Raw genomic sequence first — 57,313 nt, 5'->3', positions numbered from 1 at the left:
AGTCCGGGGCGGCCACCAACCGCAACGGCGCCTGGGCGGTGGCCAACGCCAACCTCACCCCGTACGCCGGTCAGTCGGTGCGGATCCTCGTCGAGGCGGCGGACGCCTCGGGCGCGAGCCTGGTCGAGGCGGCTGTGGACAACGTCACCATCACCAGTTCCTGACCCGGTGGGGCCCCGTCCCGCCCCCGGCGGGGCCCCACCACCCCTCTCCGCGGACGTCGATCCAGGGCGTGTCACCGCTCGTTGGTGATCAACGAGCGCCGATGCGCCCTGGATCGTCGAGGCACGTCCGGGGCGTGCGCTACCGTTCTACCGACCACGCGCAGCGAAGCCGGTGCGAAACCGGCGCTGTCCCGCAACTGTGATGTCCCGCCACCGCCGCACTCCGGCGTGGCGGGGACGAGCCAGGTCGCCTGCGTCCGTGGTCGCGACACGCGCTCTCGAGGAAGGGCGCCTCGCGGACGGGCGCCACCGCTCCCTGTCGGCGAAGCACCACGCTCCTCGACCGACAGGAGGACCCGTGCTCAGACGTACCCCCCGGCTCTTCGCCGCGACCCTCGCGGTGGCCGCGCTCGCCCTCGGCGCCTGCGCCGAGAAGAGCTCCGACGACACCCCCGCCGCCGGCGCCAGCTCGGCCGGCGCCGCCTTCCCCGTGACCGTGGGCACGGTGACGCTGGAGAAGCGGCCCGAGAAGATCGTCTCGCTCAGTCCGACGGCCACCGAGATGCTCTTCGCCATCGGCGCCGGCAAGCAGGTCACCGCCGTCGACGACCAGTCGAACTTCCCGGCCGACGCGCCGAAGAGCGACCTCTCGGGCTTCACCCCGAACGCCGAGGCGATCGCCGGCAAGAGCCCCGACCTGGTGGTCCTCTCCGACGACCGCAACAAGATCGTCGATCAGCTCACCGCGCTGAAGATCCCGGTCTACCAGACCCCGGCCGCGACCACGCTCGACGACAGCTACCGGCAGATCACCGAGCTGGGCGCCCTCACCGGCCACGCGGACGAGGCCGCCGACGTGACGAAGCGCATGAAGGACGACATCACCAAGCTGGTCGCCGACCTGCCGAAGCGCGCCGAGAAGCTCACCTACTACCACGAGCTGGGCCCGGAGCTCTACACCGCCACCAGCAAGACCTTCATCGGCTCGCTCTACACCATGGTGGGCCTGGAGAACATCGCCGACGCGTCCGACGCCGACGGCAAGAGCGGCGGCTACCCGCAGCTCTCCCAGGAGGTCATCGTCAAGGCCGACCCGGACTTCGTCTTCCTCGCCGACACCAGGTGCTGCAAGCAGAGCGCGGAGACGGTCAAGGCGCGCGCCGGCTGGGCGGGCGTCACGGCCGTCAAGAACAACCAGATCGTCGCCCTCGACGACGACGTCGCCTCCCGCTGGGGACCCCGCGTGGTGGACCTGCTCCGCGTGATCGTCGACGCCACCGCCAAGGTCCCCGCGTGACCCGCACCCGTCCATGAGCCGTCCGCTCGTGCAGGCGCCGCCCGCCCGGCGGGCCGGGACGCTCCCCGCGTCCCGGCCCGCCGGGCTGCGGCCCCGCTGGCTCGCCGCCGGGGTCGCCGCGGTGCTCGTCGCCCTGGTCGCCGGGGTGTCCCTCGGCCCGGTCAGCCTGCCGCCGGGCAGCGTCGCGGCCGAGCTGCTGAACCTCATCCCAGGCGTACGGCTCGACAGCGGGCTCTCCGAGCGCGAGATCGCCATCGTCACCGAACTGCGGCTGCCCCGGGTGGTGCTCGGGCTGCTGGTCGGCGGGCTGCTGGCCCTGGCCGGCGGCTGCTACCAGGGCGTGTTCCGCAACCCGCTGGCCGACCCGTACCTGCTCGGGGTGGCGGCCGGGGCCGGGCTCGCGGTCACGGCGGTCATCACCCTCGGCGCCGGGGCGGGCGGCGCGCTGACCGGGCTGCCGCTCACCATCCCGCTGGCCGCGTTCGTCGGTTCGATCGGCGCGGTGGCGATGACCTACCTGCTGGGCGTCTCCGGCGGGCGCGGCCGCTCCACCGCCACGCTGATCCTCGCCGGCGTGGCCGTCTCCGCGTTCCTCTCGGCCGGGCAGACCTACCTGCTGCAACGCAACTCCGACAGCATCCAGCAGGTCTACTCCTGGCTGCTCGGGCGGCTCGCCACCGCCGGCTGGCACGACGTGCGGCTGGTGCTGCCGTACTTCCTGATCACCGCGTTCGTGGTGCTGCTGCACCGGCGGGAACTCGACGTGCTCTCCGTCGGCGACGACGAGGCCACGAGCCTCGGGCTGCACCCGCAGCGGTCCCGCTACCTGCTCATCGCCGCCGCCTCGCTCGGCACCGCCGCCGCCGTCTCCGCGTCCGGCCTGATCGGCTTCGTCGGGATCATCGTGCCGCACACCGTCCGGCTGCTCGCCGGGTCGAGCTACCGGGTGATCCTGCCGCTCTCGCTGCTCTTCGGCGGGGCCTTCCTGGCCCTGACCGACGTGGTGGCCCGTACCGCCGCCGCCCCGTCGGAGATCCCGATCGGCGTGGTCACCGCACTGCTCGGCGGCCCGTTCTTCGTGCTGGTGCTGCGTACCTCCCGCCGGATGCTCGGGTGAACGCGCGGCGCGTGCCGGCCGCGCGGCCGGCGGACGGTGGGGCCGTGCGCGCCCCCGACGTGGCCGCCGTCCCCGCCGTCGAGGTGCGCGACCTGCACGTGCGCCTGGACGGCACGCCGATCCTGGCCGGCGTCGACCTGAGCGTCGCCGCCGGCGAGTGGGTCACCGTGATCGGCCCGAACGGCGCCGGGAAGTCGACCCTGCTGCGCGCCGTCGGCGGCCTGCTGCCCGCGCCGGGCGCCGTCTCCCTCTTCGGTACGCCCAGCGAGGCGCTGCGCCGCCGCGACCGCGCCCGGGTGGTCGCCACGGTCGCCCAGTCCCCGGTCGTGCCGGCCGGTATGACGGTCTTCGACTACGTGCTGCTGGGCCGCACCCCCTACATCCCGACGCTGGGTCGGGAGTCCGCCGCCGACCTGGCCGCCGCCCACGAGGTGCTCGACGGGCTGGACCTGACCGGGTTCCACGACCGGGAGTTGGCCACCCTCTCCGGCGGCGAGCGACAGCGGGTCTTCCTGGCCCGCGCGCTGGCCCAGGGCGCGACCCTGCTGCTGCTGGACGAGCCGACCAGCGCCCTGGACATCGGCCACCAGCAGGAGGTGCTGGAGTTGGTCGACCGGCTGCGCCGCGAGCACGGCCTGACGGTGCTCGCCACCATGCACGACCTCTCCATCGCCGGCGAGTACGCCGACCGCATGGTGCTGCTGGCCGACGGCCGGGTGGTCGCCGCCGGCACCCCCCGCGAGGTGCTCACCGAGCAACTCCTGGCCACCTGGTACCGCGCCACGGTCCGCGTCATCGAGGGCGACCACGGCCCCCTGGTCGTCCCCACCCGCCCCCGCCCCCACCCCTGACCCCCGCCGCCCTGACCCCCGGGCCCGCCGCCCTGACGCGTGGATCATGCAGTTGTGGCGCCCCGCAAAAGGGGCGCATCGGCGTGTTCCGCCCACCAGAACTGCATGATCGCCGGGGCGGGGCGGGGGGCTCAGGGGCGGGTGAGGATGTTGAAGAGGGCGCCGTGGGGGTCGCGGAGGGCGGCGTAGCGGCCCGCCGGGGCGGTCTGGGGCGGGACGAGGATGGTGCCGCCGAGTTCGGCGGCGCGGGCGGCGACCGCGTCGGCGTCGGCGACGGCGAAGTACACCGACCAGTACGCGGGCGTGTCCGTGGGGAACCCGTCGCCGAGCGGTGGCACCATGCCGGCCACGATCCGGGTGCCGAGCCGCCAGCCGGTGTACGTGACCGGGCCCGCCTGCTGATCGTCCGGTTGCCAGCCGAAGACCAGCTCGTAGAAGATCTTCGCGCCCTCCGGATCGGGGGTGACCAGTTCGGTCCAGGTCAGCGCCCCCGGGACGTCGAAGACCTCGGCCCCGGGCATCGACATCGGCTGCCAGACACTGAACGCCGCCCCGGCGGGGTCGGCGAAGACCGCCATCCGTCCCTGGTCGAAGACCTCGAACGGGGGCACCACGACCTGCCCACCGGCCCGCTCGACCCGGCCGGCCACCAGGTCCGCGTCGTCGGTCGCCAGGTACGTCGACCAGATCGGCACCTGGTCGGGGATGGCCGGCGGGCCTGCGCCCGCCACCGCCCGCCCGCCGAGCAGGAAGACCGTGTAGCCGCCCGCCTCGGGCTCCGGGTCGATCCGGCCGGTCCAACCGAACAGTTCGGGGTAGAACCGCCGCGCCTCGGCGAGGCCCGGGGTGGCGAGGTCGACCCAGCAGGGTGTGCCCGGCGGGACGATGTTCACGTCGACCCCCCTCTCGGCGGGGGACGGCCACGCCGGCACGCCCCTGCCGGAATCGTGGCACCGACCCGCCGCGCCACGTGGCGGATCGGCCGAAACGTCAGCTGAACCGTCGACCCTCGTCGCGCCGGTACGCCCACCCGGCCAGCAGCGCCAGCAGCACCACCCAGACCCCGAGCATGACCATCGACAGCGGGTTGACCGGGTAGTCGCCGACCGCCGCCCACATCAGCTCCACGGCGCCCCGGGTCGGTAGGAACGGCGCGACGGCCTCGACGAAGCCGGGCGCCTGGTCCGGTGCGGAGAGCAGCCCGCCCCCGAAGGCGAGCGGGAAGAAGACGACCTGCGCCACCACGATCGCGGCCTTGCTGGGCATCGAGTAGCCGATGGCGAGACCCAACAGCGTGAACGGCACCGAGATCACCGTGACGATCGCCAGGGCCAGCAGGAACGCCGGTGCGCTGACCCGCGCCTCGGTGAGCGCCGCCCCGATCGCCACCACCGGCACCAGGGAGAGGTAGGTGAGTGCCAGCCCGGCCAGCACCCGCCCGGCGAAGCGTGGTGCCGGCCCGGCCGGCAGGGTCCGGGTGTACGGGTTCCAGGGCTGGTCGCGGTCCTCGGCGACCCCGACGCCGTACTGGAAGATGTTCGCGCTCATCACCGAGAAGGTGACCATGGCGGCGGTGGCGTAGGTGGCGCCGACCGGGTCCTTCCCGGCGAACGGCACCACGAAGAAGAGCATCGCGACGGCCGGGAAGAAGGCGCTGCCGACGACGGCGACCGGGATGCGGACCGTCTCCAGGAGCTGGTAGCGGGCGTGGACCAGGGCGAGGCGCATGGGAGATCCGTCCCCTCAGGCGGTGGCCGGCGGGCCGGCCACGGCGGTCGTCGGACGGTCGGCTCCGGAGCCGGGCGCGGTGATGGCGAGGAACGCCTCCTCCAGCGAGGTGGGGCGGACCTCCAGGTCGGCGAACGCCACCCCGGCGGTGACCAGGGCCCGCACCAGCTCGTCGGCGTCGGTGGTGAGCAGGTGCGTGCGGCCGTCGACCCGCTCGGTGCGCACGACGCCGGGCAGCGCGGGCAGCGCGTCGGCGACGAGGCTGACCCGGCGTACGCCGACGATGCCCCGGATCGCGTCGACCGTGTCGTCGGCCAGGACCCGGCCCTGCCCGATGACCACCACCCGCCGGGCCAGCGCCTCGACCTCCTCCAGGTAGTGGCTGCTCAGCAGCACGGTGCCGCCGTCGTCGTGGAACGCCCGGATCGCCTCCCACAGGGTGTGCCGCGCCGCGACGTCCAGGCCGGTGGTCGGCTCGTCGAGCAGCACCAGCCGGGGCCGGCCGACGAAGGCGAGCGCCACCGCGAGCCGGCGGCGCTGCCCGCCGGAGAGGCCCCCGGTCTGCCGCCGGGCTAGCTCGCCCAGGCCGAAGCGGTCGAGCAGCTCGCCCCGGGGGACCGGGTCGGGGTGGTGGGCGGCGACGAAGTCCACCACCTCGCCGACCCGCAGCGTGCCAGGCAGGCCCGTCTCCTGCGGGGTGACCCCGATCCGCCGCCGGCTCGCCGGGTCGCGAGGGTCGCCGCCGAACAGCTCGACCCGGCCGGCGGTGGGCCGGCGCAGCCCGACGAGCAGGTTCAGCAGGGTGCTCTTGCCGGCCCCGTTCGGGCCGAGCAGGCCGACCAGCTCGCCGGCGGAGACCTCCAGGTCGACCCGGTCGAGGGCAAGCACGTCGCCGTAGCGGCGGCTGACCGCCTCGGCGCGGGCGAGGATCACGGGAGACTCGTCGAGGGCGTCACGGACACCTGTCTACCGCCCCGGCGCAAGTGGCCGGTCAGCCCAGCGGGGCGGGCAGCGGCCGGGCGTGCAGCACGGCGAGTCGGGACACCGCCCGGGTGAGCACCACGTAGAGCCGGTGCAGGCCACGCGGTTCGGCGGCCACGATCGCCGCCGGCTCGACGACGATGACGTGGTCGTACTCCAGGCCCTTGACCAGGGACGCGGGCACCACCGTGACGCGCGCCGCGGCGGCCGGCTCGTCGACGGTCGCGGTGTCGACGCCGGCGGCCTCCAGCGCCGCCCGCAGCCCGCCGACCGCGTCGTCGGCGGCGATCACCGCCACCGAGCCGTCGAACGCCAGCGCCGCGCGCACCTCGGCCACCGTCGCGCCGGCCAGGTCGTCGACGGTACGCACGTCGAGCGCGCCGTCGCGGCGCAGCGACTCGGCCGGGGGCACGTCGACGGCGAGCGCCGGCAGCAGCCGGTTGGCGAACGCCACCACGGCGGCGGGCACCCGGAACCCGACCGTCAGCGGCACCACGACGGCGTCCGGCTTGCCGAGGTGACGCAGGGACTCCCGCCAGTCGGCCGCGGCCCACGGGGCGGTGCCCTGGGCCAGGTCACCGAGGAGGGTGATCGATCCGTGCTCGCTGCGCCGGGCGATCACCCGGCACTGCATCGGGGAGAGGTCCTGGGCCTCGTCGACGACGACGTGCCCGAAGCCGCCCGGCCGCTCGATCAGCCCGGCCGCCTCGTCGATCAGCACGGCGTCGGCCGCCGTCCACTTCGTGGCCTTCGGCGTACGCCCGAGCTTCGTGCCGGCCGGGGCGGGACGCCGCGCCGGAGCCCGCGTGATACCGGCCGTCGGAGCCGGGGCCACGACCGCCGCCGTCGGGTCGGCCGCCGTCGTCGGGGCGGCGAGCCCGCACAGCCGGGCCTGCTCCTCGGCGTCGAGCAGCCCGTCCGCCGCCGCGGCGAGCCGCTGCGGGTCGCCGAGCAGGGCGTGCACCAGCCCTTCCGGGGTGAGCGCCGGCCAGACCGCGTCGAGGAAGGCGGTGACCGGCGTGGCCTTGCCCATCCGGCGCAGCCAGGCGTCGCTCGGCGACTCGGCGCGCCGCGCCTCGGCCTGCCGTTGCAGCAGCGCCACCACCCGGGCCCGGACGCGCTCGCGGCCCGTGGCGTACGGCAGCCGCTCCCGGCGGGTCTCCTGGACCACCCGGTGCAGCGGGTCCAGCCCGATCCGCCAGCGGAACGAGCCGTCCGAAACCATGATCGGCTCGGTCGGCTCGCCGATGTGCGCGTCGACGGCCCGGCGCAGCACCTCGGCCATCCGGGCGTCGTGCTTGATCGTCGCCACGGCCGGGTCCTCGACGGCCCGCACCGGCACCCGGCCGACCAGGTCCTCCACGGTGGCCTGCTCGACCTCGACCTCGCCGAGCGCCGGCAGCACCGCCGCGATGTACGACAGGAAGGCCCGGTTCGGCCCCACGATCAGCACGCCGGAGCGGCGCAGGCGCTCCCGGTGCAGGTAGAGCAGGTACGCGGCCCGGTGCAGGCCGACGGCCGTCTTGCCGGTGCCCGGGGCGCCCTGCACGCAGATCGAGTCGGCGAGGTCGGCCCGGACCAGCTCGTCCTGCTCAGGCTGGATGGTGGCGACGATGTCGCGCATCGGCCCGACGCGCGGCCGTTCGATCTCGGCGGTCAGGATCCGGCTGGTCGTGCCCAGTTCCTCGCCCCGGTCGAGGCGCTCGTCCTCGAAGCTGGTCAGCGCCCCGCTGCTGAAGCCGAAGCGGCGTCGTACCGTCACGCCCTGCGGGTCGCGCGCGCTCGCCCGGTAGAACGACCGGGAGACCGGGGCCCGCCAGTCCAGCACCAGCGGCTCGCCCCGGTCGTCGGTGACGTGCCGCCGGCCGACGTGGTAGCGCCGCCCGGCGTGGTCCGCGTGCCACCCGTCCGGCCCGTCGCCGGGATCGCCGGGCGGGTCGTCGGCGGGCGGGGCCCCGGTCGCCGGGCCGAAGTCGAGGCGCCCGAAGAAGAGCGGCGTGGTGGGGTCGTCGGCGAGTTCGGCGACCCGGCGGGCCAGGGTGCGCCCGAGGGTCTCGGCCGCGTACGCGTCGCCGGCCACCTGGTCGCCGGTCGAGAAGAGGGCCTGGGCGCGTTCCCGCATCTGGGCCAGGGCGGCCCGGGAGGTGGCGAGGTGCTCGCGTTCGGCGGCGAGGTCGGCGTCGAGGTCGAGATCGAGGTCGGTCACGCTGAATCCCGTCGGGGTCATCTGCCGGTCGCTCGCGTGTCCGGCGGGCGGATGGGCCGGCCCCCGGCGCGGGACGTCCGATGCGGTGGTCACCTCACCCTGGCCGTCAAGCGACCTGACAGCCTACGCGCCGGGCGCGTGACGCTCCACCGGATTTCGAACCGTGGCGCCGCCGGGCCACCCCGGTGGGACCCACGCCGCGTTCGCCCGCCGGCGGGCCTCCGGTTGCCGGTCGACCGGCGACCCGCGGCGGGCGGGCGACCAGGAATCATGGACACATGACCGAGGCGCGTCCCGAACAGCGCCGGATCACGATCAGCGACCCGCAGGTGATGCGGGCGCTGGCCCATCCGGCCCGAATCGCGATCATGGAACACCTGGGCGTGGTGGAGGGCGGCGCGACCGCCACCGAGTGTGCGGAGGTGGCCGGGCTGTCGCCGAGCGCCACCAGCTACCACCTCCGGGCGCTGGCGAAGTCGGGCCTGGTGGAGCAGGCGCCGAGCCGGGGGGACGCGCGCGAGCGGCTGTGGCGCACGGTCGGCCGGACCCTGCTGGTCGACGCGGGACAGTCCGCCGGGCCGGAGGCGCGCGCGGCCGAGCAGGCGCTGGTGGAGGCGCACGCGGCCCGGGACATGGAGCGGACCCGGGACTGGCTGCGCCGCGCCGGGGACGAGCCCGCCGAGTGGTACGACGTCGCGCTGTTCAGCGACACGCTGCTGCTGCTCACCGCCGACGAGCTGGCCGGGCTGAACGAGGCGGTGAGCGCGTTGTTCGAGCCGTACCGGCAGCGGAACCGCCAGGCGGATCCGCCGGCCGGGGCGCGCACGGTGGCGGTGCGGTACCGGGCGGTGCCGCTGGCGTAGGGGGTTGCTCCGACCAGTTGTGAAGGATTATTTTCGAAGCATGTCCTTCACAACTGACGGGTCGCGCTGGTCGGACGTCTGGCTCGCCGCCACCGCGCGTGGCACCTCGATGTGCGGTGACTTCCTCGCCGCCACCGCCCTGGCGCTCGCCCTCCAGTCCGCCGGCGCCAGCGGCATCGCCGTGTCCGGACTGCTGTTGGCAGCGACCCTGCCGCTGGTGGTGCTCGCCCCGCTCACCGGGCGCCTCGTCGACCGGGTGGACAGCCGGAAGCTGCTGGTCACCGCCGGCCTGGGGCAGGCCGCCGTCTGCGCGCTGCTCGCCTTCGCCACCCACCCGGCCCTGATCATCGGGCTCGTCGCGCTGCTCGCCTGCGGGCTGGCCGTGACCCACCCCTGCCTGGCGGCGCTGCTGCCGGCGATGGTGCGCCCCGCCGACCTGCCCCGGGCGAGCGCGATCAGCCAGACGGCCAGCAGCCTGGGCGCGCTCGGTGGCCCGGTGCTCGCCGGGCTGCTGGTCGGGCAGTTCGGCGCGCGTGTACCCCTGCTCATCGACGCCGGGAGCTACCTCGCCCTGGTGGCCGCGGGCCTGCTGCTGCGTACCCGCAGGGGCGGCCGGCGGGCCACGGCCGCACCCGCGTCCGGGACGGAACGGGCCCCGGCGTGGCGGCTGCGCGGCGACCCGCTGCTGCTGGCCGTCGTCGTCAGCACGGCCGCGGTCATCACCGCCGTCGGCGGCATCAACGTGGTCGAGGTCTTCTTCATCCGCGAGACCCTCGACGGCTCGCCCACGGTGTACGGGCTGGTCGGCGCCGCCTGGATGGCGGGAATGCTGCCCGGCAGCTGGCTCTGCGCCCGGCTGGCCCACCGGCTCACCGACGACGGCGCCCTGGTGTACGGGGTGCTGGCGACGCTCGGTGGCATCTGCCTCATGGTGCTGGTCGCCGCCGCCGTGCCCACGGCCGCGCTGCTGGTGCCGCTCTGGCTGGTCGCGGGCGCGGCGAACGGCGGGGAGAACGTCTTCGCCAACCTGCTCACCGCCCGGCGGGTGCCGGAGGCGTCGCGCGGCCGGGCGTACGCCCTCTACGGCGCGGCCGTGCAGGGCGGCTCGATGGGGGGCTACCTGATCGGGGGCGCCCTGCTGGCGCTGCTGTCGCCGCGACCCCTGATCGCGGCGGCCGGCGCGGTCGGACTACTGGTCGTGGTGGCGTTCGTGCCGGCCGTCGCCCGGTCCGTCCGACGGGTCCGGGCGGCCGGCGCCGGGGCGACGGCGGCGGCCCGGGCGGGCGGCGCGGACGGCGCCCCGGGGGAGGCGGGGGACGGCGACCACCCGGCGGATGCGGGGTTGGCCACTCCCACCCCGGCCCACTGAGCCACGCGACGGTGGCGGGGATACGGTCGGGGCATGGCTGAGCACGTCGCACGCCCCCGGGTCGGGCACATCCAGTTCCTGAACTGCCTGCCGATCTACTGGGGGCTGATGCGCTCCGGCGCCCTGATCGACGTCGACCTGCACAAGGACTCCCCGGACCGGCTCAGCGCCGCCCTGGTCGCCGGTGACCTGGACATCGGCCCGATCTCCCAGGTGGAGTACCTGCGGCACGCCGACGAGCTGCTGCTCCTGCCCGACCTCGCGGTCGGCAGCGACGGCCCGGTGCTGTCCGTCAACGTCGTCTCCACGCGCCCGCTGGCCGAGCTCGGCCACGGCAAGGTGGCGCTGGGCTCGACCTCGCGGACCGGGGTGCTGCTGGCCCAGTTGCTGCTCGGCGAGCGGTACGGGGTGAACCCCGAGTACTTCCGCTGCCCGCCCGACCTGACGCAGATGCTGCTGGAGGCCGACGCCGGGGTGCTGATCGGCGACGTGGCGCTGCGCGCCCTCTACGAGGCGCCGAAGCGTGGGCTGGAGGTCACCGACCTCGGGCAGGCGTGGCGGGAATGGACGGGCCTGCCGATGGTCTTCGCCGTCTGGGCGGTACGCCGCGACTTCGCCGCCGCCCACCCCGGCCTGGTCAAGGAGGTGCACGAGGCGTTCCTACGCTCCCGGGACCTCTGCCTGGCCGAGCTGGACCAGGTGGCCGAGGCGGCCGCGCGCTGGGAGCCGTTCGACGCGGCGACCCTGGCGACGTACTTCCGGGCGCTGGACTTCTCCCTCGGCGAGCGCCAGGTGGCCGGCCTGCGCGAGTTCGCGCGCCGCGCCGCCGCCATCGACGCCGCCCCGCCCCTACCCGCCTCCGGCCCGGCCTTCTTCACGGGCTGAACCTCTGGCCGGCCCGGGGCGGTGGTCGGGTCTAGGTGGTGGGGCGGAGGAGGGCTTCGGTGATCTTCTGGCAGTTCTTCATGCCGTACTCGTAGCCCTTGCCGATCGGGTAGCGGACCATCACGCCCATCGTCCAGGTGTCGCCGATGGCCAGGCAGTTGATGTGCATCTCCTGCTCCTTGGTCCGGTCGATCCAGCCGTTCTTGATGGCGATGTTCTTGCGCTCGGCGGCCGGGAACGCCTTGCGGATGCCGAAGTCGCCGCCGCCCCTGACCAGCCGCATCTCGTTGAGCAGCCACTTGGTCCACTTCGGCCCCGCGGCGCGGCCGTCGGCGATGCAGGCGCCCATCCGGGCGGTGTCCCGGGGGGAGAGCTTCGTCCGGCTCCAGCCGCCGTCGCTGGCGACGCTGCTGTCGGTCAGCTCGCACTTGGCGAGCAGCCGCTTGATCGAGGCGGACCCGCCCAGCGCGTTGTAGAACTGCTGCGTCCGGGTGTTGTCGCTGTCCCGGATGATCTTCGTGGCGTCGGCCAGCTTGGCGTCGCTCGGCGTCTGGCCCTTCTCGTCGGCGCGGCGCAGGTGGTCGGCGACGATCCACGCCTTGATCAGCGACGCGGTGGTGCTGGTCTCGTCCATGTTGTCGGAGCCGACGATCTCCCCGGTGCGGCGGTCGAGGACGCTCCAGGAGTACCAGCCCTCGATGTCGAGGTCGAGTTCCTTGGCCTCGAACGGCAGCGGCTCCGGCTCCGGCGTCGGGCTCGGCGACGGCGAGGGGCGGGAGCTGCGGTCGCTCGGGGCTCCGGTGGCGCGCTCGGCCGGGCCGGCGGGGGTGCCCCACTCGGCGGCGGCGCGGGACTCGAACGGCGAGCCCGGCAGCAGCCGCAGCGAGACGAGCACCAGGCAGATGAGGACCACCGCGATGGCGATGAGCCTGCGGGGGGAGGCGTCGGCGGGCTCGTCGGCCCGGCGCTGGCGCGGCATCAGAGCTTCCCGGCGGGCTGCTGCGGCACCTTGAGGGCGGCGCCGGGCTGCGGGGTCACGAGCTGGCTGGCGACCGAGGCGCAGACCTGCGCGCCGTAGTTCAGCCCGCTCTTCTGCGGGTAGCGGAGCATCACCGCGAGGCTCCACCTGTCGGTCACCGCGAGGCAGTTGACGTGCCAGTTGCCGTCGTAGTTGAGCGGGGTCCAGCCGTTCTTCATGCTGACCGGGCCCTGGCTGACGATCGACTGGGGGAGGCCGTCGATGATGCCCCAACGGCCGCCGCCGGAGCGGGCCTTCTGGTCCTTGGCGGCCGTGCTGCCCCTGACCTTGCTCATCTCGTCCAGCAGGAGCTTCGTCCACTTGGGGCCGGCGGCCGTGCCGTCGGCGATGCAGTCGCCGAGCCGGACGGCGTCCCGCGGGGACATCCGTGTGAAGCTCCACCAGCCCACGTAACCGGGCACGTTGCCCGGCTTGGTGTCGGTGAGCTCGCAGGTGCTGACCATCCGCCTGATCGTGGCGGCCCGGCCCACCGCGCCGTAGAGGGCGTTGGCGGCGTCGTCGTTGCTGTCCCGGATGGCGGTGGTGATCTGCTTCTTCCGCTCGGCCGGCAGCGGCTTGTCGCCGAGCTGGTTGAGGTAGTCCGCCGCGAACCAGGCCTTGATCATCGACTCGGTGGAGCTGGTCGAGGCCAGGTTCTTCGACCCGGAGATCTCGCCGGTCTCCCGGTCCATCAGCGCCCACGAGAAGAACTCGCCCTTGAAGTTCACCGTGACCGGGCCGGCGGCCAGGGTCGGCGGCGGGGGCGGGGTGGGCGCGGGGGCCGCGACGCTTCCGCCGCCGCTTCCGCCGCTCGCGGCGTCGTCGCCGGCGAGTCGGGCGTACGCGGCCGGAACGAGCAGGCCGCCACCGAGGAGGACCGCCACGACAGCGAGCACCAGGGTCACGCGGGATCGCATGAGTGGGTGAGCTCCAGATGTCAGGCCGGGGGGACCGGCTGGTTGTCGGACGGATCGGCGGCTGGCCGAGGGCCGGGGGACCCGCCCTCCGTGTTTCTCGGGCGATCGTCGGCAGCCGATCGGTGTGACGGGGGAAGTCTACGTGCGGATCGGCGGCGCGCCAGGACCCGACACCTGGCAACTTGCCATGTAGGCGGGATATCGAGCCGCTATGCGGCTGTTGAGAGGATTCAGCTTCCCATAGTGAGCCAATTCATAGTTTGCCCGGCTGTCGGAGCCCTCGCCCCGTACCGAAACTGCCTTCGGAAACCTGTTACACCCTCTGGTGTCCCGAGAGGCGAGCTGTAACACTTGACCTCATGTATGGCAACGACTTCTCCGCCGAGGACGCACCCGGCGGTGGCCTGCTCGGCGAGGTCGAGGCGGCGGAGGCGGCCCTGCGGGAGGCCGCCGCACGGGGCCGCCGGGGCGGCGCCCCCGGCGCGGACGAGGACCTGGAGGCGTACTTCGCCGAGGTCATCGACGCCGACCAGAAGATCGAGCCGCGCGACTGGATGCCCGAGGCGTACCGCAAGACGCTGATCCGGCAGATCGCGCAGCACGCGCACTCCGAGATCATCGGCATGCAGCCGGAGGGCAACTGGATCAGCCGCGCCCCCTCGTTGAAGCGCAAGGCGATCCTGCTGGCCAAGGTGCAGGACGAGGCCGGCCACGGCCTCTACCTCTACGCCGCCGCCGAGACCCTGGGGATCAGCCGGGACGAGCTGGTCGAGCTGCTGCTCAACGGCCGGCAGAAGTACAGCTCGATCTTCAACTACCCCACCCTGACCTGGGCCGACGTGGGCGCCATCGGCTGGCTGGTCGACGGCGCCGCCATCGTCAACCAGGTCCCGCTCTGCCGCTGCTCCTACGGGCCGTACGCGCGGGCGATGATCCGGGTCTGCAAGGAGGAGTCGTTCCACCAGCGGCAGGGCTACGAGATCCTGCACACGCTCGCGCACGGCACTCCGGCGCAGAAGGCGATGGCGCAGGACGCCCTCGACCGCTGGTGGTACCCGTCGCTGGCCATGTTCGGCCCGCCGGACACCGACTCCACCCACTCGGCGCAGTCCATGGCCTGGAAGATCAAGCGCTTCTCCAACGACGAGCTGCGCCAGCGCTTCGTGGACATGTGCGTGCAGCAGGCGGAGATCCTCGGCCTGACCATCCCGGATCCCGACCTGCGCTGGAACGAGTCCCGGCAGTCGTACGACTTCACGCAGCCCGACTACGACGAGCTGATGCGGGTGATCAAGGGCAACGGCCCGTGCAACCGGCAGCGGATGGAGCACCGGCGCCGCGCCCACGACGACGGCGCGTGGGTGCGGGAGGCCGCCGCGGCGTACGCCGCCAAGCGGGTGGAGCAGAAGGAGAAGGTAGCGGCGTGAGCGAGCGGACGGAGCAGCGCGGCGTGGGCGGCCCTTCGCCCCTGTGGGAGGTCTTCGTGCGGGCGCGGCGCGGGTTGTCGCACACCCACGTCGGCAGCCTGCACGCGCCCGACGCCGAGCTGGCCCTGCGCAACGCGCGGGACCTCTACACCCGCCGCCAGGAGGGCGTCTCCATCTGGGTGGTGCCGGCGGGCGCGATCACCGCGTCCAGCCCGGACGAGAAGGACGCCTTCTTCGACCCGGCGGCCGACAAGGTCTACCGGCATCCCACCTTCTACGACGTGCCGGACGGGGTGGCCCACCTGTGAGCGAGCGCAGCGAGCGGACCGTTCGGCTCAGCACCGGGGCGCGTCGCGCCGCCGCCGAGCGGAGCGAGGTGGCGGCGTGAACGGCCCCTTCGACTTCGCCCTCGCCCTCGGCGACGACGCGCTGATCGCGGCGCAGCGGCTGGCCGAGTGGACCACCCGCGCGCCCGAGATGGAGGAGGACATCGCGCTGGCCAACATCGCCCTCGACCAGCTCGGCGCGGCCCGGCTCCTGCTGTCGTACGCGGGCGAGGTGGAGGGCGCCGGCCGGGACGAGGACGCGCTGGCGTTCCTCCGCGACGACCGGGAGTTCCGCAACTGCCTGCTCGTGGAGCTGCCCAACGGCGACTTCGCGGTCACCATGGCGAAGCTGCTCTTCCTGGCGGCCTACCAGCTCCCGCTCTACGCCGCGCTGGCCGGCTGCGCCGACGAGCGGCTGGCCGCGATCGGGGCCAAGGCCCGCAAGGAGTCGGCCTACCACCTCGACCACGCCTCGACGTGGGTACGGCGGCTCGGCGACGGCACCGAGGAGTCGCACCGGCGCATGCAGGCGGCGGTCGACCAGGTCTGGCCGTACGTGCACGAGCTGTTCGCCCCCGACCCGGCGGCGCCGGTCGACCCGGCCACCCTGCGGGCCGACTTCGACGCCACCGTCGGTGCCGTGCTCGACGAGGCCACCCTGACCCGGCCGGAGTCCGGCTGGGCGCCGGGCGGCGGGCGGGACGGCGTGCACACCGAGCACCTGTCCTTCCTGCTCGCCGAGATGCAGGTGCTGCACCGCGCCCACCCCGGAGCCAACTGGTGAGGGGGCACCGGTGAGCGCGGGGAGGCACCGGTGACTCCGCGGGAGGCCGTGGCGGCGGTGGTGGACCCGGAGATCCGGGTCGTCACCATCGACGACCTCGGCATCCTGCGGGCGGTCGACGAGGACCCGGCGACCGGCCGGGTGGTCGTGACCATCACCCCCACCTACACCGGCTGCCCGGCGATGGACGTGATCCGCGCCGACATCCGGCGGGCGCTGGCCGCCGCCGGCCGCCCCGAGGCCGACGTGCGGACCGTCTACAGCCCGGCGTGGAGCACCGACTGGATCTCCGACGCCGGCCGGGCCAAGCTCGCCGCCGCCGGCATCGCCCCGCCGTCGCCCGTACGCGCCGACAACGTGGTGCCGCTGACCCTCGCCGTCCGCTGCCCACACTGCGGCTCGCCCGAGACCGAGCAGGTCAGCCGCTTCGGCTCGACCGCGTGCAAGGCGCTCTGGCGCTGCCGTTCCTGCCGTGAACCCTTCGACCACCTGAAGGCGCTGTGACTGTCACCATCACCCGCCCGGTCCGTCGCCGGCCGGTCTTCCACCCGCTGTCCGTCGCCGCCGTCGACCGGCTCACCGACGACGCCGTGGCGGTCACCTTCGCCGTGCCCGAGGAGCTGCGGGAGACGTTCGCGTTCTCCGCCGGCCAGCACCTCACCGTCCGCCGCCCCGGCGCCGCCGGTGAGGACGTGCGGCGGTCGTACTCCATCTGCTCCACGCCCGACGACCTGGCCCGGCACGGCCGGCTGCGGATCGGCGTGCGGGAGATCCCCGGCGGCGCGTTCTCCGCCTTCGCCTGCGGCGCGCTGCGCGGCGGCGACACGATCGAGGTGCTGCCGCCGCTCGGGCACTTCACCACGGCCCTCGCGCCGGACCGGGCCCGCCACTACGGCGCGGTGGTCGCCGGCTCGGGCATCACCCCGGTGCTCGCGCTGGTCGCGACGGCGCTCGCCGTCGAGCCGGCCAGCACGTTCACGCTGGTGTACGGCAACCGCACGGCGAACACGGTGATGTTCGCCGAGGAGCTGGCCGACCTGAAGGACCGGTGGCCCACCCGCCTGCACCTGGTGCACGTGCTCTCCCGGGAGCAGGGCGAGTCGCCGCTGCTCTCCGGCCGGATCGACGCCGACCGGCTGGGCCGGCTGCTGGACACCGTCGTGCCCGGCGACACCGTCGACGAGTGGTTCCTCTGCGGCCCGTACGACATGGTGGTGGACGCCCGGGAGGTGCTCGCCGCGCGCGGCGTGCCGGAGTCGGCGGTGCACACGGAGCTGTTCCACGTCGCCGAGGCCCCGGCCCCGCCGCGACGCCCGGCCGACGAGCCGGGGGGCGGCGCCGAGGTGACCATCCTGCTGGACGGCCGGTCGTCGCGCTTCACGATGCGGCGCGACGAGCGGGTGCTGGACGCGGCGCTGAAGGTGCGCGGCGAGCTGCCGTACGCCTGCAAGGGCGGGGTCTGCTCGACCTGCAAGGCCAAGGTGGTCGACGGCGCGGTCACGATGGCCCGCAACTACGCGCTGGAGCCGGACGAGGTGGCCGCCGGCTATGTCCTCACCTGCCAGTCCAGCCCGACGACCGACCGGCTCACCGTCGACTACGACGCCTGACCGGTCCGCCCGCCGCTGGGCGGGCGCAGCCGGGTCGGTGGGTCGGCGCAGGCACCGCGTCGACCCGCCGACCCCCTTGCAGGAGGTCAGCTCGGGGCCTTGACCTGGCCGTCGTAGGCGATGCTGCGCCACAGGTCGAACTGGCGGTCGTTGCCGACCAGCGGGTTGCCGGCCAGCGCGACGGCGGCGTGCACCTCCTCGTCGTTGCGGAGCTGGCGGAAGTAGCCGGGTCCGACGAGGGCGATGCCGCGGCCGGGTGACTGGATAAGCTTCATGTCGTTCTCCGTGAGGTTGAGGGGTGGGTTGCCGGCGAGCTGGCGGGCCACGTCGGCGCGCATCGAGGCCAGGTCGATGAACGACGGGTCGATCTTGCCGCTGGTGCTGGTCTCCCGGTGGCCCCGGGCGTGGCTGGCGTCGCGGCCGAGCCGCCGCAGCACGGCGGCGGTGGCGAGCACCGAGGCGCTGTACTGGGCGCCGGTCATGGCCTGGCTGACCCCGTTGTAGTCGATCTCCCAGCCGACCATCAGGGTGTTGCCGTCGCCGGCCGGGATGGGGCCGCTGCCGCGGCTGACGCCCGCGTGGTTGGCCCGCCCGCCCGAGATGACGTGGAAGACGCCGTGATAGTCGACCAGGGCGTGGCAGAGGGGGCCGGGCAGGTCGGAACGGCCGTTGACGCAGATGTTCAGGGCGGGGTGCGGGTTGCCGGCGCTGGAGGTGGCCGCCGTGTGGTGCCAGAGCACACCGATGGGGGCGAACGAGCTGCCGGAGACCCGGCCGAGCCAGTTGCCGTGCTCGACCACCGTGACGCCGGCGGCGCGGAGCACGTCGGCCAGCCAGGGGATGGTGGCCATCAGGCCACCGTCGGGAGGGCTGGAGGGGCGGGGGAAGGCGGGGGGAAAACCATCCACGGATGCTAATTGATCGATGCATTCCGGGTAAGTCCCTCGGTCCGCCGCCGCGTCGGCGGGGCCTGTGGCGTGGTCGACAGGAGTCCGGCGGGGCCGGCCCGGGGCGGGGCGACGTAGGCTCGGGGGGTGAGTGTGAGCCGGGAGATCGACGACATCCTGCAGCGTGGCGCGGACGGCGGGCGGATCACGCCCGAGGAGGCCCTGCTGCTCTACACCGAGGCGCCGTTGCACGCCCTGGGCGAGGCCGCCGACGCGGTGCGCCGACGCCGCTACCCGGACAACGTCGTCACGTACCTGATCGACCGCAACATCAACTACACGAACGTCTGCGTGACGGCGTGCAAGTTCTGCGCGTTCTACCGGGCCCCCAAGCACAAGGAGGGCTGGACCCACCCGACCGAGGAGATCCTGCGCCGCTGCGGCGAGGCGGTCGAGCTGGGCGCCACCCAGGTCATGCTCCAGGGCGGGCACCACCCGGACTACGGCGTGGAGTACTACGAGGAGCTGTTCTCCTCGGTCAAGAAGGCGTACCCGCAGCTGGCGATCCACTCGATCGGCCCCAGCGAGATCCTGCACATGGCCAAGGTCTCCGGCGTCAGCCTCGACGAGGCCATCGCCCGGATCAAGGCGGCCGGGCTGGACTCGATCGCCGGCGCAGGCGCGGAGATGCTGCCGGCCCGCCCGCGCAAGGCCATCGCGCCGCTGAAGGAGTCGGGCGAGCGCTGGCTGGAGGTCATGGAGCTGGCGCACCGGCAGGGCGTCGAGTCGACCGCCACCATGATGATGGGCACCGGCGAGACCGCCGCCGAGCGGATCGAGCACCTGCGGATGATCCGCGACGTGCAGGACCGCACGAAGGGCTTCCGGGCGTTCATCCCCTGGACGTACCAGCCGGAGAACAACCACCTCAAGGGCCGTACGCAGGCCACCGCCCTGGAGTACCTGCGGCTGGTCGCGGTGGCCCGGCTCTTCTTCGAGACGGTGCCGCACCTCCAGGCGTCCTGGCTGACCACCGGCAAGGACGTCGGGCAGCTCGCCCTGCACATGGGCGTGGACGACCTCGGCTCGATCATGCTGGAGGAGAACGTCATCTCCTCGGCCGGCGCGCGGCACCGCTCCAACCTGCACGAGCTGATCGGCATGATCCGCTCGGCGGACCGGATCCCCGCCCAGCGCGACACCCTCTACAACCGGCTGGCCGTGCACCACACCCCGGCCGACGACCCGACCGACGAGCGGGTCGTCTCGCACTTCTCCTCGATCGCCATGCCGGGCGGCGGCGCCGGGAAGTCCCTGCCGCTGGTCGACGCCCGCTGAGCGAGGCGTCCGCAGCCACCCGCACCACCGACACCCCACCGTCGTCCGGCGGTGGGGTGTCGTCGTAAATGGACCACTGCGTGGATCATGGGAATACGGAAAGTGACGGTAAATGACTCGCCCGGCTGACCGATCGGGTGAATTCCCGTGGTCCGTTGATCTCAATTGGATTGCCGTTCGGAGTCGGTGTCGGGGTGGCCGGGGCAGCAAGACATATCAATCCGGGCATTCCTTAAGTGATTCTTAGCCAGGCTGTTCAACGCGCCCGTTCTGCGGGGTGGCGGGCGTGATCGCTTACCGCTAACGTCCCCGGCCGTACCTTTCCTTCACCCCAACGGGGGGAACTCTTCCATGATCTTCCGTAACCGTTCGCTGGCGCGTATCGGCGCCGGCGCGCTGCTCGCCTCCGGCGCGTTGACCGCCCTCGGTAGCCCGGCTCACGCCTCGGGCACGGAGACGGACCTCGCGATCGAGGTGGCCGGCACGCGGGTCGCCGCCAACGCGGAGGGCAAGTTCGCCTTCGCCAAGGTGACCAACCTCGGCAAGAACACTCCGAGCGAACTGTCCGTGCGGGTGGACGTGTCCAAGGTCGACTTCGACAAGGTCGCCGCCGTGCCGGCCGTCGAGGACGGCTGCGACATGGAACTCGCCGGGGGGAAGCCGACCGCGTTCATCTGCCACGCGACGGAGAAGGGCCTGCCGGGCCCGGGTGAGACCACCGACCTGCCGGTCGTCCTGTTCAAGGTCAAGGCCGAGGGCACCTACAAGGCGCCGCTCTCCTTCAAGCTCGTCTCGAAGGACGACACCAACGCGGCGAACAACACCAAGACCGCCACGCTGGACTTCTCCGACGCCAGCGGGCCGGACCTCTCGGTCGTCGCCGAGGACGTCAAGCAGGCCGTGAAGATCGTCGACGGCAACCCGGTCTACTCCGGCGACCTGCACGCGGGCGGCCGCTCGGCGCTGACCTACTTCATCACCAACCAGGGTGACAAGGCCACCGCCGGTCTGAAGATCAGCGTCAAGCTGCCCAAGGGCGTCACCCCGACCGAGGTGGAGCAGGGCTGCGAGTACGCGGCCGACAAGTCCACCTTCACCTGCACCTACGCCAACTTCGGCCTGATCCCGCAGGACGAGGACACCAACCCCGAGGACAAGCTCTACTCGGCCTACGGCTTCTACCACGTGTTCGACGTGGCGGCGGGCGTGAAGCCGGGCGCCCTCAAGGGCGGTCTGGTCAGCGTCGAGCCGGTCGGGTCCGAGCCCAGCCGGAAGCAGGCGGCCGCGGTCACCCTGCCGGAGAACGTCACCGGCCTGCAGGCGAGCGACGTGGACGCCACCGACAACTCCGACGCGTACGCCGTGATCGTCGCGGCCAAGGGCGGCGCGGGCGGCGGTGACGACGACGGCGGCCTGCCGGTCACCGGCGCGCAGACCACGCTGATCGGCGGCATCGGCGGCGCGGTGCTGATCGCGGGCGCGGCCATGTTCATGGTGGCGCGGCGGCGCCGGGTCGTCCTGGTGACCCCGGGCGACGAGAAGCCGACGGCCTGACGGTCGTCCTCCATCGACCCGCGAGGGTCGTTCACATAACGCACGGCAGCGGGGGCGGGATGGGTGACCATCCCGCCCCCGCTGTGCGTCGGACCGTCCCGTCCGACCGGATCGGCCGGACGGATGAAACATGATCTCCCTGCTGGCGCGCCGCTTCGACCTTCGATAGCGTCCGGCCGGGTTCCGCAACCATCCGTTTCTTCCCTAACCCCCCGGGGGACCGATGACCCTGTTCCATCGCTCGGCCTTGGCCCGCGCCGGTGCCGTGGCACTCCTCGCGGCGGGTGGCCTGACCACCGTCGCCGTTCCCGCCCAGGCCGCCGACGCGCCGGAGCTCGCCCTGACCCCGATCAGCACCCAGCTCGCGAAGGGTGTCGACGCGGCCCGGAGCAAGCCGTTCAAGTTCACCGTCACCAACGCCGGCACGGCCACGGCGGAGGACGTCTCGTTGCGGGTCGACACCCGGCAGCTCAAGGAGAAGCGCGTCGGCTTCCTGGTGCCCGAGAGCTGCCGCGCCATCGAGAGTCACCTCTACCAGTGCTCCCTCGGCGACCTACCCGCCGGCACCAGCAAGGACTTCGGCGTCCCGCTGTTCAGCACGGGTGGCCGGGGCGACGGCGGCAAGCTGGTCGTCCACGTCGTCACCGCGACGCCCGGGGGCAAGGTTCGCGACAAGGTCGTCGTGCCGGTGACCGTCACGAAGCCCGGCTACGACCTTACCGCCTGGGCGCAGGACGTCCAGGCAGGCGTCGTGGTCAACGGCGCGGTGGCCGACGAGCCGGACCTCAGGCCGGTGCGCCGGGGCGAGACCGTCCCGCTGGACTGGGCGGTTTACAACGACGGCAGCCGGCCCGCGACCGGTGTCTTCTACGGCATCACCCTCCCGGCGGGTGTGAGCTTCGTGACGGTGCCGCAGAACTGCGTCACGCAGGTGTTCCTCGGCAAGGAGCAGGCGTTCTGCGAGGACGCCGGCGCGACCATCCGCCGGGGGCAGTACTACACCGCCGACGTCACCGTGAAGGTCGGCGACGATGTGACCGAGCCGGTGCTGCGGGAGGGCGACCTCTTCGCGTACGGGCTGGACGCCGCCGAGGGCGAGCCGGAGGAGGAGCCGAAGGTCGCCGGCCAGGCGCAGCGGAAGGCCTTCTCCGAGGCCGACATGAGCGACAACCACACGATCTTCGAGGCCTTCGTCGACCTGTCGGCGCAGCCGACCCCGACCCCGACGCCGACCGGTGGGCCGACGCCCACCCCGACGGCGACCCCGAGCGGCGTACCCACGGCGGCCCCGACCACCACCCCCGGTGGCGGTGGCGGTGGCGACGGCGGGCTGCCGGTGACCGGCGTGCAGGCCGGGCTGATCGGCGGCATCGGCGCGGCCGTGCTGCTGGCCGGCGGCGCGCTGCTGCTGCTCTCCCGGCGGCGCAGGGTCGTCCTGGTGGCGCCCGGCGACGAGAAGTCGACCGACTGACGTACGACGACGCGGGGGCGGGGTGGGCGACCATCCCGCCCCCGTGGCGTGTCCGGGTGGTGGTGCGGCCGACCCACCGGCCGCCCACGCGGGCCGGACTGGCAGAGTGGAGGGGTGAGCCGTACCCCGCAGGGCCAGCGCGCCAACCTGGACAAGCAGCCGCACGAGGTCGCCGCGATGTTCGACGGCGTGGCGGCTCGCTACGACCTGACCAACACCGTCCTCTCCTTCGGGCAGGACCGGTTCTGGCGCCGGGCCACCCGGGCCGCGCTCGACCTGCGGCCGGGTGAGCGGGTGCTCGACGTGGGCGCCGGCACCGGCGTGTCCACCGAGGAACTGGCCCAGTCGGGCGCGTACGCGGTGGGCGCCGACCTGTCCCTCGGCATGCTGCGCGTCGGCAAGCGCACCCGTCCCCAGGTGCCGCTGCTGGCCGGGGACGCGCTGAAGCTGCCCTTCGCCGACGCCACCTTCGACGCGGTGACCATCTCGTTCGCGCTGCGCAACGTGAACGACACCGACGCCGCACTGCGGGAGCTGGCCCGGGTCACCAGGCCGGGCGGCCGGCTGGTGGTGTGCGAGTTCAGCACCCCGGTGAACCCGGCCTTCCGCACGGTCTACCTGTCGTACCTGATGCGTTCGCTGCCGAGCGTGGCCCGCACCGTCTCCAGCAACCCCGACGCGTACGTCTACCTGGCGGAGTCGATCCGGGCGTGGCCCGACCAGCCGGCCCTGGCCGCGCGGATCGGCGCGGCGGGCTGGGGCAGGGTGGCCTGGCGCAACCTGACCGGCGGGATCGCGGCACTGCACCGCGCGGTCCGCGTCTAGACCCGTTCGGCGCCCTTTCCGCAAATATCCGTTTTTGCTCCACTTTGTTCCGTAAGCTCGCCCCCATGACGGGACGACACCAGGCGGTCGGCGCGGAGGCCACCGACGACGACGCGACCGAACTCATCGCCCAGCTCAAGGAGCTGGCCGGCGCGGATCCCGCCGACGTCCGTCAGGTCGTGGCCGAGGTGCTGGCCGCCCTGGACCGCGCCGCCGGCGGCGCGCTGCGCGAGCACCTGCCGGAGACGATCCGGTACGACGCCGGCCTGGATCCGGCCACCTCCGCCCGGCACTGAGGCCGCCCCGGCGCCCCGCCTCCGACCTCGGCCGACGTCTCTCCGGCAAGTTAGGTACCCCTGGTCCGGCGTGGTCATGACGTCGGTCATAGACTCCCACCGTCTGGCTTGTGAAGCATTTCACGAGCATGCGGGAGGAGGCGCGGGATGGCCGCGGTGGAACATGACGCCGACGTGATCGTCGTGGGCGCCGGTCCCGGTGGGTCGGCTACCGCATACCACCTGGCTCGGCACGGCGTACGGGTGCTGCTGCTGGAGAAGACCGAGTTCCCCCGGGAGAAGGTCTGCGGCGACGGGCTGACCCCGCGCGCGGTGCGGCAGCTCATCCGGATGGGCGTGGACACCTCGCCCGAGGCGGGCTGGCTGCACAACCGGGGCCTGCGGGTCATCGGTGGCGGCGTCCGGCTGGAGCTGGACTGGCCCGACCTGGCGAGCTTCCCCAACTACGGCCTGGTACGCACCCGGCTCGACTTCGACGACCTGCTCGCCCGGCGCGCCGTCGAGGCCGGCGCCGAGCTGCGCACCGGCGTGAACGTCACCGGCCCGGTGCTGGGCCCGGACGGCCGGGTCACCGGCGTCGAGGCGGAGGTCGGCCCGGGCAAGGAGCCCGCCACCTTCCACGCGCCGCTCGTCGTCGCGGCCGACGGGGTCTCCGGCCGCTTCCCGCTCGCCCTCGGGCTGGCCAAGCGCGAGGACCGGCCGATCGGCGTCGCCGTCCGGCGCTACTACCGCTCGCCCGCCAAGCACGACGACAACTACCTGGAGTCCTGGCTCGAACTGCGCAGCAAGGACAGCGGTGACAACCTGCTGCCCGGGTACGGCTGGATCTTCGGGCTGGGCGACGGCCGGGTCAACGTCGGCCTCGGGGTGCTCAACTCCTCGTCGGCGTTCGGCAAGACCAACTACCGCCGGCTGCTCACCGACTGGCTGGCCAACACGCCGGCCGACTGGGGCATGACCGACGAGGCGAACGCGGAGGGGCCGATCCTCGGCGCCGCGCTGCCCATGGGCTTCAACCGGGTGCCGCACTACACCCGGGGCGTGATGCTGGTCGGCGACTCCGGCGGCATGGTCAACCCGTTCAACGGCGAGGGCATCGCGTACGCGATGGAGTCCGGCGAGCTGGCCGCGGAGGTCGCCGTGCAGGCGCTCGCGCGCCCGGCCGGCGCGGACCGGGAGCGTGCGCTGACGGCGTACTCGACGGAGCTGAAGCTCCGCTTCGGCGGCTACTACCGGCTGGGCGGCATCTTCGTGAAGCTCATCGGCCGCCCCGAGATCATGCGGATGGCCACGAAGCACGGGATGCCGCACCCGATGCTGATGCGCTTCGTGCTCAAGCTGCTGGCCAACCTGACCGACCCCCGCGACGGGGACGCGATGGACCGCGTCATCAACACGATGACGAGAGTGGCGCCGGCCGTGTAGCCCGAGGAAACGAGCCTGCGAGCGCCTGCGGTCGCGAACGAAGGCAGCCCCGTGTGACGGCGTCGTCCACGGTCTGCGATGACCGCAGGTGCGGACAGGGGAGATCGACCCCCGCCGACGACCGTCGCGAGGGACGTGAATAGTGTGATTTTTGACAAGGACCAGGGCAGGGAAGGACGAGCAGGAGAAAACGATGTCGCTCTCGCCTTATGCACCGATCATCGGGCTGTTCGCCCTCGCTGCGGGGTTCGCGCTGTTCTCCGTGGCCGCTGCCCGCTTCGCCGGTCCCCGGCGCTACAACAAGGCCAAGCTCGAGGCGTACGAGTGCGGCATCGAGCCCAGCCCGCAGCCGGTCGGCGGCGGCCGGTTCCCGATCAAGTTCTACCTGACGGCGATGCTCTTCATCGTCTTCGACATTGAGATCATCTTCCTCTACCCCTGGGCGGTCTCGTTCGACGCCCTGCCGATCTTCGGCTTCGTGGAGATGGTCCTGTTCATCGTCGCGGTCTTCGTCGCCTACGCCTACGTGTGGCGTCGCGGCGGCCTGGACTGGGACTGAGGGAGGAACCTCAGATGGGTATCGAGGAGAAGCTTCCCGCCGGTGTCCTGCTCACCTCGGTGGAGAAGCTGGTCAACTGGTCGCGGAAGACGTCGGTCTGGGGGGCCACCTTCGGTCTGGCCTGCTGCGCGATCGAGATGATGGCCGCCGGTGGTCCGCACTACGACATGGGCCGCTGGGGCATGGAGGTCTTCCGGGCCTCGCCCCGGCAGGCCGACCTGATGATCGTGGCCGGCCGGGTGAGCCAGAAGATGGCCCCGGTGCTGCGCCAGATCTACGACCAGATGGCGGAGCCCCGCTGGGTCATCTCGATGGGCGTCTGCGCCAGCAGCGGCGGCATGTTCAACAACTACGCCATCGTGCAGGGCGTCGACCACATCGTCCCGGTCGACATGTACCTGCCCGGTTGCCCGCCCCGGCCCGAGATGCTCATCGACGCGGTCCTCAAGCTGCGCGAGAAGATCGGGCACGAGCCGCTCGGCCCGAACGGCCGCAAGATGCTCGAGGCGCGCAAGGCCCGCGGCGACGTCCCGGTCGTCCCCTACGGCTCGATGCCGTCGTCGTACCGCAGCGACAAGGCCCGGCGGGCCGAGTGGACCAAGGCGGTCCGTGAGGGTCGCGAGGAGCAGCTGCGGATCGAGAACTGGATGAAGGCCCAGAACCACCTGCAGCACGGGGGTGTCCAGAAGTGACCGCGCCTCAGGACAGGCAAGACGACGGCGGCGTGCCGGTTCCGGTCACGCCGGCCGGCGCCAGCACCACCGCACCCGCCGAGTACCCCCCGGCCAGCCCGGCCGGCCGGGGCATGTTCGGCAACCAGGGCTCCGGCGACGTGTCCGGCTTCGGCGGCCTCGTCCGCCAGCGCCGGACCATCGAGGACGCGCCCCGGCCGTACGGGGGCTACTTCGACGAGGTCCGCGACGCGCTGGAGGAGGCGTACCCGGACTTCGCCGACGCCGTCGAGAAGGTCGTGGTGGACCGGGGCGAGCTGACCCTGCACATCCGCCCCGAGCGGATCGCCGAGGTCTGCCAGGTGATGCGCGACGACATGGCGCTCCGCTTCGAGCTCTGCTCCTCGGTCTCCGGGGTCGACTACCTCGGCGCCGACGCCCGCCGCCTGCACGTCGTCTACCAGCTCACCTCGATGACCTACCGCCGCACGGTGCGGCTGGAGGCAGCGGTCTCCGTCGAGGACCCGCACCTGCCGAGCGTCACGTCGATCTACCCGACGGCGGACTGGCAGGAGCGCGAGGCGTACGACATGTTCGGCATCGTCTTCGACGGTCACCCCAACCTGACCCGGATCCTCATGCCGGACGACTGGGAGGGGCACCCGCAGCGCAAGGACTACCCGCTCGGCGGCGTACCCGTCGAGTACAAGGGCGCTGAGATCCCGCCGCCGGACCGGAGGAGGTCCTACCAGTGAGCGCGAGGAGTGAGCTTGCGAGCCCCGCAGTCGTGAACGGAGGGCCGGCACTGTGACCACGTCGAACTATGCCACCGAGCGCGACACCACCGAGGGGAAGGTCTTCACCGTCACCGGTGGCGACTGGGACAGCGTCGTCTCGGGGGCCGACCCCATCAACGACGAGCGGATCGTCGTCAACATGGGTCCGCAGCACCCGTCGACGCACGGCGTGCTCCGGCTGATCCTGGAGCTGGAGGGCGAGACGGTCCGCGAGGCCCGCTCGGTCGTCGGCTACCTGCACACCGGCATCGAGAAGAACCTCGAATACCGCAACTGGGTCCAGGGCAGCACCTTCGTGACCCGGATGGACTACCTCGCCCCGATCTTCAACGAGACCGGGTACGCGCTGGCGGTGGAGAAGCTGCTCGGGATCACCGACCAGATCACCGAGCGGGCGAACACCATCCGGGTCCTGATGATGGAGCTGAACCGGATCTCGTCGCACCTGGTCTGGGTGGCCACCACCGCCATGGAGCTGGGCGCGATCAACATGATGCTCTACGGCTTCCGCGAGCGTGAGTACGTCCTGGAGATCTTCGAGATCATCACCGGCCTGCGGATGAACCACGCGTACGTCCGTCCGGGCGGCGTGGCCCAGGACGTGCCGGACGAGGCGATCGTCAAGATCCGCGAGTTCCTCAAGCTGATGCCGAAGCGGCTCAAGGAGTACGAGAACCTCCTCTCCGGGCAGCCCATCTGGCTCGAGCGGACGAAGAACGTCGCGGTGCTCGACGTGACCGGCTGCCTCGCGCTCGGCGTGACCGGCCCGGTGCTGCGTTCGGCCGGCCTCGCCTGGGACCTGCGCAAGACCATGCCGTACTGCGGCTACGAGACGTACGAGTTCGACGTGCCGACGCACACCGACGGCGACGTGTGGGGCCGCTACCTGGTCCGCCTCGCCGAGATCCGGGAGTCGCTCAAGCTCGTCGAGCAGGCGTTGGACCGGCTCAAGCCGGGCCCGGTGATGGTGGCCGACAAGAAGATCGCCTGGCCGGCGCAGCTCGCCATCGGCGTCGACGGCATGGGCAACTCGCTGGAGCACGTCGCGAAGATCATGGGTCAGTCGATGGAGTCGCTGATCCACCACTTCAAGCTCGTCACCGAGGGCTTCCGGGTGCCGCCGGGCCAGGTCTACGTCGGCATCGAGTCGCCCCGCGGCGAGCTGGGCGTGCACGCCGTCTCCGACGGTGGCACCCGGCCCTACCGGGTGCACTACCGGGAGCCGAGCTTCGTCAACCTCCAGGCGCTCCCGGCGATGGCCGAGGGCGGCCTGATCGCCGACGTGATCGCCGGTGGCGCCTCGCTGGACCCCGTGATGGGTGGTTGTGACCGATGAGTGTTTTCACTGACGAGACCAGGGAGCGGGCGCGGGAGATCATCGCCCGCTATCCGGCCGACCGGTCCCGGTCGGCGCTGCTGCCGCTGCTGCACCTGGTGCAGTCCGAGGAGGGCTACGTCTCCCCGGCCGGCGTGGCGTTCTGCGCCGAGGTGCTGGGCCTGAACAAGGCCCAGGTGGGGGCGGTCGCCACCTTCTACACCATGTACAAGCGCCGGCCGACCGGCGACTACCTGGTGAGCGTCTGCACCAACACGATGTGCAACGTGCTCGGCGGCCAGGAGGTCTACGACACCCTCGCCGAGCACCTCGGTGTGGGGCACGACGAGACCACCGCCGACGGGAAGATCACCCTGGAGCACGCCGAGTGCCTGGCGGCGTGCGACTACGGCCCGGTGATGACCGTCAACTACGACTTCTTCGACGGGGTGGACCCGCAGACCGCGCGTGGCGTCGTCGACGAGCTGCGCGCCGGTGGCCGGCCGATGCCGACCCGGGGTGCCCGGCTCTGCACCCTCAAGGAGATGGCGGTGCAGCTCGCCGGCTTCGCCGACGAGCGGGAGGGCGCGGTCGCCGACGGCGGGCCGGGGGAGCCCACCCTGCGGGGGCTGCGGCTGGCGCAGGAGCACGGCATCTCGGTGCCGGGCTTCGACCCGAACACCCCGATCCGCAGCAAGGCCGAGGCCGACAAGGCCGCCGCCGAGGCGAAGGCCAGGAGCGAGGCCGCGAAGCCGGCTCCCGAGCCGGCCAAGGCCGCGCCGGCCCCGAGTGGCAACGGTGCCCGGCCCGCCACGGGCACCGGCGAGCCCGCACCCGCCGCCGAGGCGGCCGGCAGCACCACCCGGGACGTCAGGGCGCCGGACGCCAAGTCGCCCGAGGTGCGTACCGCCGAGACCCGGCAGCCCGACGCGGCGACCGCCGTGCCGGACGCCCCGGGCACCAAGGTTCCGGTGGACGGCGCCCCGCCGGCTCCCCGCGACGCGCAGGCGGCGGAGGCCGCCGGGGCGGCGGCCAACGCGCCGGCCGGCGACGGCAAGCCCGCCGGCGACGAGGCCGGTGCGCAGCAGCGCAACCTCAAGGAAGCCGAGGCGGGCGCCGGTGGCGCGGGCTCCGCCGTCGCGAGCGAGACGGGGGTCCAGAAGTGACCACTCCCCGGCCGGAGACCCTGGCCAAGCTGACGCCGGTACTCACCAAGCGCTGGCTCTCGCCGGACGCCTGGCGCATCGGCACCTACGAGAAGCTCGACGGCTACGCGGCCCTGCGCAAGGCGCTCAAGGCGCACCCGGACGACCTGATCCAGCTGATCAAGGACTCCGGCCTGCGCGGTCGCGGCGGCGCCGGCTTCCCGACCGGCCTCAAGTGGGGGTTCATCCCGCAGGGCGACGGCAAGCCGCACTACCTCGTCGTCAACGCCGACGAGGGGGAGCCGGGCACCTGCAAGGACCTCCCGCTGATGACGCACGACCCGCACGCCCTCGTCGAGGGCGTGATCATCGCGTCGTACGCGATCCGGGCCAGCCGCGCCTACATCTACATCCGGGGCGAGGCGGTGCACGCCGCGCGCCGGCTGCGCAACGCCGTGCGGGAGGCGACCGCCAAGGGCTACCTGGGCCGGAACATCCTCGGCTCCGGGTACGACCTGGAGCTGGTGGTGCACTCGGGCGCCGGGGCGTACATCTGCGGCGAGGAGACCGCGCTGCTGGACTCGCTGGAGGGCTTCCGGGGCCAGCCCCGGCTGCGCCCGCCGTTCCCGGCCACCCACGGCCTGTACGCGAGCCCGACGGTGGTCAACAACGTGGGCACCATCGCCAGCGTCCCCTACATCGTGCTGGGCGGCGCCGACTGGTGGAAGACCATGGGCACGGAGAAGTCGTCCGGCCCGATGATCTACTCGCTCTCCGGCCGGATCGCCAACCCCGGCCAGTTCGAGTGCGGCATGGGCGTCACCCTGCGGGAGCTGATCGAGCTGGCCGGCGGCATGCAGCCCGGTCACAACCTGAGGTTCTGGACGCCGGGTGGCTCGTCGACGCCGCTGCTCACCGCCGAGCACCTGGACGTGCCGCTGGACTTCGAGGGGGTGGCGGCGGCCGGCTCGATCCTCGGCACCACGGCCACCCAGATCTTCTCCGACCAGGACTGCCCGGTCTACGCGACCTACCGGTGGCTGGAGTTCTACCACCACGAGTCGTGCGGCAAGTGCACCCCGTGCCGCGAGGGCAACTACTGGATGGTCCGGGTCTACCGGCGGATCCTCGCCGGTCAGGGCACCCACGAGGACCTGGACACCCTGCTGGACACCTGCGACAACATCCTCGGCCGCTCGTTCTGCGGCCTGGGTGACGGCGCGACCAGCTCGGTGACCTCGTCGCTGAAGTACTTCAAGCAGGACTACCTCGACTACATCGAGGGACGTACCGCGCCGAAGCTGTCGGACAAGCAGCTCGTGGGAGCCCACTGATGGGAGCGCGAGGAGTGAGCGGAGCGAGCCCCGCAGTCGCGAGCGAAAGGCAAGCACTGTGACCGACGTAGCGAAGCAGACCGAGACCGTCACGCTCACCATCGACGGCGTCGAGGTCACCGCCCCGAAGGGGGCGCTGCTGATCCGGGTCGCCGAGCAGTTGGGCACCGAGATTCCCCGGTTCTGCGACCACCCGCTGCTGGCCCCGGCCGGCGCGTGCCGGCAGTGCCTGGTCGAGGTGGAGGGGCAGCGCAAGCCCGTCGCCTCCTGCACCCAGACCGTCGCCGACGGCATGGTCGTACGCACCCAGCTCACCTCCCCGGTCGCCAAGAAGGCGCAGGAGGGGGTCATGGAGCTGCTGCTGCTGAACCACCCGCTCGACTGCCCGATGTGCGACAAGGGCGGCGAGTGCCCGCTGCAGAACCAGGCGATGTCCACCGGGCGCGCCGACTCGCGGTTCCACGAGCACAAGCGGGAGTACCCGAAGCCGCTGCCGATCAGCACGCAGGTGCTGCTCGACCGCGAGCGCTGCGTGCTCTGCCAGCGTTGCACCCGGTTCTCCGAGGAGATCGCCGGCGACAAGTTCATCGACCTGATGGGCCGGTCGTCCGCCGAGGAGATCAACATCTACCGGGACGAGGACTACGGCGTCGAGACGGGCGCGGGCTGCCCCGGCTCGGCCGCCGACGAATCCGGTGACGTGCCCTTCAACTCGTACTTCTCCGGGAACACGGTGCAGATCTGCCCGGTCGGCGCGCTGACCGGCACCCAGTACCGGTTCCGGGCCCGGCCGTTCGACCTGGTCTCCTCCCCGAGCGTCTGCGAGCACTGCTCGGCGGGGTGCGCCCAGCGCACCGACTGGCGGCGGGGCAAGGTGCTGCGCCGGCTGGCCGGCGACGACCCGGCGGTGAACGAGGAGTGGAACTGCGACAAGGGGCGGTGGGGCTTCCAGTACACCCGCGCCTTCGACCGGCTCACCACCCCGCTGGTCCGCGACCCGCAGACCGGCGAGCTGCGTGAGGCGGCGTGGAGCGAGGCGCTGGCCGTCGCCGCCGATGGGCTGCGCGCGGCGCGGGACGGCGGACGGGGCACGGCGGTGCTCACCGGCGGTCGGCTGACCGTCGAGGACGCCTACGCGTACGCGAAGTTCGCCCGGGTCGCGCTGAACACCAACGACGTCGACTTCCGGGCCCGGCCGGTCTCCCGCGAGGAGACGGACTTCCTGGCCAGCTCGGTCGCCGGGGTCACCGACGTCACCTACGCCGACGTCGAGAAGGCGCCGGCCGTGGTGCTGGTCGGGCTGGAGCCGGAGGAGGAGTGCCCGATCCTCTTCCTGCGGCTGCGCAAGGCGTACCTGAAGAAGAAGCTGACGGTCTACGCGATCGCGCCGTTCGCCACCCGCGGCCTGGAGAAGCTCGGGGCCAAGCTGGCCCGGGTGGTGCCGGGCGAGGAGGCGACCGTGCTCGCCGAGCACGCGACGGTGGCCGAGGCGCTCAGCGCCGAGGGCGCGATCCTGATCGTCGGCGAGCGGCTGGCCAGCGTGCCGGGCGGCCTCTCCGCGGCGGCCGACGTGGCCCGGCGTACCGGCGCGAAGCTGGCCTGGGTGCCGCGGCGCGCGGGTGACCGCGGCGCGGTCGACGCGGGCTGCCTGCCCAACCTGCTTCCCGGCGGCCGCCTGGTCAACGAGCCGGCCGCCCGGGCCGAGCTGGGTGAGGCGTGGGACATCCCCGCCGGGGTGATCCCGAGCCAGGCCGGCCGGGACACCGACGCGATCCTCGCCGCCGCCGCCGGCGGTCAGCTCGGCGCGCTGGTGGTGGCCGGGGTCGACCCGGCCGACCTGGCCGACCCGCGGCTGGCCGAGAAGGCCCTGGACGAGGTGCCGTTCCTGGTCAGCCTGGAGCTGCGGATGAGCGCGGTGGCCCGGCGGGCCGACGTGGTCTTCCCCGTCGCCCCGGTGGTCGAGAAGGCCGGCAGCTTCCTGGACTGGGAGGGCCGGCTGCGCACCTTCGAGGCGGTGCTGCGCACCGCCGCGATGACCGACGGCCGCGTGCTGGACGCGCTCGCCGCGCAGCTCGACGTGCAGCTCGGCACCGGTGACGTGCTCAGCGTCCGCCGCGAGCTGGGCGCGCTGCCGCGGACCCGGACCGACCGTCCCGCCGCCCCGTCGGTGGAGCCGGCCGCGGTGCGGGAGCCGGGCGCCGGTGAGGCGGTGCTCGCCACCTGGCACCAGCTGATCGACCTGGGCAGCCTCACCGACGGCGACGAGCACCTCGCCGGCACCGCCCGCCCGCCGGTGGTCCGGCTGGGCAAGGGCACCGCGGAGGCGCTCGGCGTCGCCGACGGCGACCCGGTGACGGTGGGCACCGACCGGGGGGCGCTGACCCTGCCGGCGGCGATCACCGAGATGCCGGACGGCGTCGTCTGGCTGCCGACCAACTCGCCCGGCTCGACCGTGCGACGCAGCCTCGGCGCGACGTCCGGAGCGCTCGTGCGGATCTCCGCCGCCGCGGTCGCCGCCGACGCGGCGGACCGCCCGGGCCCGCTCCTCAACGCAGGGGGTGTACAGCAGTGAACGCGGTCTACCTGGCCCAGGATCCGACGCTGGCCGACTTCGGCCGGGATCCCTGGTGGCTGGTCCTCGGCAAGATCGTCTTCGCGTTCGTCGTCGCCGTGCTGGCCACGCTGCTCGGCGTCTGGTTCGAGCGCCGGGTCGTGGGCCGCATGGCCGTGCGGCCCGGCCCCAACCAGGCCGGCCCGTTCGGTCTGCTGCAGACCCTCGCCGACGGCCTGAAGCTCGCCTTCAAGGAGGACCTCCTCCCGCGGACCGCCGACAAGGTCGTCTTCTTCTTCGCCCCGGTGATCTCGGTGGTCTGCGCGATCACCGCGTTGTCGGTGATCCCGTTCGGACCGATGGTCAGCATCTTCGGGCACCGGACGCCGCTACAGGTCACCGACGTGCCGGTGGCGGTGCTGGTGGTGCTGGCCCTCTCCTCGCTGGCCGTGTACGGCATCGTGCTCGGCGGCTGGGCCAGCGGCTCCACGTACCCGCTGCTCGGCGGCCTGCGCTCCGCCGCCCAGCTGGTCTCGTACGAGGTCACGATGGGCCTGAGCGTCGTCGCGGTCTTCATGACCGCCGGCACCATGTCGACCAGCGGGATCGTCGCCGCCCAGGGCGACGGCACCCGGCTGAGCATCGGGGGCTTCGAAATTCCGGCCCCCGGCTGGTACGCGCTCCTGCTGCTCCCCAGCTTCATCATGTTCTTCATCGCCATCGTCGGTGAGACGAACCGGGCGCCGTTCGACCTGCCCGAGGCGGAGTCGGAGCTGGTGGCGGGCTTCCAGACGGAGTACAGCTCGCTGAAGTTCGCGCTCTTCATGCTCAGCGAGTACGTCGCGATGGTGACCATGTCGGCCTTCACCGTGACACTCTTCCTCGGCGGCTGGCACGCGCCGTGGCCGATCACCAGCATCTGGGCGGGCGCCAACTCCGGCTGGTGGCCGATGCTGTGGTTCTTCGGCAAGGTCGTCATGCTGGTGTTCGTCTTCGTCTGGCTGCGGGGCACCCTGCCCCGGCTGCGCTACGACCAGTTCATGCGCTTCGGCTGGAAGGTCCTGCTCCCGATCAACCTGGTCTGGATCCTGGTCCTGGCCGGCCTGCGTTCGATCGAGGACTGGGACTCGCGCAGCAAGCTGATCGCCGTCGGCATCCCCGCCGGCATCCTGCTGCTCGCCACGCTGCTCTGGCCGAGCCGGAAGCAGCAGCCGAAGCCGACGGTCCAGGAGCAGGTCAACGACCGGCCGCACGGCAGCTTCCCGCTGCCCCCGATGGACCTGCAGGTACCACCGAGCCCGCGCACGAGGCGCGTGGTCGCCGAGCGGGAGCCGGCCAACATCGCCGCCGGCCCGGACTCCAGGGAGGTGTGACGTGGGCGCGATCACCGGAACGTTCAAGGGATTCGGTGTCACCTTCTCGCACATGTTCAAGAAGGTCGTCACCACCGACTACCCGTTCAAGCCGCCGGTGTCGGCGCCGCGCTACCACGGGCGGCACATCCTCAACCGGCACCCGGACGGGCTGGAGAAGTGCATCGGCTGCGAGCTGTGCGCCTGGGCCTGCCCGGCGGACGCGATCTACGTCGAGGGCGGCGACAACACCGACGAGCAGCGCTTCTCGCCGGGTGAGCGGTACGCCAGCATCTACCAGATCAACTACGCCCGCTGCATCTTCTGCGGGCTCTGCATCGAGGCCTGTCCGACCCGCTCGCTCACCATGAGCAACGAGTACGAGCTGGCCCGGGACAACCGGCAGGATCTGATCTTCACGAAGGAGCAGCTGCTCGCGCCGCTGCTGCCGGGCATGGAGCAGCCGCCGCACCCGATGCGACTCGGCGACAGCGAGAAGGACTACTACGTCGGCGCGCTGACCAACCCGGGCACCTCGGCCGGCGCGGAGCACTCGGCCAACAACCCGGGCCGGTACCAGGTGGAGGAGCACCCCGGTGTGACCTTCCCGGGCGCCGAGCAGCACGCCCAGCGGGCGGCAGCCGCCAAGGGAGACGGAGCATGACCACGCAGACGGTGCTCGCCGCGGCGGGCGAGGTCTCCGGCGGGGAGCAGGTGACCTTCTGGATCCTGGCCCCGCTGGCGCTGATCGGCGCGATCGGCATGGTCGCGGCGCGCAACGCCGTGCACTCGGCCCTCTGGCTGGTGCTGACGATGCTCTGCCTGGGCGTCTTCTACGTCCTCCAGGCCGGGCCGTTCATCGGCATGGTGCAGATCATCGTCTACACCGGCGCGATCATGATGCTCTTCCTGTTCGTGCTGATGCTGGTGGGTCGCGACGCCTCGGACTCGCTGATCGAGACGCTGCGCGGCCAACGGGTCGCGGCGGTGGTGCTCGGGCTCGGCTTCGCCGGCCTGGCCGGCGGCGGGCTGTGGCGCGCGCTGGAGGGCACCACGGCGGTCGGCCTGGAGCAGGCCAACGCCGAGGGCAACGTGCAGGGCATCGCCCGGCTGCTCTTCACCAAGTACGTCTTCGCGTTCGAGCTCACCTCGGCGCTGCTCATCACGGCCGCCATCGGCGCGATGGTCCTGGCCCACATCGAGCGGCGCAAGGAGGACAGGCTGGACCAGCCGAAGACGATGCGGGCGCGCTTCGCCCCGGGCAACTACCCGGGCCCGAAGCCCGGCCCGGGCGTCTACGCGACCTCCTCCTCCGTGGCCACCCCGGCCCGCCTGCCGGACGGCCGGCTGACCGAGCGGAGCACTCCGGAGATCCTGCCGGTGCGCGAGCTGGACGACCGGGAGACGACCCTGAAGGGGACGGAGCGGTGAGCGCGAGGAGTGAGCTTGCGAGCCCCGCAGTCGCGAACGAAAGGTTGGCGCAGCGATGACGCCCGACTACTACCTGGTGCTGGCCGCGGTGCTCTTCACCATCGGCGCGGTCGGTGTGCTCATCCGGCGCAACGCGATCGTGCTGTTCATGTGCATCGAGCTGATGCTCAACGCGGCCAACCTGACGCTGGTCACCTTCAGCCGGATCAACGGTGACCTCAACGGCCAGATCATGGCGTTCTTCGTGATGGTGGTGGCGGCGGCCGAGGTCGTGGTCGGGCTCGCGATCATCATGGCGATCTTCCGGACCCGACGCTCCGCGAGTGTCGACGACGCCAACCTGCTGAAGTACTGAGGGGTCCTGCGGTGGGAACGATTCTGACGAACGCCCCGGCTGAGCCGGTGGGCACCGTCGCCTACGCGACGGCGGACGGGCTGCTGGGCAGCGTCTGGCTGCTGGTGGCGATTCCGCTGCTCAGCGCGGCGGTCCTGCTGCTGCTCGGCCGGCGGGCGGACCGCTGGGGGCACTGGCTCGGGGTGGCCGCCATCGGCGCCGCGTTCGTGCTGGGCCTGACCTACTTCCTCCAGCTGCGTGGCCTGGAGAACAAGTCGGTCGAGCTGAGCCTGTGGGACTTCATCACGGTCGGTGACCTGCGGGTGGACTTCGGTCTGCTCTTCGACCCGCTGGCCGCCGTCTTCGTACTGCTGATCACCGGGGTGGGCTTCCTGATCCACCTCTACGCGGTCGAGTACATGGCGCACGACGCGGGACGTCGGCGGTTCTTCGCCTACTTCAACCTGTTCGTCGCCGCCATGCTGCTGCTGGTGCTCGGCAACAACTACGTGATGCTCTACTTCGGCTGGGAGGGCGTCGGTCTGGCGTCGTACCTGCTGATCTCCTTCTGGTACGAGCGGCCCAGCGCCGCCACCGCCGGCAAGAAGGCGTTCCTGATGAACCGGGTCGGCGACGCCGGCCTGGCGATCGGCATCTTCATCATGTTCGCCAGCCTCGGCACCACCCAGTACGACGAGGTCTTCAACGGGGTCGGTTCGCTGACCGCGACCACGGTGCTGGTGCTCGGCCTGCTGCTGCTGCTCGGCGCGACCGGCAAGTCCGGCCAGTTCCCGCTCCAGGCGTGGCTGCCGGACGCGATGGAGGGCCCGACCCCCGTGTCGGCGCTCATCCACGCCGCGACCATGGTCACCGCCGGCGTCTACCTGATCGCCCGGTCCAACCCGATCTTCTCGGCCAACTCCACCCTCCAGCTGGTGGTGGTGAGCGTCGGCGCGCTGACGCTGCTGATCGGCTGCATCATCGGCGCGGCCAAGGACGACATCAAGCGGGTGCTGGCCTGGTCGACGGTCAGCCAGATCGGCTACATGTTCCTCGGCGTCGGCCTCGGCGGTGGCGCCTACGCGCTGGCGATCGTGCACCTGCTGGCGCACGGCTTCTTCAAGGCCAACATGTTCCTCGGCGCCGGCTCGGTCATGCACGGCATGAACGACCAGGTCGACATCCGCCGGTTCGGCGGGCTGGCGAAGTACATGAAGGTCACCTGGATCACCTTCATGACGGGCTGGCTCGCGATCATCGGCATCCCGCCGTTGTCCGGCTTCTTCTCCAAGGAGCCGATCATCGTGGCGGCGTTCGAGCGGGACGACTGGACGGCCTGGCTCTTCGGCATGGCCGCGCTGCTCGGCGCCGGGCTGACCGCGTTCTACATGACCCGGCTCTTCGTGCTCACCTTCCACGGGCCGAAGCGCTGGACCGAGGACATCGGGCACCCGCACGAGTCGCCGAAGCTGATGACCATCCCGCTGATCCTGCTGGCGGTCGGCTCGGTGGGGGCCGGTTGGCTGCTCTCCACCTCGGTGCCGGACTGGCTCACCGCCACAGCCGGACTCGGTGCGGCAGAGGGGGAGCACCACGCGGTGCTCTCGCACACCGTGATCACGATCCTGTCGATCCTGGTCACCGTGCTCGGTGCCGGGCTGGCCTGGTTCCTGTTCCGGGGCGGCACGGCCACCGCGCCGCAGCCGGCCGGGGTGCTGGTCACCGCCGCGCGGAAGAACCTCTACACCGACACGGTCAACGAGGCGATCTTCGAGAAGCCGGGCATCTTCCTCACCCGGGCACTGGTGTACCTCGACAACCGGGGTATCGACGGGCTGGTCAACGGCCTCGCGGCGGGGATCGGCGGCGGCTCGGGTCGACTCCGGCGGCTCCAGACGGGCTTCGTCCGGTCGTACGCCACCTCGATCCTGACCGGCGCGCTGCTGGTCCTGGCGGCGTTCCTGGCCGTCGAGGCGGGGTGGCTGGCGTGATCGACCTCTTCCAGGCGGCCGTCTCCGGCGGACCGCGCAGTGACGACGGAGGTAAGGCCGCATAATGTCCGACTTCCCGTTCCTCTCGGTGCTCACCGTGGCACCGCTGGTCGGCGCCCTGGTGGTGGCCTTCCTGCCGCGCAGCCGGCCGGAGCTGGCCAAGCAGGTGGCGCTCGGCTGGTCGCTGCTGGTGCTGGTGCTGTCGGTGGTCATGTGGGTGACCTTCGAGGTTGGTGGCGACCGCTTCCAGTTCCGTGAGTCCTACACCTGGATTCCGAACTGGGGCGTCAGCTTCACCTTCGCCGCCGACGGCATCGCGCTGGTGATGCTGATGCTGATCGCGGTGCTCGTACCGCTGGTGATCCTGGCGTCCTGGCACGACGCCGAGTCGTCCAAGCGGTCGGTGCCGGTCTACTTCGCCCTGCTGCTCGTCCTCGAGTGCACGATGATCGGCGTCTTCGCCGCCGCCGACGTCTTCCTGTTCTACGTGTTCTTCGAGGTCATGCTGGTGCCGATGTACTTCCTCATCGGCAGCTACGGCGGCCACCAGCGGCAGTACGCGGCGGTGAAGTTCTTCCTCTACTCGCTGGTCGGCGGTCTGTTCATGCTCGCCGCGGTGATCGGCCTCTGGGTCGTCGGCGGGAAGACCTTCGACTGGCAGGCGCTGTCCCAGGTGGACATCTCCACCGGTACGGAGCGCTGGCTGTTCCTCGGCTTCTTCCTCGCATTCGCGATCAAGGCGCCGTTCTTCCCGTTCCACACCTGGCTGCCGGACGCCGGTGGCGCGGCCCCGGCGGGTGCGGCGGCGCTGCTCGTCGGCGTGCTCGACAAGGTCGGCACCTTCGGCATCCTGCGCTACTGCCTGCCGCTCTTCCCGGACGCGGCCAAGTGGTTCGCCCCGTGGGCGCTGGCGCTCGGCGTGATCGGCATCATCTACGCCGCGCTGCTGGCGGTCGGCCAGAACGACCTGAAGCGGCTGGTGTCGTACACCTCGATCGCGCACTTCGGCTTCATCGGGGTGGGCATCTTCGCCTTCACCACCCAGGCCGGCACCGGCGCGGTGCTCTACATGGTCAACCACGGGCTCGCCACCGGCCTGCTCTTCCTGGTGGTGGGCATGCTCATCGCCCGGCGGGGCTCGGCGCTGATCAGCGACTTCGGCGGCGCCGGCAAACTGGTGCCGATCCTGGCCGGGGTGCTCTTCTTCGCCGGTCTGGCCTCGCTCGCGCTGCCCGGCACCGCGCCGTTCGTCTCCGAGTTCCTGGTGCTGATCGGCACGTTCACGGTGAACAAGCCGGTCGCGGTGATCGCGACGCTCGGCATCATCCTGGCCGCCGCGTACGTGCTGTGGATGGTGCAGCGCACCACCCAGGGCACGCTCAACCCGGCGCTCACCCAGATTGACGGCATGAAGCGTGACCTGAACCTGCGCGAGAAGTTCGTGGTCGCGCCGCTGATCGCGCTGATCGTGCTGCTCGGCTTCTACCCGAAGCCGGTCACCGATGTGATCAACCCGGCCGTGCAGGCGACCATGCAGGACGTCGGCCGGACCGACCCCGCCCCGACGTCGGGCGGAACCGTCCAGGAGGCGGCAAAGTGAGCGCGAGGAGCGAGCTTGCGAGCCCCGCAGTCGCGAACGAAAGGTTTGCGCAGTGACTGAGCTGAAACTGCCGTCGATCGACTACGCGGCGCTCGCTCCGACCCTGATCATGCTGGGCGCCGCTCTGCTGGGCGTGCTGGTCGAGGCGTTCGTGCCCCGCCGGCTCCGGCACGTGGTCCAGCTGTCGATGGCCCTGCTGGCGGTGCTCGCCGCGCTGACCATGGTGGTGCTGGCGGCCGACGAGCGGAAGATCACGATCGGCGGGGCGATCGCGGTGGACGGGCCGACGCTCTTCCTCCAGGGCGCGATCCTGGTCCTCGCCGCGATGGCGCTGCTGCTCATCGGCGAGCGTTCGGTGGAGCGGGGCGGGGCGTTCGTGGCCCAGGCCGCCGTCACCGCCGAGTCGGCCGACGACCGCCGGCAGGCCGAGGGCAAGAACGGCCTCACCGAGGTCTACCCGCTGACCACGTTCGCGATCGGCGGCATGCTGATCTTCGTGGCGGCGAACGACCTGCTGACCATGTTCATCGCGCTCGAGGTCTTCTCGCTGCCGCTCTACCTGCTCTGCGCGCTGGCCCGCCGCCGGCGGCTGCTGAGCCAGGAGGCCGCGCTGAAGTACTTCATGCTCGGCGCGTACGCCTCGGCCTTCTTCCTGTTCGGCGTGGCCCTGATCTACGGCTTCACGGCGGGCATCCCGGGCCGGCAGGCGGGTGTCGACTTCGCCACCATCGACGCCGCGGTCGAGAACTCCCCGGCCAGCCCGGTGCTGCTCTTCGCCGGCATGGCGATGCTCGCCATCGGGCTGCTCTTCAAGGCGGCGGCGGCCCCCTTCCACGTCTGGACCCCGGACGTCTACCAGGGCGCGCCGACCCCGGTGACCGGTCTCATGGCCGCCTGCACGAAGGTCGCCGCGTTCGGCGCCCTGCTGCGGGTGTTCCACGTCGCGTTCGACGGGGCCCGGTGGGACTTCACCCCGGTCCTCGGCGTCGTGGCGGTGCTGACCATGCTGGTCGGCGCGGTGCTGGCCGTCACGCAGACCGACATCAAGCGGCTGCTGGCGTACTCCTCCATCGCCAACGCCGGTTACCTGCTGGTCGGCGTGCTGGCGCCGGGCGCCGACGGGATCTCCGGGACGATGTTCTACCTGGTCGCGTACGGCTTCTCGGTGCTCGCCGCGTTCGCCGTGGTGACCCTGGTGCGCGACGCCGACGGGGAGGCCACCCACCTGTCCCGCTGGGCCGGGCTGGGACGGCGCTCGCCGTTCTACGCGGGGATCTTCACCTTCATCCTGCTGGCCTTCGCCGGAATCCCGCTGACCAGCGGCTTCACGAGCAAGTTCGCGGTCTTCGGCCCGGCGCTCGAGGGCGGGCAGGCGTGGCTGGTGATCGCCGGCGTGCTGACCAGCATGGTGCTGGCCTTCCCGTACCTGCGGGTCGTGGTGATGATGTGGCTCTCCGAGCCCGGCGAGTCGACGCCGACCGTCGCCGTGCCCGGCGGGCTGACCTCGGCCGCGCTGATGATCGGCGTGCTCGCCACGCTGGTGCTCGGTGTGGCGCCCGCGCCGCTGCTCGACCTGGCCACCGGCGCCGCCGAATTTGTCAGATGACCGACGCTCACGCCCGCGGGGGCCGGCACGCCACGGCGTGCCGGCCCCCGCGCCGTATCCCCCGTCCCGGGCAGGTCGCAGGGGTGTGGCATGGTTGATGGCGTGGTGAATCCGGCTGGCGAGCGTTCAGGTGCCTCCGGGTCCGGCGGCCGTCGGACCAGGGTGAGCACGAGTCAGTTCGGCGCGCTCGGCCTCTATCTCGCCGATCCCCGCGTCGAGGCGTCCGTGCTGGGCCTGCTGGAGGGCGTCGAGTCCGAGCTGCGGGCGAGCGTGGCCAGCGCCGACCCGTTTGTCACGGAGGCCGCCCGGCACCTCGTGGAGGCCGGCGGCAAGCGGTTCCGCCCGCTGCTGGTGGCGCTGGGCGCCCAGTTCGGCGATCCCACGGGTCCGCAGGTCGTGCCGGCCGCCGTGGTGATGGAGCTCACCCACCTGGCGACGCTCTACCACGACGACGTGATGGACGAGGCCGCCGTGCGCCGAGGGGCGCCGAGCGCCAACTCCCGGTGGACCAACTCGGTCGCCATCCTCGTCGGCGACTACCTCTTCGCCCGCGCCGCCGACATCGCCGCCGACCTGGGCATCGAGGCCGTACGCCTCCAGGCGCGCACCTTCGCGCGGCTGGTGCACGGCCAGATCGCCGAGACCGTCGGCCCCCGCCCCGGCGACGACCCGGTGGCCCACTACCTCGACGTGATCGCGGGCAAGACCGGTTCGCTGATCGCCACGTCGGCCCGCTTCGGCGGCATGTTCGGCGGTGCCGCCCCGGAGCACACCGAGGCGCTGGCGGGCTACGGCGAGACCATCGGCGTGGCCTTCCAGCTCTCCGACGACCTGCTCGACATCGCCTCGGAGTCGGTGGAGTCGGGCAAGACGCCCGGCACCGACCTGCGCGAGGGCGTGCCGACCCTGCCGGTGCTCTACGCGCTCGGCTCGGACGACGCCGACGCCGCCTCGGTGCGGCTGCGGGAGATCCTGGCGACCGGGCCGCTGACCGACGACGACCTGCACGCCGAGGCGCTCGGCCTGCTGCGCGAGAGCCCGGCGCTCAAGCGGGCCCGGGAGACGGTCCGCAGCTACGCCGAGGACGCCCGGGAGCAGCTCTCGCCGCTTCCGCAGGGTCCGGCCCGCCGCGCCCTCGAATCCCTCTGCGACTACATCGCCGACCGCACCAGCTGACGCCCGACCCGCTAGCGGCGGGCGAGCAGGCGGCTGCCGGCGAGCATCAGGGCGGCGGCCAGCAGCATCGATCCGGCGGCCACGAGCCACATCACCGGGTAGCCGGCGTGCGCGGCCACGGCACCGAGGCCGAGCGGGCCGAGACAGCCGCCCGCGTACACCCCGGTCTGGGTGACCGAGGTGGCGGCGGCCGGGGCCTGCGGGTGCAGCCGGACCACCGCGTAGGTCATCAGGCCCGGCCACGCCCAGCCCAGGCCGAAGCCGAGCAGCACGCCGGCCACCAGCGGCACCGACCCGGCCGTCGCGAGCAGGCCGAGCCCGGCGGCGCCGACCACGAGCATGCCGGCGATGAGGGCGACGTGCCCGGTGGCGCGGCGGTCCGCGAGCCAGCCCACGACGACCCGGGCCGCCACGCAGACCGCGCTGCCCAGCGTCAGGGTCAACCCGGCCAGCCCGGGTGACAACCCCCGGTCGGCGGACGAGTCGACGACGAAGGTGCCGAGCGCGTTCGCGGCGGCCGCGGCGAAGGTCCCGGCGGCCCCGACCACCACCAGGGCCGCGGTGGCGCGGCCGCCGCGGGTGGGTGCGGCCGTCCGGGCGGGGCGCGGCTCCCGCGCGGGTACGGCCGGCAACGCCGCCAGGGCCGCGCCGGCGGCCACGACGAACGCCCAGCGCCAGCCGGCCGTCAGCGCCACGGTCGGCACCGCCGCCCCGGCCAGCAGGGTGGCCACGGGGATGGCGGCCTGCTTCACCCCGAACGACAACCCCTGCCTGCGGGTCGGCACGTGCCGGGCGAGCGTGGCGTTGCTGGCGAGCTGACCGAGGGCGTTGGCGGTGCCGGCGAGCGCGAGCAGCCCGAGCAGGACCAGGTACGACCGGGCCAGCCCCGCCACGGCCAGCAGGCAGGCGGCGGAGAGCAGGATGCCGGCACGGGCCACCACGGTCGGCCCGTGCCGCTCGGCGAGGACGCCGGAGGGCACCGAGGCCAGCGCGCCCACGCCGAAGTAGACCGACACGGCCAGGCCCAGCCCGGCCGGCGAGAAGCCGAGGTCCTCGCCCATCTGCACGGCGAGACCGCCGAGCAGGAAGACCGGCAGGACGCAGGCGATGGTGACGGCGACGGCCCCGGTCACGGCCCGCGCGGGCCGGGGCGGGGCGATGCCCGGGTCGGGCTGGAGCGCGATGTCGGTCATGGTCCGGCAAACCTACGCGAGCGGGGTTTTCGTCACGGAACGTGCCTGTCGAGCAACGCGACGTTCATGACGATCTGGCATCCTCCACCCGAACAGGCATTTCGAACCCGGCCTGTTTTTCATATGGTGTAAGTCCCCGGCGGCGGAGGTGGTTGTGCGCGACCCCTTGGCGGAACCTTCGGATCTCATCCGGAGCGTGTCCCGCGCGCTACGCGTGCTCGAGTCGGTCGGTCGCGCCCCGAAGGGGCTCACCGTCAAACAGATCGCCCGGCGCTGCGAGCTGACCGTGGCGACGACCTACCACCTGGTCCGCACCCTGGCCTACGAGGGCTACGTGATCCGTCGCGAGGACGGCACGTACATCGTGGGCCTGGAGGTGGCCGACCGCTACCGCGAGCTGGTGACGGCGTTCCGGGGGCCGCCGGCGGTCGGGGAGAGCCTGCGCCGGGCCGCCATGGACACCGGCTACAGCCACTACCTCGGCCGGTTCGTGGGCGGCCAGGTGGCGGTCACGGCCGTGGCCGAGGGCCCGCGCTCGCCGTACCTGGAGGACCTGGTGCCCGGGTTCGACGAGGGAGCGCACGCGACCGCCCTCGGCAAGGCGCTGCTCGCCACGATGACCGCCGAGCAGCGCTTCCGCTACCTGCGCGACTACGGCATGCGTCCGTTCACCGCCGCCACCCTGACCACCTCCGAGGCGTTCGAGGTCGACCTGGCCGCCGGGGACCGGCGGGGCATGCAGCTGGAGCTGGGGCAGTTCCGGCAGGGCGTGGCCTGCGCCGCGGTGCTGGTCAGCCCCGACAAGGACATGGAACGCCGGGTCGTGCTGGCCTGCGCGCTGCCGGCCGGCGAGATGATGACCTCCGCCCGCGCGGTCCGGGCGAAGCTGCTCACCGTCGCCCGGGCGATCGCCGACGGCCTGGCCGCCGACAGCTGACCCGCCCCCGCCCCGGCCGGGCCGCGACGACCGTGGCCCTCCCCCCGGCTGGGAGAGGGCCACGGTGGCGGTCCGGCGGCGGACCGCCCGTAGGGTGGTCAGCTGCCGATCGGCCCGCCGTCCAGGCGCCAGGCGACCACCACGCCCGGCTTGGCGTAGTCGCCGTCCGGCCAGTTCGAGGCCGGCTTCTCGACCGAGGCGCCGCTGAGCTCGCCCGGGTGCTGCACCGCCACGAAGACCGAGCGGTTGTCCCCGGTGATGAACGGGCCGCAGGCCTCCGCGCCCACCGGCACGGTGAGGAACTGCTTCAGGTGGCCCCGCTCCGGCCCCTCGACGGCCGTGGCGAAGAGGCCGTCGTTGCTGCCCAGCGCGTTGCCGTCCGTGGAGATCCAGAGGTTCCCGGTGGCGTCGAACGCCACGTTGTCCGGGCAGGAGATCGGGGAGACCTTCGTCTTGTCGTACCCGGCGAAGAAGGTCGACGGGTCGGCCGGGTCGCCGGCGACGATCGGCAGCGACCAGGTGAAGGTCTCGCCGGCGTTGTCGCCACGGTCCTCGACGAGTTCCAACACCTGGCCGTGCTTGTTCGAGTTGCGCGGGTTCGCCTCGTCGGCGGCCGGCTTGCCGGCCCTGCCCCGGTCGGTGTTGTTGGTCAGCGCCACGTAAACCTTGCCGGTGAGCAGGCTCGGCTCGACGTCCTCCGGGCGGTCCATTTTGGTCGCGCCGACCTTGTCGCCGGCCAGCCGGGTGAAGGTGAGCACGTCGGCGGCGGTCATCCCGTCGACGTACGAGCGGTTGCCGCTGACCAGCCTGATCCACCGGCCCCGGCCGTCGAACGCGCCGTCGGAGGGGAGCTTGCCGGAACCGTCGATCTCGCCGGCGCTGCTCTGCGTCAGCTCGGCGACGTAGAGGGTGCCCGACTCCAGCAGGGTCAGGTTGTGCCGGCGGGCCACCCGGGAGTTGCCCTTCATGAACTTCTTGTCGGAGACGAACTTGTAGAGGTAGTCGAAGCGCTCGTCGTCGCCCATGTACGCGACCACGTGCCCGCTCTTCGCGACGATGACGTTCGCGCCCTCGTGCTTGAACCGGCCCAGCGCGGTGTGCTTTCGCGGGCGGCTCTCCGGGTCGTACGGGTCGATCTCGACGATCCAGCCGTGCCGGTTGGCCTCGTTCGGGTGCTTCGCCAGGTCGAACCGCTCGTCGGCGCGCTCCCACTTGCGGCTGCCGCTCGGGTGACGGGTGGTGGTGGTGATGCCGTACCGGGCCAGCTTCGGCTTGACCTCCTCGGCCACCGCGTCGCCGCCGACGAAGTACTGGTTGAAGTTCTCCTCGCCGCTGAGCACCGTGCCCCACGGGGTCACCCCGCCGGCGCAGTTGTTCAGCGTGCCGACGACCGTACGGCCCTTCGGGTCGGCGGCCGTCCGCAGGTGGACCGAACCGGCGGCCGGCCCGGTCAACTCGAACTTCGTGGCCAGCGCCGTGATTCGCCGGTTGTACGGCCGCCGGCCCTTGGTGACCGGCCGCCACTGCCCGGTGCCGTCGACCCGCTCCAGCTCCACCACCGACATGCCGTGCGCCGCCATCGCGATCCGCAGCTGCTCGACGCTCAGCGCGTCCTGGCTCGTGAAGCCGGGGAACATCAGGTCCTCGTTGGTGTACTCGTGGTTGACCACGAGCAGCGCGCGGCGTCGCCCGTCCAGCGGCAGCACCCCGACGAAGTCGTTGTTGTAGCCGAACTGCCGGGCCTGGGCGGCGGCGCTCTGGGCGCGCACGTCGAACTCGGGGGCGCCCGGCACCACCGGGTCGCCCCAGCGCAGGACGACCGCGTGGTCGTACCCGTTGGGCACGACGAGGCTGTCGAGGGTGTTCGGCGGGACGGGCTTGAAGGTCAGCGCGCCGCTGCCGACGCCGCCGGCGGGACGGTCGAAGCCGGCAGCACCGGGGACCACGGGGGCGGCGGGGGCCGCCGCGGCGGGGGCGGCACCGGCCACCGCACCGCCGAAGCCGAGGACCAGCGCGCCGACCGCGCCGGCCCGGACCACGCCGCGCCGGGACACCTCCGCGTTCACCACGTCCCCGAAGTACGCGTTGTCGGACGTGTTGGGCACCGGGTGGTCGCACGCGTTGCCGCACCGGTAGAGACAGGTCATGGCGTCGCGGCTGCCGTGGCGGGTGGCGCCCAGCAACGGGAGCAGCCGGGGACGGTCGCTCATGGAAGGAGCCTCCTGATGGGGGTCGGTGCACGCCGGACCAGCCGCTGGCGTGCGTACCCGCCGGACGCTAGGAGGGCGCGGTGAGCGACCGTCGGCGGCGGCATGAACCGGGCGTGAACACCTCGGCCGGGGGTGCCACGGTGACCTGCGGCTGAACCGTTCGGGGCGGCGGCACGTATTCCCGTGCGAACGCCACCGCCGGACTCGCGCCGACAGCGAGGAGACCCGCCATCAGCGACCACGACGCCCAACTGCTCCGCGCGCTGCACGACGAGCACGCGGAGGCGCTGCACGCGCATGCCCTGCGGCTGGTCAACGGCGACCGGCAGCGGGCCGAGGACCTGGTGCAGGAGACGCTGCTGCGGGCCTGGCGGCATCCGGAGGCGCTCGACCCGACGCGCGGCTCGATCCGGTCCTGGCTCTTCACGACCGCCCGCAACCTGGCCATCGACGCCTGGCGGCGCCGCTCCGCCCGGGTCGGGGAGGTCTACACCGACGAGCTGCCCGAGCCTCCCGAGGCCGTGGACGAGGCGGAACGGGCGGTGGAGGCGTGGACCGTCGCCGAGGCGCTGAGCCGGCTCAGCCCCACCCACCGGGAGGTGCTGGTCGAGTGCTTCTACCAGGGGCGGTCGGTGGCGGAGGCCGCCTCCCGGCTGGGCGTGCCGCCCGGCACGGTCAAGTCCCGGACCCACTACGCCCTGCGCTCACTACGGTTGGTCCTGGCCGAGATGGGGGTGACGGAATGACCCGGTGCGAGTTCGCGCACGACGACGGCGCGTACGTGCTGGGTGCGCTGGCTCCCGCCGACCGGGTGGCCTACGAGCGGCACCTCGCCGGCTGCGCCGCCTGTCGGGAGGCGGTCGCCGAGATCGCCGTCCTGCCCGGGCTGCTCGGCCGCCTCGACCCGGCCGGCCTGGAGCAGTTCCTGCCGCCGCCGGAGAACCCCCGGGTGCCCGAACTGCTCGCCGCCGCGCGGGAGCGCCGCCGCCGCGACCGGTCGGCCACCCGCCGCCGGTACGCCCTCACCGCGCTCGCGGCCGCCGTGGCGGCCCTGGTCGTCGGCGTCGGCACCGCCGCCCTGCTGCCCCGGGAGGCGGCCGGCCCGACCCCGGTCGAGGTGCGGATGGTCGCCATGCAGCCGGTCGCCGGCGCGGTGCCGGTGCACGCCGAGATCGCCCTCAACGGCACCGAATGGGGCACCGAGGTGCGGATGCGCTGCGGGTACGACGCGAAGGCCGGCTACGCCAAGGCGTACACCTTCCGGCTGGTGGCGCACGGCCCGGACGGCGCGACGGAGCAGATCGGTTCCTGGCTCGCCGCTCCCGGCGACGACCTGCGGATCACCGGCGCGACCCGGTTCACCGACGCGGAGCTGGTCCGGCTGGAGCTGCTGCGCGCCGACGGCACCCCCGTCCTCGTCTACGACATCCGCTGACCCGCGCCGCTCAGCGGGGCGCGGCGACGGCCTCGGCCCGGCGGGCGGCGAGGGTGGCGGCGCGGGTACGGCGGGAGTTGCGGACGGCGTCGACGGTGAAGACGATCAGCGCGGCCCAGACCAGGGCGAAGCCGGCGACCCGGGCCGGCGGCATCGGCTCGTGGAAGATCAGCACCCCGCAGCCGAGCTGGAGGATCGGGGCGAGGTACTGGATCATGCCGAGACCGGTCAGCGGCAGCCGGTTCGCCGCCCCGGCGAAGAGCAGCAGCGGGATCGCGGTCGCCGCCCCCGCCGACACCAGCAGCAGGGTGTGCCCGACCGACACCTGCCCGAACGTGCCCTCGCCGGCGGCGGCCAGCCAACCCACGTACGCCAGCGCGGGCAGCGCCAGCACCGCCGACTCGACGAAGAGCCCCTCGGCGGCGGGCAGCCCGAGCTGCTTCTTGGCCAGGCCGTACCCGGCGAAGCTGAACGCCAGCACCAGCGCCAGGTACGGCAGCCGGCCGTAGTCGACGGTCAGCACGGCCACGGCCAGCCCGCCGATGCCGAGCGCCACCCACTGCGTGGGCCGCAGCCGCTCGCGCAGCACGGTGACGCCCAGCAGCACCACCACCAGCGGGTTGATGAAGTAGCCGAGGGCGGTCTCCACCACCCGGTCGGAGGTCACGCCGTAGATGTAGGTGCCCCAGTTCACCGCGATGAGCGCGGCGGCGACGCCGATGCCGGCCAGCGCCCGGGGCCGGCGCAGCAGTGCCCGCAGGAAACCGACGTTGCGCATCGCCGCCAGCAGCAGGGCGACGAACACCACCGACCAGACGATGCGGTGGGCCAGGATCTCCAGTGGCCCCGCCGGCCGCATCAGCCGCAGGTAGAGCGGGAAGAACCCCCAGAGCAGGTACGCGACGAAGCCGTAGAGGTAGCCGAGGCGGAGTGGCGTCACGTTTCCACCGTAAGGGCCGGGAGGCCGTCCGGTTCCTTTCCGGTGACCGGACTCACCGGCTGGTCCCGCTGGTCGAGCTGCATCCAGCGGTGCGGATCGGTCAGCGGGGCGAACCCGACCTTGGCGTACACCGCGTGGGCGTCGGCGGTGGCCAGCAGGATCCGGCGTACGCCCAGCTCGGCGAGGTGGTCGCGGACCGCACCGGCCAGCCAGTTGCCCAGTCCCCGGCCGCGCTCGCCGGTGTCGACGTAGACGTCGCAGAGCCAGGCGAAGGTGGCGTGGTCGGTGACCACCCGGGCGACCGCGACCTGGCGGCCGTCAACCGGGCGGTAGACGCCGAACGGCACCGACCCGGCGAACGCCCGCGCCACCGTCTCCCGGTCTCGCCCGAGCGCCCAGTACGCGTCGGTGGAGAGCCAGTGGTGCACCAGGCCCAGGTCGATCCGGGCCGGGTCGGTGCTCAGCAGGTAGCCGTCGTCGCGGGTCAGGGTGAACATGCCCGCGACGCTAACCCGGCCACCCGGCCCGATCAGCGGCCAATTCCCGCCCTCTGGGCGGCCCGCCCGCCCACCTGGTGCGCGACCGCCCCCTGGTCGAGGCGGGTCAGTCCCGGTCCAGGACGGCCCCGAGGATCCACGTGACGATGCCGACGAACAGCGCGCCGAGCACCGCCTCCGGCCAGAAGCCGTCGACGTGGAAGGGCAGCCCGGCCTGGTCGGCGATCCAGCTCGTGAGCAGGAACAGCAGCCCGTTGACCACCAGCGCGATCAGGCCGAGGGTCAGCAGGTAGAAGCCGCAGCCGACGGTCTTGATGATCGGCTGGAGCACCGCGTTGACCACGCCGAAGATCACCGCGACGAGGACCAGCGTGACGACCGCCTCGCCGGCGGACGCCGAGTCCAGCGTGATGCCCGGGATGAGCAGCGTGGCCAGCCAGAAGGCCAGCGCCGTGCTGCCCAGCCGGATCAGCAGCCCTTTGAGGAAACCCATGGCCGGATCGTGCCACGGACGGACAAGCTGCGGAAGCCGCGGCCGTCGCCCCGTTCAGCGGCGGGACGGGCGGCCGATCAGCTGCGACTCGATCGGGGTGGGGGAGAGCAGCGCCCAGCGCAGCGCCCGCCGGTTGACCACCGCGACCATGTCGTCCCGGATCCGGGTCAGCCACTCCGCCGACCCGCCGAGGCCCAGCGCGGCGCCCGCCACGGCGGCCTCGGCCGGGTCGAGCGGTTGCAGCACGGCCAGGTCGGCGCGGCCCAGCGCGTCGGCGTCGGCGGGGGTCAGCTCGTCGCGCACCAGCAACGTCGTCCGCCACGCCGAGCCCGGCTCCGTCCCGGCGGGCGTGGTACCGGCGTCGACCACCACCAGCAGCGGACGCAGCGGCGAACCCGGCTCGCCCACGGGACGGCCGGGCGGCACCACCGGGATCATCGTGCCGGGGGTGCCGACGCCCCGGACGAACGGCTCCCACCAGCGCGGGCGGGCGGTCTGCACCACCACCCGGGCGCCGAGCGCCATGGCCCGCACCGCCACCAGCTGCGCCGCGCGCACCCCGCCGACCAGCATCACCCGGGTGCTCTCCGGCCGGAACAGCCGGACGGTCACCGCGCCGCCGTGCCGGTTGGTGCCGACCATCAGCCCCGCCTCGCCGAGGGTCAGCTCCAGGCCGTCGGGCGCCGGACCCGGACCCGCCGCGCCCGCCGCCGCGAGCGGCAGCGTGTCGGCCAGCCCGTCGAGCTGCGCGCCGTCGAGCCGGTGCACCTCGCCGCCCACCTCGGCCACCAGCCGGCGCAGCGCCTGCGCCGCGATCGAGAGCTCCGCCGGGGTGGCGGCGGCCAGCCGTACGGCCAGCTCGGTCGGCGCCGACGCGGGGTCGGTGCCGGCCCACGGCCCGACGCCGAGCGAGACGGTCGTCGCCGTCGCGGGCAGCGCGAGCATCCGGGTCACCAGCCGCCGACCGGCGTCGGTACGCGGGTCGGGCCAGCGGCGCAGCCGGAACGTGGTCTGGAGCAGGTCGCCCGCCCGGACCGCCTGCCAGGACTCCTGCGCGGGATGGTCGTCGTGGTGGGCCAGCTCCGCCAGCACCCGCAGCGTCGCGTGCTCGCCCAGCGGGCGGGCGGTGACGGGCCCGACCCGGCGCGCGATGCGGCGCACCGTTCCGGCGAGCGCCCGCCGCAGCTCCTCTCCCGTCCAGCCCTCGGCACGCAGCACCCGCACGGCGAGCACGGCCCGTTCCCGACCGGCGAGCCGCCCGTCGGTGAGCTGGCGGTACGAGGTGGCGACCGCGCCGCCACCCGCGCCGACGGTCGGCGCCGGGGAGCCCGTCAGCAGGAGCTGGAGCCGCACCGGGGGGCCGTCCGGCGCGGCTGCCGGCAGCAGGGTCGCCGGGACGGGCAGCGCGCGGGGAGCGTCGCCGAGCAGGTCGGCCGGATCGCCGATCTCCAGCACGGCCACCATCCCGGCGGCGTCGTCCAGCACGGCGGCCGGCGTGCCGGCCAGCTCGACGGGACGCACGACCGCGCCCGGGTCGACGAGGTCCAGCAGGGCCGCCGGGCCGGCGGCCGACGGCAGGGCACGGCGGCGGGTGGCGTAGCCCAGGCCCGTGGTCAGCCACTCGAAGAGCCACCGCCCCCGCAGCCGCACCCAGGCCAGGGGCAGCAGCAGCGCGGCCACCCCCACGGCGGCCAACGTCACCAGCACGCCCCTGCCGACGGCCGCGACCACGGCGGCCACCGCCACCTGCGTGGCGACGACCTGACCGGCCCGGACACCGGCGCCCCTCCGCCGGCCGGCCGGGTTCCACGACGGCGGCAGGGCGGCCGGGGCTGCCGGCACGCCGGCCACGGTGCCGGACGGATCAGCCGGACCGATCGGGCCAGCCGGGCCGGACGTGCCAACCGGGCCGGACGTGCCAACCGGGCCGGGCGGACCAGTCATGCCGGGCGGACCGGCTGACCCGGGCGGCGCCGGCACGAGGGGCGCGGCGGTCGGGCGGGGATCGTGGCCCGGGGCCGGCCGGTGCGGGCCCGGGCCGGTGGTCACCGTCACCGCGCCTCCTCGACCGGTCACTCGCCGCGACATCGACGCCGCCCATCGTAAGGGGAGCGTCCGGCGGGATGGGGGCCGCGGTCGTCCACAGGGGATGGCCACGGGGTAGCAGAACCGCGACGGTACCGCTACCGTCAGCGACGAGTTTCGCTGACCCCGCGCCCGCCACGCTCGACGTCCGGGCGGCGCGAGCGGCGCGCCCGGTGGACGGGTGCGCCCACGGCCAGCCACGACCGAGGAGACGAGGTGACGTCCCGGGTGTCCCAGACCCAGGCAGAAGCAGCGGTGATGCAGCAGACCGCCGCGAAGTTCGAGCAGGTCGACCAGTCCCTGCAGTCCATGCTGAGCAGCCTGATGGCCGAGTTGGAGGTGTTGCAGCAGGCCTGGCGCGGTGCCGGCGGGCGCTCGTTCGAGCAGGTCAAGCAGCAGTGGGCACAGGACCAGGCGGCGCTTCAGCGGGCGCTGCGGGAGACCGCCGGCGCCGTCCGCACGGCCGGCCGGCACTACGACGTCTCGGACGCCGAGGCCGCCAGCCGGGTGTCCACCACCAACCGCGGCGGCATCCAGCTGCCGCTCTGACCCGGTCTCGGGGGAGGAGACATCCGATGGACGGTGTACTGGTCGTCAACTTCGCCGCCCTGCAACAGGCGAGTGCGGACATCCAGAAGGCGCTGAACGCGCTCGACTCGCAGCTCGGGCAGCTCGAACGGGACGCCGCCCCGCTCGTGGCGAGCTGGTCCGGCGAGGCCCTCCAGGCCTACGAGCAGCGGCAGCGCCGCTGGCGGTCGGCCTCGCAGGACCTCCAGGTCATGCTGCGCGACATCAAGCTCGCGGTGGACGACTCCGCCGCCGACTACCTCGACACGGAGAAGAAGAACGTCGGCCTGTTCCAGTAGGCCCCGCCCGATGGTGGCGTCGATCGTGAGCCGGTCGGCGCCACCATCGGCCGTTCCGGGCAACTCGACCGCCGGTGGACATCCGGATGCGACGGTCGCAGAGCGCAGGCCGGGTCAGGCGGGGCGACGGGCGCAGACCGCCGGCCGGGTCAGGCGGGGTCGGCCGGCCTCCAGCGGCGGCGGGCCCCGCGCGGCACGACGAGCGCCAACAGCGCCGCCAGGGCCACCACCGCCCCGCTGGCCCCCGCCACGAGCAGCGCCCGGTCCCGGGCCGTCGCCCGGCGGGCCAGCTGCGCCAGCACCGCCGGTTCGGCCCGGTCGTCCGCGAGCGCGCTGACCTGGCGCGCCAGCTCCGACGTGCCCCCGGTCTCCGTGACCGCCCGGTACGGGTTCAGCACCCCCGCGCCGTACCCGCCGCCCCGACCGTCGCCGGGGGCAGGATCGGCGGTCGCCACGATCCGCTGCGCCACCTGCGCCGCCGTCAGCTCCGGCCGGTACTGGCGCAGCAGCGCGGCGGTGGCCGTCACGAACGGCGCCGCATAGCTGGTGCCCTCGGCCCGGTGGTGGCCCTCGCCGGGGGCTGCCATCAGCACGTCGCTGCCCGGGGCGACCAGGTCGACGTACGGGCCGGTCTGGGAGAACGGTGCCCGTGCCCCGTCCGCCCCGATCGCGCCCACCCCGAGCACCCCGTCGTACGCGGCCGGGTAGGGCCGGGGGTCACCGGCGTCGTGCAGGTTCCCGGCGGCGGCCACCACGACCACGTCCCGGTCGACCGCGTAGCCGATCGCGGCCCGCACCGCCGGGTCGTCCGCGTACAGGACGACGGAGAGGTTGAGCACGTCGGCGTCGTGGTCGACCGCCCAACGGACGGCGCGGGCGAAGTCCCCGGCGCTGACCGTGCGCCCCGACTCCCGCCCCTCGACCACCTGCTGCTCGCTGACCCGTACCGGCAGGATCCGAGCGCCCGGGGCCAGCCCACGGAACGCCGTCCCGTCGCGGGGGGCGGCGGCGATGATGCTCGCCACGCCGGTGCCGTGGCCGGCGCAGTCCCGGCTGCCGTCGCCGCCCGGGTCGAGCAGGTCGGTGCCGTCGAGCACCCGGCCGGCCAACTGCGGGTGCCGCCGGTCCACCCCCGAGTCGATCACCGCCACCGTCACCCCGGCGCCGGTGGCGAGCGGTGCCAGCCGCTCCGGGGCGTACCGCTGCTGGGGCCAGGGGCGCGCGGACACCGGCCGGACCGGGGCGAGGGGCGAGGCGCAGCCGGGTGCCGCCCGCACGGCGGTTGACGCGGACCCCGACCAGCCGGCCGGCACCGGGCCGGGGGCGGGCCCGGCCGGGCGACCGGCGCTCGTGGGGGCGGCCGGGACGGCCGTCAGCAACGCCGCCGTGAGGGCGGCGAGGAGCGGGCGTGCGGGGGACCGGGACATCGACCGCCTCCGTATCGTGTCGACTCCGGAACGGGATGTTAGCGCTTGTGGCGGCCCCGGGCGCACCGTCGCCGGCCAGCGATTGTGATCTTGCTTCTACCTTGTAGGTTGTACGCGATACCTATGGCCTGTTCGCGGGAGGAGGGGTGGCCGTGACCGAGTGGGAGCCGGCCACCGACGCCGAAGCGGCGATGCGGGACGCGCTACGCGCCAACGACCAACAGCTCTACTTCCGCGTCCTGGCCCGGACCGAACTGCTGCTGCCGGTCTCCGCCGAGGCGCTCGCGGGGACGGTACCGGTGGGCTGGGGCACCTGGAGCACAGGTGGCCGCACCCATGTGCTGGCGTTCACCTCTTCAGCGGCGGTGCGCGCCTGTCTCGGCGAGCACGGGGGTGCCGTCCGGCGCATCTCGTACGCCGATCTGTCCGACAGCTGGCCCAACCACGAGTGGTGGCTGGCGGTCAATCCCGGGCTGCCCATCGAGGGTTACCTGCCGGCCTGGTTCGTCGCCCAGCTCTCCCGGGGCGACGTCCGGCTGCCCGGCCGCACCATGGGTGCGCGGGCCCGGCTGGAACGCGTGGAGACGGCTGCCCGGGCGCGGGCCCAGGCCGCCGGTCAGGACACGCCGGGCGGGCCGGCAACCGGGCCGACCACCGGTGTGGCCCGGCCGGACGGCACGCTGCGGCCCGAGCCCACGGCCGCGTCGGCCACCGGCCGGATCCCCGCACCCGCCCGGCCCGGCCCGGCCCACCCGCTCGTCCCGCCCACGCCCCCGGCGGACCATCTGGATGCGCGGCGTGGCGACCCGACGGCCGGCGGACCCGCCCGGTTCGACGCCGTGGCGGCCCCCGACCGGCTCCCGCCGCCGCGCCCCGCGCCGCTCACCGAGCGCCCGAGGGGCCTGCCGACGCCCGACGCCCACCCCTCGCCGTCGACAAACGGTCGCCCGGCCGGGGAGGCCCCGGAGCGGCCGAACCGGTCGTTCTTCGAGCCGGCCTCCGGTCGCGCGGCCGCCCACCGACAGGAGGCGCTGCGCTCGGGCGAGCGGGCGGTCCCGCCGTCCCGCCTCGCCCCCGGCAGCCAGCCGTTCCCCCGCCGCCGGCCGCTCGGGGAGCCGGTACCGGGGGAGGCGACCCACCCGATCCCGAGCGCTTCGACCGGAGCGGAACCGACCCACGCCTTCGCGGCGCCCGTCGGTGAGCCGACCCGCGCCTTCACGTCGCCGACCGCGGAGCCGACCCACGCGTTCACGGTGCCCGCCGGTGAGCCGACCCACGCGTTCACGTCGCCGACCGCAGAACCGACTCACGCGTTCACGGTGCCCGTCGGTGAGCCGACCCATGCCTTCACGGCGGCCGGCGGGGAGCCCACCCGGGCCTTCGCGATGCCCGGGGGCGAGGCCACGCAGGTGTTGCCGCCGCGCGGGTCCGGCGAGGACGCCACGCGGGACCTCCGGGCCCCCGCCCCGGATCCCGGGCCGCCACCACCGGCGTACGGCACAGACCGACCGCAGCCGGCCGAGGACCTCACGCAGGCGTTGCCGCGCCGGCAGGCCACCCCCGAGCCGGTCGGGCCGGAGCCGGCGGCGGACGCGGAACCGGTCTCCGGGCCGCCCGCTTCCCGACGCGGGTTCACGCCCATCGTCATCGAGGGCACCGTCATCGAGTCGCGGGACCTCACCGGGCCGCCCGCCCCCGAGCCGGCCCCGCCCGCCGAGGAGACCGTCTCGCTGTTCGAGCCGGTCCGGCGCCGCCGGGAACCGGTGACCGCCGCCACCGCCGACCCCACACAGACCGCGCCCGCCCACCCGTCGTCGCCCGCCGACACCGTGCGGTCCGCCGCCCCGTCGTGGTCCGGCGACGCGACCGTGTCTCTGGATCCGACCGTGTCCCTGGATCGGACGCAGCCGGTCGTGTCGGGCGACGCGACGGTGTCTCTGGATCCGACCGTGTCCCTGGATCGGACGCAGCCGGTCGTGTCGGGCGACGCGACGGTGTCTCTGGATCCGACCGTGTCCCTGGATCGGAC

At 73.2% G+C, this 57,313-nt stretch carries 53 protein-coding genes and 1 riboswitch (1 of these 54 only partly in view); of the genes, 39 read left to right on the top strand and 14 right to left on the bottom strand.

Going from position 1 to position 57,313, the window contains the following annotated elements:
* From EV374_RS05555 to EV374_RS05540, 4 genes are all read left to right on the top strand, one after another.
* On the top strand, positions 1-164 hold the end of the coding sequence (locus EV374_RS05555) for a M14 family metallopeptidase (RefSeq protein ID WP_132232168.1). It extends 1,720 nt beyond the left edge of the window; the window shows 164 of its 1,884 coding nt (coding positions 1,721-1,884); its start codon lies beyond the left edge, outside the window; it ends in the stop codon at positions 162-164.
* 168 nt (positions 165-332) lie between these two features.
* Positions 333-411, top strand: a riboswitch (cobalamin riboswitch).
* 111 nt (positions 412-522) lie between these two features.
* Positions 523-1,461: an ABC transporter substrate-binding protein gene (locus EV374_RS05550; protein ID WP_132232166.1), complete on the top strand. Its 939-nt coding sequence runs from the start codon at positions 523-525 to the stop codon at positions 1,459-1,461.
* Between the two features lie 13 nt (positions 1,462-1,474).
* On the top strand, positions 1,475-2,578 hold the full coding sequence (locus EV374_RS05545; RefSeq protein WP_132232164.1) for an iron ABC transporter permease: 1,104 nt from the start codon (positions 1,475-1,477) through the stop codon (positions 2,576-2,578).
* 44 nt (positions 2,579-2,622) lie between these two features.
* Positions 2,623-3,429: an ABC transporter ATP-binding protein gene (locus EV374_RS05540; protein ID WP_486485595.1), complete on the top strand. Its 807-nt coding sequence runs from the start codon at positions 2,623-2,625 to the stop codon at positions 3,427-3,429.
* Between the two features lie 131 nt (positions 3,430-3,560).
* Here EV374_RS05540 and EV374_RS05535 read toward each other — a convergent pair whose 3' ends face one another.
* The 4 genes from EV374_RS05535 to EV374_RS05520 all read right to left on the bottom strand — a co-directional run bounded on the left by EV374_RS05535 (position 3,561) and on the right by EV374_RS05520 (position 8,365).
* On the bottom strand, positions 3,561-4,322 hold the full coding sequence (locus EV374_RS05535; RefSeq protein WP_132232162.1) for a VOC family protein: 762 nt from the start codon (positions 4,320-4,322) through the stop codon (positions 3,561-3,563).
* 97 nt (positions 4,323-4,419) lie between these two features.
* On the bottom strand, positions 4,420-5,157 hold the full coding sequence (locus EV374_RS05530) for an ABC transporter permease (protein ID WP_132232160.1): 738 nt from the start codon (positions 5,155-5,157) through the stop codon (positions 4,420-4,422).
* Between the two features lie 15 nt (positions 5,158-5,172).
* Positions 5,173-6,090, bottom strand: coding sequence for an ABC transporter ATP-binding protein (locus EV374_RS05525; protein ID WP_132232158.1), 918 nt, complete (start codon positions 6,088-6,090; stop codon positions 5,173-5,175).
* A gap of 58 nt (positions 6,091-6,148) precedes the next feature.
* On the bottom strand, positions 6,149-8,365 hold the full coding sequence (locus tag EV374_RS05520) for a helicase domain-containing protein (protein ID WP_132232156.1): 2,217 nt from the start codon (positions 8,363-8,365) through the stop codon (positions 6,149-6,151).
* Positions 8,366-8,622: 257 nt separating this feature from the next.
* Here EV374_RS05520 and EV374_RS05515 point away from each other — a divergent pair, with 257 nt between their 5' ends.
* The 3 genes from EV374_RS05515 to EV374_RS05505 are packed head-to-tail and all read left to right on the top strand — an operon-like array spanning position 8,623 to position 11,461.
* Positions 8,623-9,207 (top strand): winged helix-turn-helix domain-containing protein, encoded by a 585-nt coding sequence (locus EV374_RS05515; RefSeq protein WP_132232154.1) that lies wholly within the window; start codon positions 8,623-8,625, stop codon positions 9,205-9,207.
* 40 nt (positions 9,208-9,247) lie between these two features.
* On the top strand, positions 9,248-10,576 hold the full coding sequence (locus EV374_RS05510; RefSeq protein WP_132232152.1) for an MFS transporter: 1,329 nt from the start codon (positions 9,248-9,250) through the stop codon (positions 10,574-10,576).
* Positions 10,577-10,609: 33 nt separating this feature from the next.
* The gene (locus EV374_RS05505) at positions 10,610-11,461 is read left to right on the top strand and encodes a menaquinone biosynthetic enzyme MqnA/MqnD family protein (RefSeq protein WP_132232150.1); all 852 of its coding nucleotides are present in this window, start codon (positions 10,610-10,612) and stop codon (positions 11,459-11,461) included.
* 31 nt (positions 11,462-11,492) lie between these two features.
* On the opposite strand, the gene EV374_RS05500 is transcribed toward EV374_RS05505, so the two are convergent.
* Both EV374_RS05500 and EV374_RS05495 read right to left on the bottom strand, forming a co-directional pair.
* Positions 11,493-12,440: a hypothetical protein gene (locus EV374_RS05500; RefSeq protein ID WP_132232148.1), complete on the bottom strand. Its 948-nt coding sequence runs from the start codon at positions 12,438-12,440 to the stop codon at positions 11,493-11,495.
* Entirely contained in the window at positions 12,440-13,396 is a 957-nt protein-coding gene (locus EV374_RS05495) for a hypothetical protein (RefSeq protein ID WP_132232146.1), read from the bottom strand. Before EV374_RS05495 ends, EV374_RS05500 begins: the two co-directional genes overlap by 1 nt.
* 359 nt (positions 13,397-13,755) lie before the next feature.
* On the opposite strand from EV374_RS05495, the gene paaA reads away from it, so the two are divergent.
* From paaA to paaE, 5 genes are all read left to right on the top strand, one after another.
* Positions 13,756-14,823, top strand: a complete 1,068-nt coding sequence (paaA, locus tag EV374_RS05490; protein ID WP_132232144.1) for a 1,2-phenylacetyl-CoA epoxidase subunit PaaA — start codon at positions 13,756-13,758, stop codon at positions 14,821-14,823.
* Positions 14,820-15,131, top strand: coding sequence for a 1,2-phenylacetyl-CoA epoxidase subunit PaaB (paaB, locus tag EV374_RS05485; RefSeq protein ID WP_132232142.1), 312 nt, complete (start codon positions 14,820-14,822; stop codon positions 15,129-15,131). The genes paaA and paaB overlap by 4 nt, the downstream gene beginning before the upstream one ends.
* 76 nt (positions 15,132-15,207) lie before the next feature.
* Entirely contained in the window at positions 15,208-15,933 is a 726-nt protein-coding gene (gene paaC / locus EV374_RS05480; RefSeq protein ID WP_132232140.1) for a 1,2-phenylacetyl-CoA epoxidase subunit PaaC, read from the top strand.
* Positions 15,934-15,963: 30 nt separating this feature from the next.
* Complete coding sequence (gene paaD / locus EV374_RS05475) at positions 15,964-16,437, top strand: 1,2-phenylacetyl-CoA epoxidase subunit PaaD (RefSeq protein ID WP_132232138.1); 474 nt, start codon at positions 15,964-15,966, stop codon at positions 16,435-16,437.
* On the top strand, positions 16,434-17,543 hold the full coding sequence (gene paaE / locus EV374_RS05470; RefSeq protein WP_132232136.1) for a 1,2-phenylacetyl-CoA epoxidase subunit PaaE: 1,110 nt from the start codon (positions 16,434-16,436) through the stop codon (positions 17,541-17,543). The genes paaD and paaE overlap by 4 nt, the downstream gene beginning before the upstream one ends.
* A gap of 86 nt (positions 17,544-17,629) precedes the next feature.
* On the opposite strand, the gene EV374_RS05465 is transcribed toward paaE, so the two are convergent.
* Positions 17,630-18,394 carry a peptidoglycan recognition protein family protein gene (locus EV374_RS05465; protein WP_486485594.1) on the bottom strand — a complete coding sequence of 255 codons (765 nt, stop codon included), beginning with the start codon at positions 18,392-18,394 and terminating at the stop codon, positions 17,630-17,632.
* 183 nt (positions 18,395-18,577) lie between these two features.
* Between EV374_RS05465 and mqnC the strand changes: the two genes are divergently transcribed.
* From mqnC to EV374_RS05360, 21 genes are all read left to right on the top strand, one after another.
* Positions 18,578-19,768, top strand: a complete 1,191-nt coding sequence (gene mqnC, locus EV374_RS05460; RefSeq protein ID WP_132232134.1) for a cyclic dehypoxanthinyl futalosine synthase — start codon at positions 18,578-18,580, stop codon at positions 19,766-19,768.
* Positions 19,769-20,119: 351 nt separating this feature from the next.
* Complete coding sequence (locus tag EV374_RS05455; RefSeq protein ID WP_132232132.1) at positions 20,120-21,322, top strand: LPXTG cell wall anchor domain-containing protein; 1,203 nt, start codon at positions 20,120-20,122, stop codon at positions 21,320-21,322.
* Positions 21,323-21,545: 223 nt separating this feature from the next.
* Positions 21,546-22,793, top strand: a complete 1,248-nt coding sequence (locus tag EV374_RS05450) for a cell wall anchor protein (RefSeq protein ID WP_132232130.1) — start codon at positions 21,546-21,548, stop codon at positions 22,791-22,793.
* Between the two features lie 114 nt (positions 22,794-22,907).
* A complete protein-coding gene (locus EV374_RS05445) occupies positions 22,908-23,618 on the top strand; it encodes a demethylmenaquinone methyltransferase (protein WP_132232128.1) in 711 nt (236 codons plus the stop codon).
* 65 nt (positions 23,619-23,683) lie between these two features.
* On the top strand, positions 23,684-23,914 hold the full coding sequence (locus EV374_RS05440) for a hypothetical protein (protein ID WP_132232126.1): 231 nt from the start codon (positions 23,684-23,686) through the stop codon (positions 23,912-23,914).
* Between the two features lie 147 nt (positions 23,915-24,061).
* Positions 24,062-25,339, top strand: a complete 1,278-nt coding sequence (locus EV374_RS05435) for a geranylgeranyl reductase family protein (protein WP_132232124.1) — start codon at positions 24,062-24,064, stop codon at positions 25,337-25,339.
* A 193-nt stretch (positions 25,340-25,532) separates the two neighbouring features.
* The gene (locus EV374_RS05430) at positions 25,533-25,898 is read left to right on the top strand and encodes an NADH-quinone oxidoreductase subunit A (protein WP_111134310.1); all 366 of its coding nucleotides are present in this window, start codon (positions 25,533-25,535) and stop codon (positions 25,896-25,898) included.
* Between the two features lie 14 nt (positions 25,899-25,912).
* Positions 25,913-26,590 (top strand): NuoB/complex I 20 kDa subunit family protein, encoded by a 678-nt coding sequence (locus tag EV374_RS05425; protein ID WP_132232122.1) that lies wholly within the window; start codon positions 25,913-25,915, stop codon positions 26,588-26,590.
* Complete coding sequence (locus EV374_RS05420) at positions 26,587-27,324, top strand: NADH-quinone oxidoreductase subunit C (RefSeq protein WP_132232120.1); 738 nt, start codon at positions 26,587-26,589, stop codon at positions 27,322-27,324. The genes EV374_RS05425 and EV374_RS05420 overlap by 4 nt, the downstream gene beginning before the upstream one ends.
* A 52-nt stretch (positions 27,325-27,376) precedes the next feature.
* Entirely contained in the window at positions 27,377-28,702 is a 1,326-nt protein-coding gene (locus EV374_RS05415) for an NADH-quinone oxidoreductase subunit D (RefSeq protein WP_132232118.1), read from the top strand.
* Entirely contained in the window at positions 28,699-29,847 is a 1,149-nt protein-coding gene (nuoE, locus tag EV374_RS05410; RefSeq protein ID WP_132232116.1) for an NADH-quinone oxidoreductase subunit NuoE, read from the top strand. Before EV374_RS05415 ends, nuoE begins: the two co-directional genes overlap by 4 nt.
* A complete protein-coding gene (nuoF, locus tag EV374_RS05405) occupies positions 29,844-31,160 on the top strand; it encodes an NADH-quinone oxidoreductase subunit NuoF (RefSeq protein ID WP_132232114.1) in 1,317 nt (438 codons plus the stop codon). Before nuoE ends, nuoF begins: the two co-directional genes overlap by 4 nt.
* A 58-nt stretch (positions 31,161-31,218) precedes the next feature.
* Positions 31,219-33,732, top strand: a complete 2,514-nt coding sequence (locus tag EV374_RS05400) for an NADH-quinone oxidoreductase subunit G (RefSeq protein WP_132232112.1) — start codon at positions 31,219-31,221, stop codon at positions 33,730-33,732.
* Positions 33,729-35,084: an NADH-quinone oxidoreductase subunit NuoH gene (gene nuoH / locus EV374_RS05395; protein WP_132232110.1), complete on the top strand. Its 1,356-nt coding sequence runs from the start codon at positions 33,729-33,731 to the stop codon at positions 35,082-35,084. The genes EV374_RS05400 and nuoH overlap by 4 nt, the downstream gene beginning before the upstream one ends.
* 1 nt (position 35,085) lies before the next feature.
* Entirely contained in the window at positions 35,086-35,727 is a 642-nt protein-coding gene (gene nuoI, locus EV374_RS05390; RefSeq protein WP_132232108.1) for an NADH-quinone oxidoreductase subunit NuoI, read from the top strand.
* Positions 35,724-36,494: an NADH-quinone oxidoreductase subunit J gene (locus tag EV374_RS05385; protein WP_132232106.1), complete on the top strand. Its 771-nt coding sequence runs from the start codon at positions 35,724-35,726 to the stop codon at positions 36,492-36,494. The genes nuoI and EV374_RS05385 overlap by 4 nt, the downstream gene beginning before the upstream one ends.
* A gap of 55 nt (positions 36,495-36,549) precedes the next feature.
* The gene (gene nuoK / locus EV374_RS05380) at positions 36,550-36,849 is read left to right on the top strand and encodes an NADH-quinone oxidoreductase subunit NuoK (protein ID WP_132232104.1); all 300 of its coding nucleotides are present in this window, start codon (positions 36,550-36,552) and stop codon (positions 36,847-36,849) included.
* 11 nt (positions 36,850-36,860) lie between these two features.
* Positions 36,861-38,819, top strand: coding sequence for an NADH-quinone oxidoreductase subunit L (gene nuoL, locus EV374_RS05375; protein ID WP_207913901.1), 1,959 nt, complete (start codon positions 36,861-36,863; stop codon positions 38,817-38,819).
* A gap of 64 nt (positions 38,820-38,883) precedes the next feature.
* Positions 38,884-40,419: an NADH-quinone oxidoreductase subunit M gene (locus EV374_RS05370; protein WP_132232102.1), complete on the top strand. Its 1,536-nt coding sequence runs from the start codon at positions 38,884-38,886 to the stop codon at positions 40,417-40,419.
* Between the two features lie 52 nt (positions 40,420-40,471).
* On the top strand, positions 40,472-42,025 hold the full coding sequence (nuoN, locus tag EV374_RS05365) for an NADH-quinone oxidoreductase subunit NuoN (RefSeq protein WP_132232100.1): 1,554 nt from the start codon (positions 40,472-40,474) through the stop codon (positions 42,023-42,025).
* Between the two features lie 90 nt (positions 42,026-42,115).
* A complete protein-coding gene (locus EV374_RS05360) occupies positions 42,116-43,201 on the top strand; it encodes a polyprenyl synthetase family protein (RefSeq protein WP_132232098.1) in 1,086 nt (361 codons plus the stop codon).
* An 11-nt stretch (positions 43,202-43,212) separates the two neighbouring features.
* On the opposite strand, the gene EV374_RS05355 is transcribed toward EV374_RS05360, so the two are convergent.
* Entirely contained in the window at positions 43,213-44,394 is a 1,182-nt protein-coding gene (locus tag EV374_RS05355) for an MFS transporter (protein ID WP_132232096.1), read from the bottom strand.
* A gap of 154 nt (positions 44,395-44,548) precedes the next feature.
* Here EV374_RS05355 and EV374_RS05350 point away from each other — a divergent pair, with 154 nt between their 5' ends.
* A complete protein-coding gene (locus EV374_RS05350) occupies positions 44,549-45,331 on the top strand; it encodes a helix-turn-helix domain-containing protein (RefSeq protein WP_132232094.1) in 783 nt (260 codons plus the stop codon).
* A gap of 98 nt (positions 45,332-45,429) precedes the next feature.
* On the opposite strand, the gene EV374_RS05345 is transcribed toward EV374_RS05350, so the two are convergent.
* Positions 45,430-47,541, bottom strand: a complete 2,112-nt coding sequence (locus EV374_RS05345; RefSeq protein ID WP_132232092.1) for a PhoX family protein — start codon at positions 47,539-47,541, stop codon at positions 45,430-45,432.
* A 251-nt stretch (positions 47,542-47,792) separates the two neighbouring features.
* Here EV374_RS05345 and EV374_RS05340 point away from each other — a divergent pair, with 251 nt between their 5' ends.
* Complete coding sequence (locus EV374_RS05340) at positions 47,793-48,287, top strand: sigma-70 family RNA polymerase sigma factor (protein WP_486485607.1); 495 nt, start codon at positions 47,793-47,795, stop codon at positions 48,285-48,287.
* Positions 48,284-48,976 (top strand): zf-HC2 domain-containing protein, encoded by a 693-nt coding sequence (locus tag EV374_RS05335; RefSeq protein WP_132232088.1) that lies wholly within the window; start codon positions 48,284-48,286, stop codon positions 48,974-48,976. Before EV374_RS05340 ends, EV374_RS05335 begins: the two co-directional genes overlap by 4 nt.
* A gap of 10 nt (positions 48,977-48,986) precedes the next feature.
* Here EV374_RS05335 and rarD read toward each other — a convergent pair whose 3' ends face one another.
* The 4 genes from rarD to eccE form a co-directional block, all read right to left on the bottom strand.
* Positions 48,987-49,916, bottom strand: coding sequence for an EamA family transporter RarD (gene rarD, locus EV374_RS05330; protein WP_132232086.1), 930 nt, complete (start codon positions 49,914-49,916; stop codon positions 48,987-48,989).
* Positions 49,913-50,413 carry a GNAT family N-acetyltransferase gene (locus tag EV374_RS05325; protein ID WP_132232084.1) on the bottom strand — a complete coding sequence of 167 codons (501 nt, stop codon included), beginning with the start codon at positions 50,411-50,413 and terminating at the stop codon, positions 49,913-49,915. Before EV374_RS05325 ends, rarD begins: the two co-directional genes overlap by 4 nt.
* Before the next feature lie 106 nt (positions 50,414-50,519).
* Positions 50,520-50,906, bottom strand: a complete 387-nt coding sequence (locus EV374_RS05320) for a phage holin family protein (protein WP_132232082.1) — start codon at positions 50,904-50,906, stop codon at positions 50,520-50,522.
* 54 nt (positions 50,907-50,960) lie between these two features.
* The gene (gene eccE, locus EV374_RS05315; protein ID WP_207913898.1) at positions 50,961-52,850 is read right to left on the bottom strand and encodes a type VII secretion protein EccE; all 1,890 of its coding nucleotides are present in this window, start codon (positions 52,848-52,850) and stop codon (positions 50,961-50,963) included.
* Positions 52,851-53,219: 369 nt separating this feature from the next.
* Between eccE and EV374_RS05310 the strand changes: the two genes are divergently transcribed.
* A complete protein-coding gene (locus tag EV374_RS05310) occupies positions 53,220-53,540 on the top strand; it encodes a WXG100 family type VII secretion target (protein ID WP_132232452.1) in 321 nt (106 codons plus the stop codon).
* 26 nt (positions 53,541-53,566) lie between these two features.
* Complete coding sequence (locus EV374_RS05305; RefSeq protein WP_132232078.1) at positions 53,567-53,857, top strand: WXG100 family type VII secretion target; 291 nt, start codon at positions 53,567-53,569, stop codon at positions 53,855-53,857.
* Between the two features lie 149 nt (positions 53,858-54,006).
* Here EV374_RS05305 and mycP read toward each other — a convergent pair whose 3' ends face one another.
* Complete coding sequence (gene mycP, locus EV374_RS05300; protein WP_132232076.1) at positions 54,007-55,284, bottom strand: type VII secretion-associated serine protease mycosin; 1,278 nt, start codon at positions 55,282-55,284, stop codon at positions 54,007-54,009.
* Positions 55,285-55,436: 152 nt separating this feature from the next.
* Here mycP and EV374_RS33240 point away from each other — a divergent pair.
* Positions 55,437-57,313 (top strand): SseB family protein (locus tag EV374_RS33240; RefSeq protein ID WP_486485593.1); only part of this gene is annotated, 1,877 nt, incomplete at its 3' end.

This window comes from Micromonospora sp. CNZ303 (assembly GCF_004345505.1).
This window is presented reverse-complemented; position numbering and strand designations above follow the sequence as displayed.

What these genes read in the sequence shown, in the direction of transcription:
- EV374_RS05545 (WP_132232164.1), top strand. Translation starts at nt 1,475, where the DNA reads ATGAGCCGTCCGCTCGTGCAGGCGCCGCCCGCCCGGCGGGCCGGGACG.
- EV374_RS05530 (WP_132232160.1), bottom strand. Translation starts at nt 5,157, where the DNA reads ATGCGCCTCGCCCTGGTCCACGCCCGCTACCAGCTCCTGGAGACGGTC.
- EV374_RS05520 (WP_132232156.1), bottom strand. Translation starts at nt 8,365, where the DNA reads ATGACCCCGACGGGATTCAGCGTGACCGACCTCGATCTCGACCTCGAC.
- EV374_RS05515 (WP_132232154.1), top strand. Translation starts at nt 8,623, where the DNA reads ATGACCGAGGCGCGTCCCGAACAGCGCCGGATCACGATCAGCGACCCG.
- EV374_RS05510 (WP_132232152.1), top strand. Translation starts at nt 9,248, where the DNA reads ATGTCCTTCACAACTGACGGGTCGCGCTGGTCGGACGTCTGGCTCGCC.
- EV374_RS05505 (WP_132232150.1), top strand. Translation starts at nt 10,610, where the DNA reads ATGGCTGAGCACGTCGCACGCCCCCGGGTCGGGCACATCCAGTTCCTG.
- EV374_RS05500 (WP_132232148.1), bottom strand. Translation starts at nt 12,440, where the DNA reads ATGCCGCGCCAGCGCCGGGCCGACGAGCCCGCCGACGCCTCCCCCCGC.
- EV374_RS05495 (WP_132232146.1), bottom strand. Translation starts at nt 13,396, where the DNA reads ATGCGATCCCGCGTGACCCTGGTGCTCGCTGTCGTGGCGGTCCTCCTC.
- paaA (WP_132232144.1), top strand. Translation starts at nt 13,756, where the DNA reads ATGTATGGCAACGACTTCTCCGCCGAGGACGCACCCGGCGGTGGCCTG.
- EV374_RS05465 (WP_486485594.1), bottom strand. Translation starts at nt 18,394, where the DNA reads ATGGCCACCATCCCCTGGCTGGCCGACGTGCTCCGCGCCGCCGGCGTC.
- EV374_RS05455 (WP_132232132.1), top strand. Translation starts at nt 20,120, where the DNA reads ATGATCTTCCGTAACCGTTCGCTGGCGCGTATCGGCGCCGGCGCGCTG.
- EV374_RS05450 (WP_132232130.1), top strand. Translation starts at nt 21,546, where the DNA reads ATGACCCTGTTCCATCGCTCGGCCTTGGCCCGCGCCGGTGCCGTGGCA.
- EV374_RS05440 (WP_132232126.1), top strand. Translation starts at nt 23,684, where the DNA reads ATGACGGGACGACACCAGGCGGTCGGCGCGGAGGCCACCGACGACGAC.
- EV374_RS05435 (WP_132232124.1), top strand. Translation starts at nt 24,062, where the DNA reads ATGGCCGCGGTGGAACATGACGCCGACGTGATCGTCGTGGGCGCCGGT.
- EV374_RS05430 (WP_111134310.1), top strand. Translation starts at nt 25,533, where the DNA reads ATGTCGCTCTCGCCTTATGCACCGATCATCGGGCTGTTCGCCCTCGCT.
- EV374_RS05425 (WP_132232122.1), top strand. Translation starts at nt 25,913, where the DNA reads ATGGGTATCGAGGAGAAGCTTCCCGCCGGTGTCCTGCTCACCTCGGTG.
- nuoE (WP_132232116.1), top strand. Translation starts at nt 28,699, where the DNA reads ATGAGTGTTTTCACTGACGAGACCAGGGAGCGGGCGCGGGAGATCATC.
- EV374_RS05385 (WP_132232106.1), top strand. Translation starts at nt 35,724, where the DNA reads ATGACCACGCAGACGGTGCTCGCCGCGGCGGGCGAGGTCTCCGGCGGG.
- nuoK (WP_132232104.1), top strand. Translation starts at nt 36,550, where the DNA reads ATGACGCCCGACTACTACCTGGTGCTGGCCGCGGTGCTCTTCACCATC.
- EV374_RS05370 (WP_132232102.1), top strand. Translation starts at nt 38,884, where the DNA reads ATGTCCGACTTCCCGTTCCTCTCGGTGCTCACCGTGGCACCGCTGGTC.
- EV374_RS05360 (WP_132232098.1), top strand. Translation starts at nt 42,116, where the DNA reads ATGGTTGATGGCGTGGTGAATCCGGCTGGCGAGCGTTCAGGTGCCTCC.
- EV374_RS05355 (WP_132232096.1), bottom strand. Translation starts at nt 44,394, where the DNA reads ATGACCGACATCGCGCTCCAGCCCGACCCGGGCATCGCCCCGCCCCGG.
- EV374_RS05345 (WP_132232092.1), bottom strand. Translation starts at nt 47,541, where the DNA reads ATGAGCGACCGTCCCCGGCTGCTCCCGTTGCTGGGCGCCACCCGCCAC.
- EV374_RS05335 (WP_132232088.1), top strand. Translation starts at nt 48,284, where the DNA reads ATGACCCGGTGCGAGTTCGCGCACGACGACGGCGCGTACGTGCTGGGT.
- EV374_RS05325 (WP_132232084.1), bottom strand. Translation starts at nt 50,413, where the DNA reads ATGTTCACCCTGACCCGCGACGACGGCTACCTGCTGAGCACCGACCCG.
- EV374_RS05320 (WP_132232082.1), bottom strand. Translation starts at nt 50,906, where the DNA reads ATGGGTTTCCTCAAAGGGCTGCTGATCCGGCTGGGCAGCACGGCGCTG.
- eccE (WP_207913898.1), bottom strand. Translation starts at nt 52,850, where the DNA reads ATGACTGGTCCGCCCGGCCCGGTTGGCACGTCCGGCCCGGTTGGCACG.
- EV374_RS05305 (WP_132232078.1), top strand. Translation starts at nt 53,567, where the DNA reads ATGGACGGTGTACTGGTCGTCAACTTCGCCGCCCTGCAACAGGCGAGT.
- mycP (WP_132232076.1), bottom strand. Translation starts at nt 55,284, where the DNA reads ATGTCCCGGTCCCCCGCACGCCCGCTCCTCGCCGCCCTCACGGCGGCG.